At 58.8% G+C, this 57,038-nt stretch carries 51 protein-coding genes, 3 tRNA genes and 1 pseudogene (1 of these 55 running past the window's edge); 36 read left to right on the top strand and 19 right to left on the bottom strand.

Going from position 1 to position 57,038, the window contains the following annotated elements:
• On the top strand, positions 1-382 hold the 3' end of the coding sequence (locus tag DQ405_RS08930; protein ID WP_168423880.1) for a transglycosylase SLT domain-containing protein. The gene continues 1,028 nt to the left of window position 1, outside the view; 382 of the gene's 1,410 nt are visible here — the last part of the coding sequence; the start codon falls outside the window, past its left edge; it ends in the stop codon at positions 380-382.
• A gap of 4 nt (positions 383-386) precedes the next feature.
• Here the strand turns inward: DQ405_RS08930 and DQ405_RS08925 are convergent, their stop codons facing one another.
• From DQ405_RS08925 to DQ405_RS08905, 5 genes are all read right to left on the bottom strand, one after another.
• Positions 387-1,409 carry a lipase secretion chaperone gene (locus DQ405_RS08925; protein ID WP_168423879.1) on the bottom strand — a complete coding sequence of 341 codons (1,023 nt, stop codon included), beginning with the start codon at positions 1,407-1,409 and terminating at the stop codon, positions 387-389.
• Between the two features lie 48 nt (positions 1,410-1,457).
• Positions 1,458-2,399: a lipase family alpha/beta hydrolase gene (locus DQ405_RS08920; protein WP_168423878.1), complete on the bottom strand. Its 942-nt coding sequence runs from the start codon at positions 2,397-2,399 to the stop codon at positions 1,458-1,460.
• Between the two features lie 298 nt (positions 2,400-2,697).
• Positions 2,698-3,195, bottom strand: coding sequence for a transcription elongation factor GreB (gene greB, locus DQ405_RS08915; protein ID WP_168423877.1), 498 nt, complete (start codon positions 3,193-3,195; stop codon positions 2,698-2,700).
• Positions 3,196-3,254: 59 nt separating this feature from the next.
• Positions 3,255-5,756, bottom strand: coding sequence for an ABC transporter permease (locus tag DQ405_RS08910; RefSeq protein ID WP_168423876.1), 2,502 nt, complete (start codon positions 5,754-5,756; stop codon positions 3,255-3,257).
• Positions 5,753-6,439 carry an ABC transporter ATP-binding protein gene (locus tag DQ405_RS08905; RefSeq protein WP_168423875.1) on the bottom strand — a complete coding sequence of 229 codons (687 nt, stop codon included), beginning with the start codon at positions 6,437-6,439 and terminating at the stop codon, positions 5,753-5,755. The genes DQ405_RS08910 and DQ405_RS08905 overlap by 4 nt, the downstream gene beginning before the upstream one ends.
• Before the next feature lie 10 nt (positions 6,440-6,449).
• Here DQ405_RS08905 and DQ405_RS08900 point away from each other — a divergent pair, with 10 nt between their 5' ends.
• From DQ405_RS08900 to DQ405_RS08890, 3 genes are all read left to right on the top strand, one after another.
• Entirely contained in the window at positions 6,450-7,055 is a 606-nt protein-coding gene (locus DQ405_RS08900) for an arylesterase (RefSeq protein WP_168423874.1), read from the top strand.
• A gap of 44 nt (positions 7,056-7,099) precedes the next feature.
• Positions 7,100-7,381, top strand: a complete 282-nt coding sequence (locus tag DQ405_RS08895) for a hypothetical protein (protein WP_168423873.1) — start codon at positions 7,100-7,102, stop codon at positions 7,379-7,381.
• Positions 7,382-7,451: 70 nt separating this feature from the next.
• Positions 7,452-8,414 (top strand): L,D-transpeptidase family protein, encoded by a 963-nt coding sequence (locus tag DQ405_RS08890; RefSeq protein WP_168423872.1) that lies wholly within the window; start codon positions 7,452-7,454, stop codon positions 8,412-8,414.
• A gap of 87 nt (positions 8,415-8,501) precedes the next feature.
• Here DQ405_RS08890 and DQ405_RS08885 read toward each other — a convergent pair whose 3' ends face one another.
• Positions 8,502-8,756 carry an Lpp/OprI family alanine-zipper lipoprotein gene (locus tag DQ405_RS08885; RefSeq protein WP_168424042.1) on the bottom strand — a complete coding sequence of 85 codons (255 nt, stop codon included), beginning with the start codon at positions 8,754-8,756 and terminating at the stop codon, positions 8,502-8,504.
• Positions 8,757-9,173: 417 nt separating this feature from the next.
• On the opposite strand from DQ405_RS08885, the gene DQ405_RS08880 reads away from it, so the two are divergent.
• The gene (locus DQ405_RS08880) at positions 9,174-9,464 is read left to right on the top strand and encodes a GNAT family N-acetyltransferase (protein ID WP_168423871.1); all 291 of its coding nucleotides are present in this window, start codon (positions 9,174-9,176) and stop codon (positions 9,462-9,464) included.
• 46 nt (positions 9,465-9,510) lie between these two features.
• Here the strand turns inward: DQ405_RS08880 and DQ405_RS08875 are convergent, their stop codons facing one another.
• Positions 9,511-10,587 (bottom strand): 3-deoxy-7-phosphoheptulonate synthase, encoded by a 1,077-nt coding sequence (locus DQ405_RS08875; protein WP_168423870.1) that lies wholly within the window; start codon positions 10,585-10,587, stop codon positions 9,511-9,513.
• Positions 10,588-10,860: 273 nt separating this feature from the next.
• Here DQ405_RS08875 and DQ405_RS08870 point away from each other — a divergent pair, with 273 nt between their 5' ends.
• A complete protein-coding gene (locus DQ405_RS08870) occupies positions 10,861-11,814 on the top strand; it encodes a putative 2-dehydropantoate 2-reductase (RefSeq protein WP_168423869.1) in 954 nt (317 codons plus the stop codon).
• 330 nt (positions 11,815-12,144) lie between these two features.
• Positions 12,145-13,119, top strand: a complete 975-nt coding sequence (gene cysB, locus DQ405_RS08865) for an HTH-type transcriptional regulator CysB (protein WP_168423868.1) — start codon at positions 12,145-12,147, stop codon at positions 13,117-13,119.
• A 138-nt stretch (positions 13,120-13,257) separates the two neighbouring features.
• Here cysB and DQ405_RS08860 read toward each other — a convergent pair whose 3' ends face one another.
• Positions 13,258-13,992, bottom strand: coding sequence for a phosphoadenylyl-sulfate reductase (locus tag DQ405_RS08860; protein ID WP_168423867.1), 735 nt, complete (start codon positions 13,990-13,992; stop codon positions 13,258-13,260).
• A gap of 185 nt (positions 13,993-14,177) precedes the next feature.
• Here DQ405_RS08860 and thrH point away from each other — a divergent pair, with 185 nt between their 5' ends.
• Entirely contained in the window at positions 14,178-14,795 is a 618-nt protein-coding gene (gene thrH, locus DQ405_RS08855; protein ID WP_168423866.1) for a bifunctional phosphoserine phosphatase/homoserine phosphotransferase ThrH, read from the top strand.
• 113 nt (positions 14,796-14,908) lie between these two features.
• Here thrH and pabB read toward each other — a convergent pair whose 3' ends face one another.
• The 4 genes from pabB to rloA are packed head-to-tail and all read right to left on the bottom strand — an operon-like array spanning position 14,909 to position 19,366.
• Entirely contained in the window at positions 14,909-16,264 is a 1,356-nt protein-coding gene (gene pabB / locus DQ405_RS08850) for an aminodeoxychorismate synthase component I (RefSeq protein WP_168424041.1), read from the bottom strand.
• A gap of 47 nt (positions 16,265-16,311) precedes the next feature.
• The gene (locus tag DQ405_RS08845; RefSeq protein ID WP_168423865.1) at positions 16,312-17,295 is read right to left on the bottom strand and encodes an alpha-L-glutamate ligase-like protein; all 984 of its coding nucleotides are present in this window, start codon (positions 17,293-17,295) and stop codon (positions 16,312-16,314) included.
• A gap of 3 nt (positions 17,296-17,298) precedes the next feature.
• Positions 17,299-18,825 carry an osmotic stress tolerance membrane protein RloB gene (rloB, locus tag DQ405_RS08840; protein WP_168423864.1) on the bottom strand — a complete coding sequence of 509 codons (1,527 nt, stop codon included), beginning with the start codon at positions 18,823-18,825 and terminating at the stop codon, positions 17,299-17,301.
• Positions 18,826-18,829: 4 nt separating this feature from the next.
• Entirely contained in the window at positions 18,830-19,366 is a 537-nt protein-coding gene (gene rloA / locus DQ405_RS08835; RefSeq protein ID WP_168423863.1) for a retropepsin-like aspartic peptidase RloA, read from the bottom strand.
• 276 nt (positions 19,367-19,642) lie between these two features.
• Between rloA and DQ405_RS08830 the strand changes: the two genes are divergently transcribed.
• The 5 genes from DQ405_RS08830 to prpF all read left to right on the top strand — a co-directional run bounded on the left by DQ405_RS08830 (position 19,643) and on the right by prpF (position 26,429).
• A complete protein-coding gene (locus DQ405_RS08830; protein WP_168423862.1) occupies positions 19,643-20,365 on the top strand; it encodes a GntR family transcriptional regulator in 723 nt (240 codons plus the stop codon).
• Positions 20,362-21,249, top strand: a complete 888-nt coding sequence (gene prpB / locus DQ405_RS08825) for a methylisocitrate lyase (RefSeq protein WP_168423861.1) — start codon at positions 20,362-20,364, stop codon at positions 21,247-21,249. The genes DQ405_RS08830 and prpB overlap by 4 nt, the downstream gene beginning before the upstream one ends.
• 79 nt (positions 21,250-21,328) lie before the next feature.
• Positions 21,329-22,456, top strand: a complete 1,128-nt coding sequence (gene prpC, locus DQ405_RS08820; protein WP_168423860.1) for a bifunctional 2-methylcitrate synthase/citrate synthase — start codon at positions 21,329-21,331, stop codon at positions 22,454-22,456.
• 73 nt (positions 22,457-22,529) lie between these two features.
• Positions 22,530-25,127 carry a Fe/S-dependent 2-methylisocitrate dehydratase AcnD gene (gene acnD, locus DQ405_RS08815; RefSeq protein WP_168423859.1) on the top strand — a complete coding sequence of 866 codons (2,598 nt, stop codon included), beginning with the start codon at positions 22,530-22,532 and terminating at the stop codon, positions 25,125-25,127.
• Positions 25,128-25,235: 108 nt separating this feature from the next.
• Complete coding sequence (gene prpF / locus DQ405_RS08810; protein ID WP_168423858.1) at positions 25,236-26,429, top strand: 2-methylaconitate cis-trans isomerase PrpF; 1,194 nt, start codon at positions 25,236-25,238, stop codon at positions 26,427-26,429.
• Positions 26,430-26,575: 146 nt separating this feature from the next.
• Here prpF and ppsR read toward each other — a convergent pair whose 3' ends face one another.
• Positions 26,576-27,394, bottom strand: a complete 819-nt coding sequence (gene ppsR, locus DQ405_RS08805; RefSeq protein WP_168423857.1) for a posphoenolpyruvate synthetase regulatory kinase/phosphorylase PpsR — start codon at positions 27,392-27,394, stop codon at positions 26,576-26,578.
• 583 nt (positions 27,395-27,977) lie between these two features.
• Here ppsR and ppsA point away from each other — a divergent pair.
• The 7 genes from ppsA (at position 27,978) to DQ405_RS08770 (ending at position 35,008) form a co-directional block, all read left to right on the top strand.
• A complete protein-coding gene (ppsA, locus tag DQ405_RS08800) occupies positions 27,978-30,350 on the top strand; it encodes a phosphoenolpyruvate synthase (RefSeq protein ID WP_168423856.1) in 2,373 nt (790 codons plus the stop codon).
• Between the two features lie 212 nt (positions 30,351-30,562).
• Positions 30,563-31,051, top strand: a complete 489-nt coding sequence (rraA, locus tag DQ405_RS08795) for a ribonuclease E activity regulator RraA (protein ID WP_168423855.1) — start codon at positions 30,563-30,565, stop codon at positions 31,049-31,051.
• A gap of 63 nt (positions 31,052-31,114) precedes the next feature.
• The gene (locus tag DQ405_RS08790; RefSeq protein WP_342030407.1) at positions 31,115-32,110 is read left to right on the top strand and encodes a zinc transporter ZntB; all 996 of its coding nucleotides are present in this window, start codon (positions 31,115-31,117) and stop codon (positions 32,108-32,110) included.
• Positions 32,111-32,164: 54 nt separating this feature from the next.
• Positions 32,165-32,410 carry a CrfX protein gene (locus DQ405_RS08785; protein WP_168423853.1) on the top strand — a complete coding sequence of 82 codons (246 nt, stop codon included), beginning with the start codon at positions 32,165-32,167 and terminating at the stop codon, positions 32,408-32,410.
• Between the two features lie 2 nt (positions 32,411-32,412).
• Positions 32,413-33,243, top strand: coding sequence for a mechanosensitive ion channel family protein (locus DQ405_RS08780; RefSeq protein WP_168423852.1), 831 nt, complete (start codon positions 32,413-32,415; stop codon positions 33,241-33,243).
• A gap of 106 nt (positions 33,244-33,349) precedes the next feature.
• Entirely contained in the window at positions 33,350-33,916 is a 567-nt protein-coding gene (sigX, locus tag DQ405_RS08775; protein ID WP_168424040.1) for an RNA polymerase sigma factor SigX, read from the top strand.
• Between the two features lie 99 nt (positions 33,917-34,015).
• Complete coding sequence (locus DQ405_RS08770) at positions 34,016-35,008, top strand: OmpA family protein (RefSeq protein ID WP_168423851.1); 993 nt, start codon at positions 34,016-34,018, stop codon at positions 35,006-35,008.
• A gap of 200 nt (positions 35,009-35,208) precedes the next feature.
• Here the strand turns inward: DQ405_RS08770 and acnB are convergent, their stop codons facing one another.
• Positions 35,209-37,818, bottom strand: a complete 2,610-nt coding sequence (gene acnB, locus DQ405_RS08765; RefSeq protein ID WP_168423850.1) for a bifunctional aconitate hydratase 2/2-methylisocitrate dehydratase — start codon at positions 37,816-37,818, stop codon at positions 35,209-35,211.
• Positions 37,819-38,216: 398 nt separating this feature from the next.
• On the opposite strand from acnB, the gene DQ405_RS08760 reads away from it, so the two are divergent.
• Entirely contained in the window at positions 38,217-38,684 is a 468-nt protein-coding gene (locus DQ405_RS08760) for a DUF1289 domain-containing protein (protein ID WP_168423849.1), read from the top strand.
• A gap of 55 nt (positions 38,685-38,739) precedes the next feature.
• On the opposite strand, the gene DQ405_RS08755 is transcribed toward DQ405_RS08760, so the two are convergent.
• Complete coding sequence (locus DQ405_RS08755) at positions 38,740-39,600, bottom strand: universal stress protein (protein ID WP_168423848.1); 861 nt, start codon at positions 39,598-39,600, stop codon at positions 38,740-38,742.
• Positions 39,601-39,773: 173 nt separating this feature from the next.
• On the opposite strand from DQ405_RS08755, the gene miaE reads away from it, so the two are divergent.
• A complete protein-coding gene (gene miaE, locus DQ405_RS08750; protein WP_168423847.1) occupies positions 39,774-40,379 on the top strand; it encodes a tRNA-(ms[2]io[6]A)-hydroxylase in 606 nt (201 codons plus the stop codon).
• 4 nt (positions 40,380-40,383) lie between these two features.
• Here the strand turns inward: miaE and lpxH are convergent, their stop codons facing one another.
• Both lpxH and DQ405_RS08740 read right to left on the bottom strand, forming a co-directional pair.
• Positions 40,384-41,106 carry a UDP-2,3-diacylglucosamine diphosphatase gene (gene lpxH / locus DQ405_RS08745; RefSeq protein WP_168423846.1) on the bottom strand — a complete coding sequence of 241 codons (723 nt, stop codon included), beginning with the start codon at positions 41,104-41,106 and terminating at the stop codon, positions 40,384-40,386.
• A 5-nt stretch (positions 41,107-41,111) separates the two neighbouring features.
• Positions 41,112-41,606, bottom strand: coding sequence for a peptidylprolyl isomerase (locus DQ405_RS08740; protein WP_168423845.1), 495 nt, complete (start codon positions 41,604-41,606; stop codon positions 41,112-41,114).
• A 344-nt stretch (positions 41,607-41,950) separates the two neighbouring features.
• Here DQ405_RS08740 and DQ405_RS08735 point away from each other — a divergent pair, with 344 nt between their 5' ends.
• Positions 41,951-43,636 carry a glutamine--tRNA ligase/YqeY domain fusion protein gene (locus DQ405_RS08735; protein WP_168423844.1) on the top strand — a complete coding sequence of 562 codons (1,686 nt, stop codon included), beginning with the start codon at positions 41,951-41,953 and terminating at the stop codon, positions 43,634-43,636.
• Positions 43,637-45,022, top strand: coding sequence for a cysteine--tRNA ligase (cysS, locus tag DQ405_RS08730; RefSeq protein ID WP_168423843.1), 1,386 nt, complete (start codon positions 43,637-43,639; stop codon positions 45,020-45,022).
• A 135-nt stretch (positions 45,023-45,157) separates the two neighbouring features.
• On the opposite strand, the gene DQ405_RS08725 is transcribed toward cysS, so the two are convergent.
• Positions 45,158-47,026, bottom strand: coding sequence for a sigma-54-dependent Fis family transcriptional regulator (locus DQ405_RS08725; RefSeq protein ID WP_168423842.1), 1,869 nt, complete (start codon positions 47,024-47,026; stop codon positions 45,158-45,160).
• 222 nt (positions 47,027-47,248) lie between these two features.
• On the opposite strand from DQ405_RS08725, the gene DQ405_RS08720 reads away from it, so the two are divergent.
• The 6 genes and pseudogenes from DQ405_RS08720 (at position 47,249) to DQ405_RS08695 (ending at position 53,178) form a co-directional block, all read left to right on the top strand.
• Positions 47,249-48,331: an ABC transporter ATP-binding protein gene (locus tag DQ405_RS08720; RefSeq protein ID WP_168423841.1), complete on the top strand. Its 1,083-nt coding sequence runs from the start codon at positions 47,249-47,251 to the stop codon at positions 48,329-48,331.
• Positions 48,332-48,341: 10 nt separating this feature from the next.
• The gene (locus DQ405_RS08715; protein ID WP_168423840.1) at positions 48,342-49,439 is read left to right on the top strand and encodes an ABC transporter ATP-binding protein; all 1,098 of its coding nucleotides are present in this window, start codon (positions 48,342-48,344) and stop codon (positions 49,437-49,439) included.
• Entirely contained in the window at positions 49,436-50,299 is an 864-nt protein-coding gene (locus DQ405_RS08710) for a carbohydrate ABC transporter permease (RefSeq protein ID WP_168423839.1), read from the top strand. The genes DQ405_RS08715 and DQ405_RS08710 overlap by 4 nt, the downstream gene beginning before the upstream one ends.
• 13 nt (positions 50,300-50,312) lie before the next feature.
• A complete protein-coding gene (locus DQ405_RS08705) occupies positions 50,313-51,113 on the top strand; it encodes a carbohydrate ABC transporter permease (protein ID WP_168424039.1) in 801 nt (266 codons plus the stop codon).
• Between the two features lie 10 nt (positions 51,114-51,123).
• A complete protein-coding gene (locus DQ405_RS08700) occupies positions 51,124-51,396 on the top strand; it encodes a DUF2160 domain-containing protein (protein WP_168423838.1) in 273 nt (90 codons plus the stop codon).
• Between the two features lie 41 nt (positions 51,397-51,437).
• Positions 51,438-53,178, top strand: a pseudogene (locus tag DQ405_RS08695) (ABC transporter substrate-binding protein).
• Between the two features lie 102 nt (positions 53,179-53,280).
• Here the strand turns inward: DQ405_RS08695 and folD are convergent.
• Entirely contained in the window at positions 53,281-54,135 is an 855-nt protein-coding gene (folD, locus tag DQ405_RS08690; protein WP_168423837.1) for a bifunctional methylenetetrahydrofolate dehydrogenase/methenyltetrahydrofolate cyclohydrolase FolD, read from the bottom strand.
• Positions 54,136-54,406: 271 nt separating this feature from the next.
• On the opposite strand from folD, the gene DQ405_RS08685 reads away from it, so the two are divergent.
• From DQ405_RS08685 to tnpA, 6 genes are all read left to right on the top strand, one after another.
• Positions 54,407-54,483 (top strand) — tRNA-Arg (locus DQ405_RS08685).
• A gap of 31 nt (positions 54,484-54,514) precedes the next feature.
• Positions 54,515-54,590, top strand: a tRNA-His gene (locus DQ405_RS08680).
• Between the two features lie 46 nt (positions 54,591-54,636).
• A tRNA-Leu gene (locus DQ405_RS08675) sits at positions 54,637-54,721 on the top strand.
• 132 nt (positions 54,722-54,853) lie between these two features.
• Positions 54,854-55,423: an Arm DNA-binding domain-containing protein gene (locus DQ405_RS08670; RefSeq protein WP_342030405.1), complete on the top strand. Its 570-nt coding sequence runs from the start codon at positions 54,854-54,856 to the stop codon at positions 55,421-55,423.
• A gap of 359 nt (positions 55,424-55,782) precedes the next feature.
• Entirely contained in the window at positions 55,783-56,580 is a 798-nt protein-coding gene (locus tag DQ405_RS08665) for a helix-turn-helix domain-containing protein (RefSeq protein ID WP_168424038.1), read from the top strand.
• Positions 56,581-56,818: 238 nt separating this feature from the next.
• The coding region (tnpA, locus tag DQ405_RS08660) for an IS66-like element accessory protein TnpA (protein ID WP_168423835.1) at positions 56,819-57,038 on the top strand (220 nt) is incomplete at its 3' end.

The raw sequence follows: 57,038 nt of genomic DNA, 5'->3' as shown, positions 1-57,038 counted from the left end.
GATGCAGGTAACTCCCGCCACTGCTCGCAGCTTGGGCGTAACTGACATCGGCAAGCTGGACAACAATGTGCAGGCCAGCGCGATGTATCTGGCCAGCATCCGTCGCAAATTCTTTTCCAGTCCCAGACTGAATGAGCGTGAACGCATGGCGTTCGTCCTCGCTGCCTACAACATGGGCCCGCAGCGGGTTCAGAGTATGCGTGCGGAGGCCCGTCGCCTCGGTCTCAATCCGGATCAGTGGTTTTTCCAGGTTGAACGTGTCGCCATGGCGACCATGGGCATGGGCGTGGTCAGCTACGTTAATGCGGTCAACAAGTATTACCTGGCCTACACCCGTGAACGCTACTTGCTGGAAGGCGGGCCGCAGAGCGCGGCCAATTGACCGCTTAGCCGTTCTCCATGATGAGTCGCCGTTCGGCTGCATCCAGGCGCCAGCGCTCGTTCTCGTCGAAGTGTTCCGCCGCCAATCGAGCGATAGCCGCACGCTTGTCAGCGTCGCCAAGACCCCGGCTGCTTTCGATGCGTTTCTTTTCCTGGCGATAGACCGCCAGCCGCTTCTGCCATTCCTGTCGTTTCAGATCGAGCCGTTCCAGGCGAGCGGTGGCAGCGTTGCCAACCAGTTGCTGGCGTAGCTGACGCAAGTCGGTCGGCGAGCCGCCGCTGGACTGCAGCACCTGTGTCTGCTCGCGTAGTTGGGACTGCAGCTGTATCACAATTCCGTCCCGCAGTTCGGGCGGCAGGCTGTCCTGCAGCCTGTCGATAGCTGCCCCCTTCGCCGCTGCATTGAGGGTTGGGTTGCGTCGAATCGCCAATCTTTCCAGCGTGAAGCTGTCGGCCGCTTCCTCCAGCGCAAAGAATGCCTCGTGTGTCTCTTCATCAAATGTCCCGGCGCGCAGCTGCCGAGCTGCGCGCAGCCGCTCGCGCATGGCATCCAGATCGGCCCGCTGCGCGTGTTGCTCTTCGAGTACCAGTAGCTGACGTTTGTAATCCAGATACTGGCCCAGCAGCCGCAATGCCTGGTCCGCTCCGGGCTGAGGAAGTTGCGCCTGGATATAGCGGCGCAGGCGGGTGACGCTTGCCTCGATCGGCTCCTCGCCAATCGAGGCCAGGAAGTAATCGAAGACGCGACGGATGTCGCGCTCGATGATTAGCCTGCCCAGGGAGTCGGCGCGAAGCTGACCGTCGACCTGGGTGCCGGTGAAAGAGGGCGGCAGGCGCCGGATCGTCTCGGTGGGCGAGGGTTGTACGGCTAAAGGACGAACCGGCGTCTGATCTACAGGCAGTTCCGTAGTGAACGTCGGGGCTATGGTCGTATGCGCGCGGGGCTGTACCGGTCCGAATGGCTCACGCCAGTGAATAGCGACGCCAACGGTAACGCTCAGCAGAAGCAGGGCAGCGAGTTTTTTCATCGATATGCCTTGTGGTCAGGGCCGGGGCCGGTTGGCCCCCGGCGCGTCTCAGAGGCCTGCGTTCTTCAGGCGGTTGGCATGCTGGCGGTAAACGGTCAGTGGATCGGTTTCGAACAGGCTGGTCAGCCCGAGCACCTGGTTGACCTCGTCCAGGTGGTTCATCCGGTAGTTGTCGCGGATAACCATGCCGAGGTGCGAACTGCAGCGGCCCACCAGTCCATCATTCGCCTCGTCGAACGCGAGCGAGCCTGCGCCCATCATCGCGTCACTAATATCCAGCGGGTTGGTCAATGGGCTGGTACCGCTCCAGGAGTAATAGCGCACGCCGTTGACCTGGTATGCCCCTTCGCCGCATGTAGAGGTCGGAATGCCCTGCGGGTACTTGGCGTTGAAGCGTGCGGCGCCTTCGCTGTTGAGCGACTCGAGCGCCCCGAGCGAGTCCTGCGGTTCGGTACTCGGGCTGCCGGACAGGAAGTGAATCAATGCGCCCATACCGTTGACCAGGCCGGCGGCGATGGCTTCGCCGCCGGATCCCTCGGGGATCTTGCGGAGCAGGTCCGCGACATCCGATCCCTTGTGCGGGGCGCCTACAGTCGTGACTGAAGCGACCAGGTCGGGACGTACGGCGGCAACGTAGCGCACCGTCGGCCCACCGTGACTATGGCCTATCAGGTTCACCTTGGGTTTTCCGCTGATCGCGACGATCTCTTCGATCTGTTCCAGGAGTTCTTCGCCGCGCAGTTCTGAGGTGTTGAGCTGGCTGACTTCGGTCACGTAGACCTGCGCTCCATCACGCCGAAGCGCATGCGGGATGCCGTACCAATAGTCGATGCCGAGCATGCTGTCGAAGCCCAGCATGCCGTGAGTGAGGACGATCGGATAACGCGTCTGGGTGTAGCCGCTGGAGCTGAACAGGCCTGCCTGCACCTGACTGGAAAGGGCCAGGGCGGTGCCGAGGCATAGAGCGATCAAGGTCTTCTTGTTGTTCATGAATGCACTCATCGGTGGGTGAGTCGGGCATTGGCAGTCCCTCGCCATTCACCGCGCGCTGCGCGTACTGCCGCAGGATAAGCGCAGCAATCATGCCAGGTACTGGCAAGCGAAGCGTATCCGCTCTGGTACGGTGGATAGGTGATAGTTGATAGCAATCAGCCTCTAGCGTCGTATCGGCTGTCTGTTACCAGGCGGAACGCCTTGATGGGTAGGAAGGTTATGTTCTAATGATCGAAGCCCAATCGATGAAGTTTGTCGCAAATAGCGACCATTTAGTCGCTTTAGAACTGACCGGTCACGGATAGTCGATGGCAACGATATACCAGAGCTTGGCGCCGGTAGGCGTTTGAACCTGTACCTCAGCGTCAAGCGGTTTGCCCACCAACGCTCTGGCGAGTGGCGAATCGATGCTGATCAGGCCTTGGCGCAAATCCAGCTCGTCCGGCCCGACGATGCGATAGCGGGCTTGCTCGCCATCCTCGTCTTCCACCGTCACCCAGGCGCCAAAGTAAACCTTGCCCGGATCGCTCGGTTTGTCGCTGACGACCTTCAGCTTCTCCAGACGCTTGGTAAGAAAGCGCACTCGGCTGTCGATTTCCCGCAGCATTTTCTTGCCGTAGGTGTATTCGGCATTTTCGGAGCGATCGCCTTGCGCTGCTGCTTCGCTGACCGATTGCGTGACCTGCGGCCGCCTGACATGCCAAAGCTCGTGCAGCTCGGTGCGCAGCCGCGCTTCGCCCTCAGGGGTGATCAAGGGAGTACCGGCGGGGCGTGGGGGGCGATAGCGGCTCATGGATGATCCGGGTCAGACAAGGAGTCGCACATTCTAGAAGCTCTCGTCTCCATTTGTTGTCAGTTCTCACGAAGCACATTAAGCGGGCTGGCGTTCAAGGCGCGGCGGGTGCCGATCACGCCGGCAGCCCCGACCAGCAACGCACCAATCACTGGTAGGATCAGCAGCCAGGGGTGCGGCTGCCAGCGCAAGTCGAACGCGAAGTGATAGAGCAGGGCGCTGACCAGTTCGCAGCCTAGAGTGGCCAGCAAGCCGCTGGTCGCACCGAGCACGCCGAACTCGGCGCGCCTGGCCTTGAGCAGCAGGCTGCGCTTCGCGCCCAGCGCCCGCAACAGAGCGCCTTGGCGGATGCGCTCGTCGAGCGTGGCCTGAAGCCCGGCGAACAGCACGGCCAGGCCAGCGGCGAGGATGAACATCAGCACGTATTCCACCGCCAGAGAGACCTGCGCGAGGATGCTGCGTAACTGACTGAGCAAGGCCTCGACCTGGAGGATCGTCGCGGAGGGGAAATCCCGGGCCAGCTGCACCAGTTCGCGATCCTTTCCGGCCGATAGGTGGAAGCTGGTCATATAGGTGGTGGGCACGTCACGTAGCGTTTCCGGCTCGAAAATCATGTAGAAATTCGGCTGGAAATTGTCCCAGTTCACTTCGCGCAGGCTGGTTACGCTGACATCGCGGGTGAGCCCGCCGACCGTGAAGCTGAGCCGATCGCCCAGCTCGACCTGAAGGCTCTCGGCCAGTTCGGCTTCCACCGACACGCCGGGTAGCTCGCTCCGTTCGCCGTCCCACCAATGACCGGCGCTCAGGCGATTATCGGAAGGCAGATCGCGTGCCCAGGTCAGGCTAAGATCGCGGCGTATTGCGCGCTCGCCCTGGCTGTCCTTGCTTACCAACTGACGCACCGGCTCGCCGTTGATTGCCACCAGGCGACCCGGTACGACCGGGTACAGCGGCGCGGCATGATCCGACAGCGCCTCGATACGTTGGGCGAACGCATCCCTATCAGCGGGCAAAACGTTGAGCACGAAATGGTTGGGCGCATCGTCCGGCAGCTGATTCTGCCAGGTATCGAGCAGCTCGCCGCGCAGCAGTGCGATCAGCGCCATCGCCAGCAATATCAGACCGAAGGCCAGTGATTGGCCAGCCGCGGCCAGCGGGTGACGGAGTAGCTGCCCGAGGCCCAGGCGCCATGCTAGAGACGCGCCAGAAAGCGCCCGACGCAGTCCGCTTAGCGCCAGCAATAACAAGCCACCGAGGACGACGGTGGCAAGCAGACCGCCACCCAGCAACGCGAGGGTTATTTTCAAGTCCAGGCTCAGGCGCCACATGATCAGGCCAAGCGCGCCGATCGCTGCGCCGTACACCAGCCAGGTGCTCGGTGGGACCGGCAGAATATCTCGGCGCAGCACCCGCAGTGGCGGCACACGACCCAGAGCGGCCAGCGGCGGCAAGGCGAAACCGGCCAACGCGACCATCCCAGTGGCGATGCCTGCCAGGGCGGGCCAGAGGGTCGCGGGCGGGACTTCGCTGACCACTAGATCGCGCAGCAGAAAAAACAATCCATGTTGCGCGGCCCAGCCCAGCAAAGCGCCTGCTGCACTGGCCGCTACGCCAAGATAGCCGAGCTGCAAGGCATAGAGCGTCAACGCCTCGCGTCGTGACAGCCCAAGACAGCGCAGCAGGGCGCTGGCGTCGAAGCGGCGCGCGGCAAAACGTGCCGCCGAAAGCGCTACCGCGACGCCCGCAAGGAGTACCGCCGCCAGGCTGGCCAGGTTGAGATAGCGCTCGGCACGCCCAAGGGCACCGCCGATCTGACGGTTACCATCTTTAGCGGTTTCGATGCGCTGATGCGGTTGCAGGTCGGGTTTGATGGTCTCTTCGTAGGCTTGCAGCTGTTCGGTCGAGCCACGCCAGAGTTCGCGATAGCGCACGCGGCTGCCGGGCTGCACCACGCCAGTGGCATCAAGGTCGTCGAGGTGCATCAGTACGCGTGGCGTCAGGCTGTAAAAATCGCCTACACGATCGGGTTCGTAAGTCAGCACGCGGGTCAACTGCAGCTGCTTGTTGCCCACCTCGATGTGATCGCCTATTTGCAGGTCGAGTGCGGCGAACAGGCGCGCTTCGGCCCAGGCTTCACCGGGTTGCGGGCCTGGACCGGGCTGCTCGGGCTGATATGGCGCGGCCGCGCTGCGCAACTCACCGCGCAGCGGGTATTGGTCGTCGGCTGCCTTGACACTGGTCAGCTGGAGATTGTCGTCGGTCGCGACGACACTGGAGAATTCCACCACCCGAGCATGGTCGAGTTGCAGTCGAGAGCCTGCCTCGATCTGTTCGGACGCAGCAGGTGCGCTGCCACGTAATACCAGATCGGCACCGAGGAACTCCGTGGCACGCAGCAACATGGCATCGTTCAGGCGTGCACCGAAATAGCCAATGGCCGTGCTTGCCGCGACGGCGATCAGCAGCGCGCCGAACAGTACGCGAAGCTCGCCGCCTCGGGCGTCCCGCAATAGCTGACGTAGCGCCAGCGCAGCCAGGCGGCAGAAGGGCACGCGCTTCATCGGGTCTGCTCATCACGAAGTTGGCGTCCACCTTCCAGGCGAAGCAGGTGCTGGCAGCGCTGCGCCAATCGCTCATCGTGTGTGACCAGCACCAGGGTGGTGCCGCGCTCCCGGTTCAGTTCGAAGAGCAGCTCGGTGATGTTCGCGCCGGTGTGGCTATCGAGATTGCCGGTGGGCTCATCGGCGAACAATACTTCGGGTTCGGCGGCGAACGCGCGGGCGACGGCGACGCGTTGTTGCTCGCCGCCCGATAGTTGTCTCGGATAGTGATGCAGGCGAGCGCCCAGACCGACTCGTCCGAGCAGCTCGGTGGCTTTCGCCTGAGCGTCACGGCGACCATGCAACTCGAGGGGCAGCATGACGTTCTCCAGGGCGTTGAGGCTGTCGAGCAGTTGGAACGATTGAAAGACGAAGCCGACATGCTCGGCCCGCACCCTGGCGCGCTGGTCTTCGTCCAGATCTCCGAGCAGATGGCCGGCGAGGTGCACCTCGCCCGAGCTGGGCAGATCCAGGCCGGCCAACAGGCCGAGCAGTGTCGATTTTCCGGAACCGGACGTTCCGATGATCGCTAGGCTCTCGCCCTTGTTCACGCTAAGGGACACATCGTCGAGTATCGCCAGCTCGCCTTCCGCGCTGGGTACCGCTTTGCTAAGGTTCCGGGCGTAGAGAATGCTGGCGCTCATGGAGATTCCGATGCGAAATTGGCTGAGAAGTGGAGTCCTGGTACTGCTGTGCTGGGCTCAGGGAGCCTTGGCGGGAACGGTGCTGGTGGTCGGGGATAGTATCAGTGCCGCTTTTGGGCTGGAAACCAGCCAGGGGTGGGTACACATGCTTCAGCAACGCCTTGATACAGAAGCGGCGGATTATCGTGTGGTGAATGCCTCGATCAGCGGTGACACCAGCGCCGGCGGGCTCGCCAGGCTACCCACTTTGCTTGCGGAGCATGAGCCGGAGGTGGTGATACTTGAGCTGGGGGGCAATGACGGTCTGCGTGGCCAGCCGCCTGCTCACTTGAAGCAGAATCTTGCTGCGATGGTTGAACAGTCACGGGAGGCAGGCGCTGAGGTCCTGTTGCTTGGCATGCGGTTGCCACCCAACCTGGGGCAGCGCTACACCACGGCTTTTGCCCAGGTGTTCGACTCCCTCGCTGAGGAGAAGGAACTACCTTATGTACCGTTTTTCCTCGACGGTGTAGGTGGGGTCGAGGGCATGATGCAGTCTGATCGTATACATCCTACAGCCGGTGCCCAGCAAAGGCTGCTGGATAACGTCTGGCCGGTGCTCGAGCCCTTGCTTTGAGGCGTGCGCGCGGCTACTGTCGCGCCCCTCGATCGGAGCCTCAGATGCCGCGCCCAGCCTGGACCCTATTTGCCTATCGTCTTATCGTGCCGGACGAACAGTTCGACCTGTTCGCCTGCCGCGAAAATCGTCTGCATCTGGCGCTGCGACAACTGGAGCTGAACGGTCAGGTCGATCGCACGCTTTGCGGTGGTTTTCTACCTGCGCGGCCACGCTGGCAGGATCTGGAGCGACCGATGCTCAAGGACCGCCGGCTCTGTTCAATATGCCGTGAGGCGCTCAGGGCGCAACGCAAGGGCCTTCCGTCTGCCGCCAGTGGCTGGTAGCTCGGCGGCTGCTGTCGCTTCGAGTACAATCGCCGGCAATACGATTCACCATTCTCCAAGGAACCCCTGAATGCTCTCGCGTGCGTCTGCAGTCGCCTCCTGTGTGTCATTCGCTGCTCTGTTGTTGGCTGGGCCGTCCGCTGCTCTCGAGTTGCCGCTCCCGCCGGAGGGCGAGGATGTAGTCGGGCAGATTCAGGTCATCAAGGCTAAATACGAAGACACTTTCGCGGCGCTGGGCGAAACGTACGACCTGGGTTATCTGGAACTCATCGCGGCAAACCCGGGTGTGGATCCCTGGTTGCCGGGCGAGGGCACCGACATCATTCTGCCAACTCGCTATATCCTGCCGCCTGGACCGCGTGAGGGTATTGTGATCAACCTGGCCGAGTACCGGCTGTACTACTACCCGGAGGGCAAAGATGTAGTGCATACCTTCCCCCTCGGAATCGGCCGCGAAGGCTGGGGGTCACCGGTAGGGAATACACGTATCACGGCCATGACCGACAATCCGGCGTGGTATCCACCACAGTCGATTCGAGATGAGCACGCTGCCGAGGGGGACCCTTTGCCAAAGGTCGTGCCGCCCGGACCGGATAACCCGCTCGGTCCTTATAAGATGACCTTGGCGTTGCCCGGCTACCTGATCCACGGATCGAACAAAAAGTTCGGCATTGGCATGCGTGTCAGCCACGGTTGTTTCCGCATGCTCAATCACAACGTTTTGGAATTGTCAGGGTTGGTTAAAGTCGGAACCGCGGTGCGAATTATCGACGAGCCATACAAGTTCGGCGTAAGTCAGGGCAGAATCTACTTGGAAGCGCACACGCCGCTGCAGGACGAGGACAAGCATATGACGCTGATGGATAAGCATGCAGTGGTGGTCAATACGCTGTTGAAGCGTGACGAAACGGCTGGCGTGCTGCAACTGGACTGGGAAATGGTGCGTGAGATCATCGCAGGTGAAGACGGCCTGCCGATCCAGATCGCCGAGCAGGGTCAGGCACTAGCCAACCAGGAAGAGCCGATTTTCTGAAGAGCCCCCGGAAGGGGCGAGGCGGCTGTTCCGCCGCCCACAAAAAAGCCGACCTGGTTGCAGGTCGGCTTTTTTATCGCCTGAAGCTTACTTGCGGCTGGCGCGTTCCAGCATACGCAGTGCGCGCTCGTTGGCTTCGTCAGCAGTTTGCTGAGCCTTCTGAGCAGCCTGCAGAGCCTCGTCGGCCTTGCTGTAGGCTTCGTCGGCGCGTGCCTGAGCACGGGCGGCGGAGTCTTCGGTCGCAGTCAGGCGGGCTTCGCTTTCCTTGGTCATGCTGTTGCTGCAACCAGTAGCCAGAACTGCGGCGAAAGCCAGAGCAGAAAATTTCAGAACGTTGTTCATCTTGTTCCCCTTAAGGATGAAATCCATGGCAACTTCCGTTATGGAAAGTTGGCGCGCACATACTACCGATAAGTTGCGCTAAGTAAACTGAGGCAAGCAGCCGCTACCACAATTTTTCTGCAGCCTCATTCGTTTCATGGCTGCGACTGGACAAGCTGATTGAAAAACAATCAGAGCAAGCCGCTGCACTCGTTACATGGACCGGCGGAAAGCTTGAAAAGTTGCACTTTGCGAAGCGTTTGCAAGCGGTCAATGTATCGATTGCCCAGCGCTAGCATCACCAACTTTTAAGCAATTGAAGCGGAGTCTTACATGGCGGTAGCATGCATCGTCCAACTAACAAGAAAAAATGGGAATGTGCGGGCTCCGCATAGGCCCTCCAAGTCAAAGGCAGGGCAAGCCTGCAGAGGAGGCGAGATGACCGACAAGCTAACCATCAACCATGATCGAGCGGGCCATCAGTTCGAGACGATCGTGGATGGCTATCGCGCCTATCTGGCTTATGTAGACCTTGGCAAGCAGACCCTGGATTTCTATCGGACCTTCGTGCCCGATGCGTTGCGCGGTCGCGGTGTCGCCGCCGTGCTGGCTCAGCATGCGCTGGATTACGCCGCGCGCGAGGGCTATACGGTGATTCCGTCCTGTTCCTATGTCGAGTGGTATATCGAACGGCAGGGCAACCCAGCGGGCGACATTGACGGCGAGTAAAAAGAAAAACGCCGGTAACCGGCGTTCTCGTCTGTTCAGCCCACCGCTAGCCGCGAGCGCGTTTGGGCAGTACCTCCCTCAGTTTTCCATGCATGCCGAGGATGGCTTTCTCGGTGGCGTCCCAATCGATACAGGCGTCTGTGATAGACACGCCGTATTTCAGGTCTGCCAGATCTTTCGGAATCGACTGGCTGCCCCAGCCCAGGTGGCTTTCCACCATCAGCCCGACGATCGAATTGTTGCCCTCGAGGATCTGGTTGGCCACGTTGTCCATTACCAGTGGCTGCAGGGCCGGATCCTTGTTGGAGTTGGCGTGGCTGCAATCGACCATGATGTTCGGCGTGATGCCAGCCTTGTTCAATTCCTGCTCGCACACCGCCACGCTGACCGAATCGTAGTTGGGCTTCCCATTGCCGCCACGCAGCACAACGTGGCCATAGGCATTGCCCTTGGTGGTGACGATGGAGACTCCGCCCGCTTGGTTGATACCGAGGAAGCGATGCGGGCTGGAAACGGACTGCAGCGCATTGATCGCAACGGTCAGACTTCCATCGGTGCCGTTCTTGAATCCCACTGCAGACGACAGGCCCGACGCCATCTCGCGATGTGTCTGGGATTCGGTGGTGCGTGCGCCGATGGCCGACCAGCTGATCAAGTCCTGCAAGTACTGCGGTGATATCGGGTCAAGTGCTTCGGTTGCAGTCGGCAGGCCCATCTCGGCGAGGTCGAGCAGCAGTTGACGGCCGATGTGCAGGCCGTCCTGAATCTTGAACGAGTCATCCATGTATGGATCGTTGATCAGGCCCTTCCAGCCAACGGTTGTGCGTGGCTTCTCGAAGTACACCCGCATGACCAGAAACAGACTGTCCGATACTTTTTCGGCCAGTACCTTGAGGCGCTCGGCATATTCATGCGCAGCCTTGAGGTCGTGGATCGAGCAGGGGCCTATCACGACGAACAGGCGATGATCCTTGCCGTCGAGAATGTTGCGTATCACCTGGCGTCCTTCGGAGACGGTTTTCAGCGCGGAGGAGGTCAGCGGTATTTCACGCTTCAACTGTTCCGGCGTGATAAGTGTCTCGTTGGAGGAAACGTTAAGGTCATCGATCGGTAAATCAGCCATCGTGTTCTCATCAGGGTCACGGGTGCCGTCCGCCAGCGAATCCCGGTGCGGCGGAGCAGGGCTTGAGGGCGCAGCGGGGAAGCGGAACCTTATCGCGTATTGCGTCGCCTCGACAATGTTCTTGAGGCCGGACAGGCGCCTCGCTGTGTTCAATATCGGTACGCGCTCCGAAAGCAACCGAATCACAGCGGCTGGGCTCTGCTTCGGGACGCTGATAAGGTGGGAATTTGATCGCTAAATCCGCGTTCCAATGACCTGTTGCTGGAGTCCTGCATGACCGCTCTTAAACCTCGAATCGGAATTATCGGAACTGGCGCCATTGGCGGCTTCTACGGTGTGATGCTCGCCCGAGCCGGCTATGACGTGCACTTTCTGCTGCGCAGCGAATATGACGTAGTCAGGCAGAACGGGCTGCAGGTAAACAGCGCGGTGCATGGCGCGTTGCATCTGGATGCGGTGCAGGCCTACCGCAGCGCCAACGACATGCCCAAGTGCGATTGGCTGTTGGTCGGCGCGAAAAGCACCAGCAATCCAGAGCTGGCTCCGCTGATCGTGGAGGCAGCGGGGGACGATGCCAAGGTCGTGGTGTTGCAGAACGGTCTGGGAATCGAGGAGGACCTACGTCAGGTTTTGCCGGGCAATATCCACCTGATGGGAGGCCTCTGCTTCATCTGTGCACACCGCTCGGCTCTGGGCGTCGTCGAGCATCAGGCACTTGGCGGGGTCAACCTCGGTTATCACTCGGGGCCGGCAGAAACCCAAGAGCAACAACAGGCCCTGGTTGAAGCGGGCGTGGTGATGTTCCGGGCGGCGGGTGTCGATTCCAGTGCAGCCGCCAACCTGGCTCAGGCACGCTGGCAGAAGTTGGTCTGGAACATGCCCTACAACGGTCTTTCGGTGCTGCTGGACGCAGGCACAGCACCCTTGATGTCGAATCCGGACAGCCGGGCGCTGGTAAGATCGATCATGTTGGAAACCTGTGGGGCGTCGGCGGCATGTGGCTACCCAGTTCCGGAAATGCTGGTGGACCGGATGATGAAGGCGACGGATCTCATGCCCAATTACCTGCCAAGCATGTACCACGATCACGCACACGGGCGCCCGCTGGAGCTTGATGCAATCTATGCCGCTCCGCTGGCTGCGGCAGCAGCAGCCGGGTTCGCTATGCCGAAGACCGAGGCGCTTTACCAGGCCTTGCGTTTTATTTCGGCGCGTGCGGATCGCTAGGTCTGTCAGTCCGTTGGACTCAGCCGCCCGCCGGGTGACGCGCGCGGGGCAGTAGTGGATTTTGTTCCGGCTGCTAAGCTCAACCGAGGCCGCGAGATTCCGGTGAATGCTCGCGGCGTTGGCGTTCCGGTAATGCGATCGGGCCGGCAGACCCGGCAATGGTTCCCGGATACCCTCATATTTCTACCCTGGAAAGATTGCAATGCGGCTATCGGTGCGCGAGTCGTTACAGGCGGTACATACGGAAATGACCTAGAATCCCAACGTTCCGGTGCACGAAGTTATAAAAAGTGGTGGCGTTCAGACGCCATTGGCCTTTGAGGGATCTCTATGAAGCTTCAGCAACTGCGTTACATCTGGGAGGTAGCGCATCATGACCTCAATGTCTCGGCAACGGCGCAGAGCCTGTTCACTTCACAACCCGGCATCAGCAAGCAGATTCGGTTGCTTGAGGACGAGCTGGGCGTGGAAGTCTTCGCGCGTAGTGGAAAGCACCTGACCAGAGTGACTCCTGCGGGCGAACGGATCATCACCACGGCCGGCGAAATTCTTCGCAAATGCGACAGCATCAAACAGATCGCTCAGGAATTTTCCAACGAAAAGCGTGGCACCTTGAGTATCGCGACGACCCACACGCAGGCTCGCTATGCCTTGCCGCAGGTGATCAGCGCTTTCATCAAGCAGTACCCTGACGTCTCTCTGCATATGCATCAGGGGACGCCTATGCAGATTGCGGAAATGGCTGCCGACGGTACCGTGGATTTTGCTATCGCCACCGAGGGCTTGGAGCTGTTCGGTGATCTGGTGATGATGCCGTGTTACCGCTGGAACCGCTGCGTGGTGGTGCCGCAGGGCCACCCGCTGACGAAGCTGGAAAAGCTCACGCTCGAAGCCTTGGCGGAACATCCCATCGTGACCTATGTGTTCGGTTTCACCGGGCGTTCCAAGCTCGACGAGGCCTTCAGCCACAAGGGTCTGTCACCGAAAGTGGTGTTCACCGCAGCCGATGCCGACGTCATCAAGACCTATGTGCGCCTGGGATTGGGTGTTGGCATCGTTGCGCGGATGGCAGTCGATGCCAAGCTCGATCCGGACCTCGTGGTGCTCGATGCCAGCGAATTGTTCGAGCCCAGTGTGACCAAAATCGGTTTCCGTCGCGGTACTTTCCTGCGCGGTTTCATGTGCGATTTCATCGAAACCTTCGCACCGCACCTTGTTCGAGAGATGCTCGAAAAGGCTGTGCAATGCCGAAACAAGGTCGAGCTGGACGAGCTGTTTGCGGATGTCGATCTGCCCACCTTCTAGTCGGCTTGGCAGTCGCTGTGGTGTGTCTGACGTCGCTCGAATAGCCTATCGAAGCAAGCCCCAGCCCCGATGGCCGCTTGATCTTTCTGGGCGCCAATGCAGTAGAACCGGCACCCAGAATCGTTTAAGCGAAGCAGCTTAAGTTTTTGCGATCAGGTTGCCGGCATGAAGGCCGCACTCTTTTTGTGTGGATTCTTCCCACCACCAACGACCCTCGCGCTCGTGCTGGTTCGGCAATACCGGGCGTGTGCACGGCTCGCAACCGATGCTGATGAATCCACGCTCGTGCAGGCTGTTATACGGCAACTCCAGCATGCGGATATAGCCCCAGACTTCCTCGCTGGTCATCTGCGCCAACGGGTTGAACTTATACAGCGTGTGCTCCGCCGTCGAGAAGGCACTGTCGATTTCCAGCACCGACACCTGGCTGCGCGTGCCAGGGCTCTGGTCCCGGCGCTGACCGGTGGCCCAGGCGCGGACGCCCGATAGCTTGCGTCGCAGAGGCTCGATCTTGCGAATGCCGCAGCATTCGCCGTGGCCGTCGCGGTAGAAACTGAACAGTCCTTTCTCGTTGACCATCGGCTGCAGCAGGGCCGGGTCCGGGGTCATGATCTCGATAGGAATACCGTAGTGCTCACGGACTTGCTCGATAAAGCGATAGGTTTCGCTGTGCAGCCGACCAGTATCGAGGCTGAAAACCTTTACGTTCTTGTTCAGTTTCCAGGCCATGTCTACTAGCACGACGTCCTCAGCGCCGCTAAACGAGATCCACAGATCGTCGCCGAACAGGTCGAAGGCAAGCTTGAGTATGTCTTGCGGAGATCTGCCGGCATAGGCGGCTGCTAGCTCGGCTACATCAATTGTTTGGCTCATCAGGCGGCTTCCTTGGTTGGCGCTGGGCGCGCTCTGCTGGCCGCGGATGTTATCAAATAGGTTTTATGACACTAAATAACGTTGAGCCGTCCAAGCCTAACTTTAATGCATAAGGCGTCGCGTTGCGTCACTCAGCCCTTGCCGTTAGAGTGCCGCTTCAATTTTTCTGCTTTGAGGAGTGGCCCGTGGAAATAGCCTGTCTAGACCTGGAGGGTGTGCTGGTTCCGGAAATCTGGATCGCCTTTGCCGAGGCCACCGGAATCGAATCACTCCGGGCGACAACGCGGGACATTCCTGATTACGATGTGTTGATGAAGCAGCGCCTGCGCATTCTCGACGAGCATGGGCTGAAGCTGTCGGATATTCAGGCGGTCATAGCCACACTGAAGCCACTCGACGGTGCTGTCGAGTTCGTCGACTGGCTGCGTGAGCGTTTTCAGGTCGTCATCCTGTCGGATACCTTCTATGAGTTTTCGCAACCGTTGATGCGTCAGCTGGGCTTCCCGACGCTGCTTTGCCATCGCCTGATCACTGATGAGTCAGGACGCGTCGTCAACTACGAGCTACGGCAGAAGGATCCCAAGCGGCAGTCGGTGATCGCGCTCAAGAGCCTGTACTATCGGGTCATTGCCGCCGGCGATTCGTATAACGACACAACCATGCTCTCCGAGGCGCATGCCGGCATTCTCTTCCACGCGCCGGATAACGTCATTCGCGAATTCCCGCAGTTCCCGGCGGTGCACACGTTCGCGGAGCTCAAGCAAGAATTTCTCAAGGCATCGAATCGCAAACTCGAGCTTTAATATCACCCGAAAACCACTTGGAACACTTATGGTGGATCGCTTTATCGATCCACCATGACGCAGTAGGGATGCTGTGGCTGTATACAAGGCGCCATCAACCCATGCGGCGTAGGTCAGGTGCTTCCAGTTGCCAGCCTTTCCAGCGTCTCCATCAGCACCTTCACCTTGTCGAAGGTTTCCTGATATTCAGCCTGCCAGTCGGAATCCGCGACTATCCCTCCACCGCCCCAGCAGGTGGCCTGATCATCTTGAATCAGCAGCGTGCGGATGGCTATGGAACTGTCCATCTCACCTCGTACGTCCAGATAGAGCAACGAGCCGCAGTAGATTGAACGGCGGGTGGGTTCCAGCTCATCGATCACCTGCATGGCGCGGATCTTCGGCGCGCCGGTTATCGATCCGCCAGGGAAGCTGCCCGCCAGAAGATCCAGTGCGTCCTTGCCTGCGGCCAGCGTGCCACTGACGCTGCTCACTAGATGGTGCACATTCGGATAGCTCTCCAGCGAGAACAGTTCCGGCACCCTGACGCTGCCGATCTCGCAGCTTCGGCCGAGATCGTTGCGTAGTAGGTCGACGATCATTAGGTTCTCCGCGCGATCCTTCGTGCTGGCCAATAGCGCCTGGGCCTCGGCCAGATCGGCTTGTGGTTCGTCCCGACGAGGGCGTGTGCCTTTGATCGGACGCGTGTCGACGGTCCCGTTGCTAAGACGCAGGAAGCGCTCCGGGGACAGGCTGACGATGGCGCCGCCCTTGATGGTCATGAAACCTGAGTAAGGTGTCGGGCATGCGGCGCGCAGGGCTCGATAGGCTTGCCATGGATCGCCCGAGCACGGGGCGCGGAAGCGTTGCGCGAAGTTCACCTGATAACAATCACCAGCCTGGATATAGCGCTGAATGTGCTCGACGGCGCTCTGGTACTCGGAGCGCTGCAGATCGGGCGTGAACGGTGATTCAAGGCTGAACGATGTGTGCTCAGGCTGATAGTCCGACTGGAACAATTCGACCAGGCGGACCCGGTCTTCACTGCCTAGCTTCGGATGAAAAACCAGTTGAGCGGTCTGGCGCTGGTGGTCGCTTATCAATGCCCAGGCATACAGACCGAATCGTGCCGGCGGTAGCTCCAGGTCCTGCGCAGCGGCGGTAGGGAGCCGTTCGAGCCGCGAGCCGAAATCGTAGCCAAGAAAGCCCAGCAGACCACCGGCGAAAGGCAATTCAAGGTTTTTCGGAAGTCCTGCCTCGCCGAGGGCTTGCAGCGCGCTACGAAGGCGCGTGAAGAAACTGATGCCGGCTTCTGTTAGGCCTGGCTCCAGCGTCTGAATCGGCCAGGCGCTCAACAGGTCGTAACGCCCGCGTTCAGCGACCGGGCGGCCGGAGTCGAGCAATACCGCTCCGGGTGCATGGCGAATGCGCTCGAACCGGTGGGCTGGATCGGGCTGATAGGGAAGCGGATGTACCGTGCAGAGAGGCATTCGAGGATAGGTCCAAGACTGGCCCAGCTGTTCGGCCGGGCCTTGGGTCACGCGTGGGTCGGTATATGGCCGAAAAGCTCCTGGGCGAATCGCACCCGTTCTTCAGCCGTCTCCTGGATACCCTTTTTCTTAAGTTCCTCGATCCGGTTCTCCACGGCGTGTGCGCGGTGGGTCAGGCCACAGTCATTGGCGATCTGGATGTTGAGACCGGGGCGTGCATTGAGCTCGAGAATCAGCGGTCCCTTATCCTGGTCCAGCACCATATCGACGCCGATATAGCCCAGCCCGCAAAGCTCATAGCAGCCAGCGGCGAGCTTCATGAATCCGTCCCAGTTCGGCAGCTGCACCCCATCCACTGCGTTGGTGGTGTCCGGGTGTTTGGATATTTTGTTGTTCAGCCAGGTGCCGCGCAGCGTGATACCCGTCGCGAGATCCACGCCGACGCCGATCGCGCCTTGGTGGAGGTTGGCCTTGCCGCCGGACTGCCGTGTTGGCAGCCGGAGCATCGCCATTACCGGGTAGCCCATGAGGACGATGATACGGATGTCCGGGACGCCTTCGTAACTGATGCTCTTGAAGATCGGGTCCGGCGTGACGCGGTATTCAATCAGTGCACGATCGCGGTGACCACCGAGCGAGTAAAGCCCGGTGAGGATGTTCGAGATCTGATGCTCGATCTCGTCGTGCGTGATGATCTTTCCGGACACGGTCCGGTAGCGGCCCTCGAAACGATCAGCGATGACCAAAATGCCATCGCCGCCCGCGCCCTGGGCTGGCTTAACCACGAAATCAACGTGATCCTTGACGATCTCCGATAGCTTTTCGATATCCCGTTCGGTCTCGATGACGCCGTACATCTCCGGGACATCGATCCCGGCTTCAATGGCGCGCAGCTTGGTGATGATCTTGTCATCAACGATCGGGTACAGGTTGCGCTTGTTGTATTTGAGTACATAGTCCGCGTTGCGGCGGTTGATACCCATGATGCCCTTGGCTTCCAGGGCCTTCCATGTCTTGATTAGACCGAACATGGCTCAATCCTTCAGAAAGGCTTTGAAACGGAACAGCTCGGTCAGGCGGTAGCCGCGGTAGCGACCCATCGCCAGCATGAAGCCCACCATGATCAGTAACACCGCTGGGAAGGTGAAGATGAAATAGGTCAGCTCCGGGATGTTCATCAACAGGAACGACAGGCTCGCTGCGATCAGCGTGCCGACCGCCACCTTGAAAGCATGGCCGCCGCCGCGCTCTTCCCAAGTGATGGACAAGCGTTCGATGGTCATGGTCAGAATCACCATCGGGAACAGCGACACGGACAGCCCGCGCTCGAGCCCGAGCTTGTGGCTGAACAGACTGATCACCGCAATCAGCACCACGACGAACGTGAGCACGACTGAGAGGCGCGGCAGCATCTGCAGCTTGAGATGCTCCAGATACGAACGCAGGGATAAGCCGAGCGCCGTAATGACCGTGAACAGAATGATGCCGAAACCGATCTGGGTTTCTCGGAAGGCCAGTGCAATCAGCACGGGAGTGAAGGTGCCTAGCGTCTGCAGCCCGCCCAGGTTGCGCAGAATCAGGATCACCAGCACGCCGATCGGGATCATGATCATGATCTGGTAGGTCTGCTGAGTTTGCAGCGGCAGGCCGTATAACGAATATTCGAGGAAGTCGGCGTCAGTGTTCTCGTCGGTCAGTTTCGCTAGGCGGATGGCATTCATCTCGCTGCTGTTGAGCGTGAACGTCACCTGCGGATTGCGCCCACCTTCAAGTGTCAGGAGCGGCTCGTCGCCGGTCCACCAGACCAGACGGTCTTTCGGCAGGCCCTGCTCGCCGGTTTCGGGGTTGAAGTACAGCCACTTGTCACCGTTGAAGCTGCGCAACCACAGCTCCGGTGTCTGCGCCATGTCGGCCAATAGCCGTATGGTGTGGACGCGCTCCATCGGGACGTGGGCGATGGAGAGCAGCAGCTCGATTACGCGCGCCTTGTTGGCGGTCGCAGAGTCACCACCGAGCAACAGTTTGACGTTGTCGTCTTCGACATTGTTGACACGCTTGATGGCCTCACTGATGAAGGTCTCGACATCCGCCGAGTGTTGGCGGATCGGCGAGAGCAGTGCTTCGGCGGCAATCTTCTCGGCGCCTTCGACCGGAATGCTGTCGCGAAATATCGGGCCGGTAGCCTTGGTTTGTTCGCCGCTATAGCGACGGGTCAGTACCAGGCGGTAGTACAGGGTCTGATTGCCATTAACGCGCCGCGCGGACCAGGTGACCCGACGGTTGCCATCGGCACGGTTGATGCTCACGCCGTAGTTGTTGGATATGAAGCTTTCGTTGAGGCTGACGAATTCCTGATTCAGAGGCGGAACATACATCTGCAGCTTCACCGGCTCGCGCGGATTGGCCTGAAATTCGACCTTGGCATCGATGTTCCACAGATCATCGGTTTCATCTTCAGTGATCGGAATGCCGAGAATGAAGATCTGGTACGCGGTGATCGCAATGCCCAGTGTGACGAGCAGAAGGATCAGAATTTTTAGATGCAGGGTAAGGGCGCGCATGGAATTACTCGTCAGCGTCGGATTCGATGATGCAGCCGGGCTTGCCAGCGGCGTACTTAAGACTTGGGTCGACCAGGGCTTCGAAGCGAGTAAGCGCATCGGAACCTATTAAAAGTGGGTATTGGAATGCACTTCGGTCCGTGAGGTTCACTTCAATGCTGCGTTTAGCCTTGCCCATACACAAAACAAGCTCTACGACGGGGCGCGGTGTGTAGGTCTTTTCTTCCTCCGGATCGAAGTCTCCGGCCCGGCGCTTGATCTTGCTGATGCGCTGCAAGGGCAGCTCGATCGGGCGGTGGTGGGCCTCGTCAATAGCGAGATAGAAGCGGACCCAAGGCTTCCCGTTGCGTTTGAATCGCTCGATGTCGCGCGCACTGAGTGACGCGGTTTGCGCGCCGGTGTCGAGTTTGGCGGGCACTTCGAGGCCGAACTCGGGCAGTGCAACATGTTCATTCAGGCCGTAGACGGTTTTTTCATCAGCCTGGACGGGGAGCGGAGAGACTAGGGCACAGAGCAGCAGGAGACGAGATTTGGCGCTCATAGATCCAGAATTAGTCGAGTCGAGGAGCATGGGCAGAACGACCGCCCATGGAAATGAGTGCGTGGCGAGGCGAACGCCAGCCGCGGTATATGGTGGCGCATTCTAGCATGGCCCTCCGCGCGCGCGACTAGGCTTGTATGGTTGGCTCGCGACTAGGGAGCGCCTCGCTTAATGGGGGATAACTGGAGAAGTGTAGACAATCTACTTTTGTATCATTGACCTTTTGGGTGCTTGAGGCTTAACTTCTGCCCAATGTCAGTAAAGGTGTCAACAATCATGCTCGATACCCTGGAAGCCCCCCGTCCTGATCAGCTCGACAGCGGAACCCTCTCCGAGCATGTCTTCCGGCTGATCCAGGCGGCGATCGTGAAAGGTGATATCGCCCCCGGCAGCAAGATCTCCGAGCCCGAGCTTGCGCGTACTTACGGCATCAGCCGCGGCCCGCTGCGCGAGGCAATACATCGCCTCGAAGGGCAGAAGCTGCTGGTTCGCGTGCCGCATGTGGGTGCTCGTGTGGTGTCGCTCAGCCATGCGGAGTTGATCGAGCTCTATGAAATTCGCGAATCACTGGAAGGCATGGCCTGCCGGCTCGCTGCCGAGCGCATGAGTGAGACCGAAATCGACGAGTTGCGTCGCGTATTAGACACCCATGAGCGAGACGAGGCGTTCAAGGCCGGCGTTGGGTACTACCAGCAGGAGGGAGACTTCGATTTCCACTACCGAATCATTCAGGGCAGCGGTAATCGCACGCTGAGTCAGATGCTGTGTGGCGAGTTGTATCAGCTGGTGCGGATGTACCGCATCCAGTTCTCCGCAACGCCGAACCGCCCGCACCAGGCTTTCGCTGAGCATCATCGGATTCTCGACGCCATTGCCGACCGTGACGGGGAGCTGGCCGAATTGTTGATGCGCCGGCATATCGGCGCATCCAAGCGCAATATCGAGCGGCACTATCAAACCGCTCAGGAACAGACACCACAACCAAGAGGTGAGGCATGACACTTCCCACTCCCGGCCAGCGTTTTCGTGATGCGGTGGCCAGCGAACACCCCCTGCAGGTGGTTGGCGCGATCAACGCCAATCACGCATTGCTGGCCAAACGTGCCGGTTTCAAGGCGATCTACCTGTCGGGCGGCGGCGTTGCAGCCGGTTCGCTCGGCTTGCCGGACCTCGGCATAAGCGGTCTGGATGATGTGCTGACAGACGTGCGTCGCATCACTGATGTCTGCGACCTGCCGCTGTTGGTGGATGTCGATACCGGTTTCGGGTCCTCGGCCTTCAATGTGGCGCGCACCGTCAAGTCGATGATCAAGTTCGGCGCCGCGGCGATCCACATCGAGGATCAGGTCGGTGCCAAGCGTTGCGGTCATCGTCCGAACAAGGAAATCGTCTCGCAGCAGGAAATGGTCGACCGGATCAAGGCAGCGGTCGACGCCCGTACTGATGACAGCTTCGTCATCATGGCGCGTACCGATGCGCTGGCGGTGGAAGGGCTGGAATCCGCGCTGGAGCGGGCGCAGGCCTGCGTCGAAGCGGGAGCCGATATGGTATTCCCCGAGGCGATCACCGAGCTGTCGATGTACAAGCTGTTTGCCGAAAAAGTCGGCGCGCCGATCCTGGCCAACATCACCGAGTTCGGCTCGACGCCGCTGTACACCACTGAAGAGCTGGCTGGCGCGGATGTTTCATTAGTGCTGTACCCGCTGTCGGCGTTCCGTGCGATGAACAAGGCTGCGGAAAATGTCTACACCGCGATTCGTCGCGACGGCACGCAGCAGAATGTGGTCGATACCATGCAGACGCGCATGGAGCTGTATGAGCGCATTAACTACCACGCCTTCGAGCAAAGCCTCGATGCGCTGTTCGCCCAGAAGAAAAGCTGAAACGAAGCGGGACGCCTGACGTTCCGACCGACCGAAAAGTATTTGCAGTATCCAGAACAAATCCAATAAGGAGAGAGCAATGGCCGAAGCTAAAGTATTGAGTGGTGCTGGCCTGCGCGGCCAGGTTGCCGGGCAGACCGCCCTGTGCACTGTCGGTAAGACTGGTGCGGGCCTGACTTACCGTGGTTACGATGTCAGAGATCTGGCGGCGCAATCCGAGTTCGAGGAGGTCGCCTACCTGCTCTTCTACGGTGAGTTGCCCGCTGCACAGCAACTGGCTGACTACAAGGCACGGCTGAAAGCCATGCGCGACCTTCCGGCTGCGCTGAAGGAAGTGCTGGAGCGGATTCCGGCCGATGCGCATCCGATGGATGTGATGCGTACCGGTGCGTCTGTGCTGGGTACGCTGGAGCCGGAGCTTTCGTTCGAGCAGCAGCGCGATGTGGCTGAGCGCTTGATGGCCGCGTTTCCGGCAATCATGTGTTACTGGTACCGCTTTACGCACCAGCAGACGCAAATCGAGTGCACCAGCGACGAAGACACCCTGGGCGGGCATTTCCTGGCGTTGCTGCATGGCAAGAAACCGAGCGAACTGCACGTCAAGGTGATGAACGTTTCCTTGATCCTTTACGCCGAGCACGAATTCAACGCATCGACCTTTACTGCACGCGTCTGCGCCTCGACCCTGTCGGATATGTACTCCTGCGTAACCGGTGCCATCGGCTCATTGCGTGGCCCGCTTCATGGCGGTGCCAACGAAGCGGCGATGGACATGATCGAGCAGTGGAAATCGCCGGACGATGCGGTACAGGGCATCCTCGGCATGCTCGAGCGCAAGGACAAAATCATGGGCTTCGGCCACGCGATCTATAAAGAATCCGATCCGCGTAACGAAGTCATCAAGGTCTGGGCCAAGAAACTGGCCGAGGAAGTCGGTGATACCGTTCTGTTCCCGGTTTCGGTCGCGGTCGACGAAACCATGTGGGCGCAGAAAAAGCTCTTCCCGAACGCCGACTTCTACCACGCTTCCGCCTACCACTTCATGGGCATTCCGACCAAGCTGTTTACGCCGATCTTCGTCTGTTCGCGCGTAACCGGCTGGGCGTCCCATGTCATCGAACAACGGGCCAATAATCGTATTATCCGGCCGAGTGCCGAATACGTTGGCCCGGAACAGCGCAAGGTTGTCCCGATCGCTGAACGCTGATCAAAAGGGGGGAGGCCGCACCAGCGGTTTCCCGACCTTGCCTCTGAATATCCACTGGATCGAGTCTTCCGGCATGAATACAGAACACCGCAAACCGTTGCCCGGCACACTGCTGGATTACTTCGACACCCGAGCCGCGGTCGAAGCCATCCAGCCGGGTTCCTACGACAAGCTGCCCTATACCTCGCGTGTACTGGCTGAACAGCTGGTGCGCCGCTGCGATCCGGCCGTGTTAGCTGATTCGCTCAAGCAAATCATCGAACGCCGGCGCGATCTGGATTTCCCGTGGTATCCGGCGCGCGTGGTCTGTCACGACATTCTCGGTCAGACCGCTCTGGTTGATCTTGCCGGTCTGCGCGATGCGATTGCTGAGCAGGGCGGTGATCCGTCCAAAGTTAATCCAGTGGTCCCGACCCAGTTGATCGTCGATCATTCGTTGGCTGTGGAATTCGCCGGCTTCGATCCGGAAGCGTTCGAAAAGAACCGCGCGATCGAAGAGCGCCGCAACGAAGATCGCTTCCATTTCATCGAATGGACCAAGACCGCATTCAAAAACGTCGATGTGATCCCGGCCGGCAACGGCATCATGCACCAGATCAACCTGGAGAAGATGTCTCCGGTGATTCAAGCACGGGGTGGCGTCGCCTTTCCTGATACGTGCGTAGGGACCGACAGCCACACCCCGCACGTCGATGCGCTGGGGGTGATCGCCGTCGGTGTCGGCGGTCTGGAGGCCGAAACCGTGATGCTCGGTCGTGCCTCGATGATGCGTCTGCCGGACATTGTCGGCGTTAAGCTGACTGGCAGACATCAGCCCGGTATCACCTGTACTGATATCGTCCTGGCTTTGACCGAGTTTCTGCGCAAGGAGCGGGTGGTCGGTGCGTACGTCGAGTTCTTCGGTGAAGGCGCGGCCAGCCTGACCATCGGGGATCGCGCCACGATATCCAATATGTGCCCGGAATACGGCGCCACGGCGGCGATGTTCTACATCGACCAGCAGACCATCGATTACCTGACGCTGACCGGCCGCGAGCCGGAACAGGTAGCGTTGGTCGAGAACTATGCAAAGACCACTGGCCTATGGGCCGATGCGCTGGTCGATGCCGAGTACGAGAGGGTGTTGGAATTCGATCTGTCCAGTGTCGAACGCACCATGGCCGGACCCTCGAACCCGCATCGCCGTCTGCCGACCTCGGCGCTGCATGAGCGCGGGATTGCCATGGACCTGGACAAGGCGCTCGCTGAAGAAGCGCAGGGGCTGATGCCGGATGGTGCGGTGATCATTGCCGCTATCACCAGCTGCACCAATACATCCAATCCACGAAATGTCGTGGCGGCTGGTTTGCTGGCTAAGAAGGCCAACGAACTCGGGCTGCTGCGCAAGCCCTGGGTGAAGACCTCCTTCGCGCCAGGCTCGAAAGTGGCCAAGCTGTATCTGGAGGATGCTGGGCTGCTGTCCGAACTGGAAAAGCTCGGTTTCGGCATCGTCGCCTACGCCTGCACCACCTGCAACGGCATGTCCGGCGCCCTGGACCCGAAGATTCAGCAGGAAATCATCGATCGCGACCTGTACGCGACCGCTGTGCTCTCGGGTAACCGCAACTTCGATGGCCGTATTCATCCGTACGCCAAACAGGCCTTCCTCGCTTCGCCGCCGCTGGTAGTCGCCTACGCCATCGCCGGTACCGTGCGTTTCGACATCGAAAAGGACGTGCTTGGCCATGACCTATCGGGTAACCCGGTTACCCTCAAAGACCTGTGGCCGAGCGATGAAGAGATTAACCGCATCGTCGCTGCGTCGGTGAAACCCGAGCAGTTCAAGCAGATTTACATCCCGATGTTTGATCTGGGGACTGTGGTCGAGGCTAAAAGCCCGCTGTACGACTGGCGGCCAATGTCGACTTATATTCGTCGTCCACCGTATTGGGAGGGCGCGCTCGCGGGTGAACGCTCGCTCAAGGGCATGCGTCCGCTGGCCGTGCTACCGGACAACATCACTACCGATCACCTGTCGCCGTCCAATGCGATTCTGCTGAACAGCGCAGCCGGAGAGTATCTGGCAAAAATGGGCCTGCCGGAAGAAGATTTCAACTCCTACGCCACCCACCGCGGCGACCATTTGACCGCCCAGCGCGCCACCTTCGCCAATCCGCAGCTGGTGAACGAGATGGCAGTGGTAGATGGCCAGGTGAAAAAGGGCTCGCTGACCCGCGTCGAGCCGGAAGGCAAAGTCATGCGCATGTGGGAGGCGATCGAAACCTACATGCAGCGCAAGCAGCCGCTGATTATCATCGCCGGCGCGGATTATGGGCAAGGCTCCTCCCGCGACTGGGCCGCCAAGGGTGTTCGGCTGGCAGGTGTCGAGGCAATCGTGGCCGAGGGCTTCGAGCGCATCCACCGTACTAACCTGGTTGGCATGGGCGTGCTGCCGCTGGAATTTCAGCCGGGTACCACCCGCAAGACCCTGGATATCGACGGTAGTGAGACCTTTGACGTGATCGGCGAGCGCACTCCGCGTGCCACGCTTACTCTGGTGATCACCCGCAAGACTGGCGAGCGGCTTGAAGTACCAGTGACTTGCCGTCTCGACACTGGCGAAGAGGTATCAATCTACGATGCCGGCGGCGTATTGCAGCGCTTTGCCAAGGACTTCCTCAATCAGTCCTGACGGCGGTAGGGCGCCTTTGCTGCGTTCAAGCAGCAAGGTTGTCCCGGGGCAATAGTGAATTCATGCGGCGATCAGTGGGTTGCTGCATCTGACGAGGCAAAGTTCTTCATGGCTCAAGCACCGCAACTGAAAATTCCGGCCACCTACATGCGCGGTGGCACCAGCAAGGGCGTGTTTTTTCGCCTTCAGGATCTGCCGCCCGCAGCACAGGTACCGGGCGAGGCGCGGGACAAGCTGTTCATGCGCGTGATCGGTAGTCCGGACCCTTACGGCAAGCACACCGACGGTATGGGGGGGGCGACGTCCAGCACCAGCAAATGCGTGATTCTTTCGAAAAGCGATCGCCCCGAACATGACGTCGAATACCTATATGGTCAGGTTTCGATCGACAGCGCTTTCGTCGACTGGAGTGGCAACTGCGGCAATCTCTCCACAGCAGCTGGCGCCTTCGCTCTGCATGCGGGGTTGGTCGATCCGGAACGGATACCTCGCGATGGCGTCTGCAGTGTGCGCATCTGGCAAGCCAATATAGGCAAGACAATCATCGCCCACGTGCCGGTCAGCAACGGCGAGGTGCAGGAAACCGGCGATTTCGAGCTGGATGGAGTGACCTTCCCGGCTGCGGAGATCGTGCTGGAGTTCATCGATCCAGCAGACGACGGGGAAGGCGAGGGCGGTGGCTCGATGTTCCCCACCGGGAATCTTGTCGATGACCTGGACGTGCCGGGTGTCGGTGTCCTGAAGGCGACCATGATCAATGCGGGCATCCCCACGGTTTTCATCAATGCTGGAGACATCGGCTTCACAGGCACGGAATTACAGGACGCGATCAATGGTGATCTGAAAACGTTGGCGATGTTCGAAGTCATCCGCGCCCATGGTGCCTTGCGCATGGGATTGATCAAGGAAATCGGTGAGGCCGCCAGCCGCCAACACACGCCCAAGGTGGCATTCGTCGCGCCGCCAGCAGACTATCTGTCTTCGAGCGGCAAGCAGGTTTCGGCCAGTGACGTTGATCTACTGGTGCGTGCGCTGTCGATGGGCAAGCTGCACCACGCCATGATGGGCACCGCAGCCGTCGCAATCGGCACGGCCGCCTCGATCCCGGGCACGCTGGTGAGCCTCGCCGCTGGAGGTGGTGACCGTACTGCTGTGGTGTTCGGGCATCCGTCCGGGACATTACGAGTCGGTGCCGAGGCCACGCAGGCCAACGGTGAGTGGATGGTACTCAAGGCCATCATGAGCCGCAGTGCACGCGTGATAATGGAAGGATGGGTCCGCGTACCAGGTGATTCGTTTTAACGAGCCGACTCTCTCCGCGACCCGGAATGCTGGCGGGGCGACTCGGGATGAGTCGCCGGTTAACCCTCCTGTTCCAGCGAAGGATCCATCGCGAAAAGCAAAAAGTCCGCACTAAGCGGACTTTTCGTTGTCTAGCGAAGCGGTGCTTATTTCAGTCTGCGCTCGACGCCTTTTTCCACGAGGATCTTGGCGGAGATCTCCTCAACCGAGAAATGCGTGGAGTTGATGTAGTTGATGTTCTCCCGGCGGAAAAGATTTTCCACCTCGCGAACCTCGAACTCGCACTGGGCGTAACTGGCGTAGCGGCTGTTGGGTTTGCGCTCGTTGCGAATCGCGGTGAGGCGATCCGGGTCGATAGTCAGCCCGAACAGCTTCTCGCGGTGGGTCTTGAGAGCAGCCGGCAATTGCAGGCGCTCCATGTCGTCTTCTGTCAATGGATAGTTGGCGGCGCGGATACCGTATTGCATTGCCATGTACAGACAGGTGGGGGTTTTGCCGCACCTGGAGACACCGACCAAAATCAGATCCGCCTTGTCGTAGTAATGCGTGCGGGCACCGTCATCGTTGTCCAGGGCGAAATTGACCGCGTCGATTCGCTCCATGTAATTGGCGTTATGGCTGATCGAGTGGGATTTGCCGACCGAATAGGAAGAACGTGACATCAATTCATGTTCCAGCGGAGCAAGGAAAGACGAAAAGATGTCGATCATGAAGCCATTGGACTCGGCCAGGATGTCGCGAATCTCCTGGTTTACCAGCGTATCGAATATGATCGGGCGTGCGCCGTCGCTTTCCGCCGCTTTATTGATTTGCTGTACCATTGCCCGCGCTTTTTCGGCTGTGTCTATATACGGCCGAGTCAGCTTGGTGAAACTGATGTTTTCGAACTGTGCCAGCAGGCTCTGGCCGAGTGTTTCGGCCGTGATTCCAGTACCGTCGGATATGAAAAATGCAGTTCGTTTCATTGCATCTGGGACCTTAAGTCAAGAAACGGTTCTCAGCTATAGTAGGCCCCTTCGCCGAGCCTCGATTGGCCGCATTGTACTTATTTTGCGGGGTCAGGCCACCGTACCGCGGATTGGCATGAACCGACTTCCCTGCACAACGTGGAGAGATCACCTTGTTCTATCCACGACTGGTCCCATCCCCAGATCCTCAAGGTCGATCAACTCCCGCAAAGTATCCTCAGCCAGCTCCGTAAGCGGAACCACAAGCTGTTCCCGTGTGTCTTCAGGGCGGTCCAGATGGAGACCTTCAAAGGTGAACTAAATTAAACGGCGGTAGCGCGTTGCGGTTTCTTGTGACCTGTGCGCAGAGACAACGTAATGGTTCGCTTTGAGACACCCGCTGGTCGGAGGTGCATGTTGTAGACTCCACCCCGGCGATACACCAGGGTGCAGCCATTGGACACGCGAGTTTGTTGCTTTTTTCTAACACTATTCTAACATTCTGGCCTTCATTCTGACGCAGAAGCGCGGATCTCATGTCTGATACCTCAAGCAAACAATAGGTTGAAGGGATCGAGAGGCCAAATCTGGAGGGTTCACCTTGGTAGAGTACGTAGTTTCCCTCGATAAGCTCGGCAATCATGATGTTGAGCGTGTAGGGGGCAAGAACGCCTCCCTGGGCGAGATGATCAGCAACCTCGCCGGTGCGGGCGTTTCGGTGCCTGGCGGTTTCGCCACCACGGCTCAGGCCTATCGTGACTTCATGGAGCTCAGCGGTCTCAATGAGCAGATTCACGCGCTTTTAGATGCATTGGATGTCGATGACGTCAATGCGCTGGCAAAAGCCGGCTCGCAGATCCGCGGCTGGGTGATGGAAGCTGAGTTTCCGCCGCAGCTGGACGCCGATATCCGTACCGCGTTTGCCGAAATGGCGGGCGGCAACGAGAACATGGCAGTAGCGGTTCGCTCGTCGGCCACCGCCGAAGACCTGCCTGATGCTTCCTTCGCCGGCCAGCAGGAAACCTTCCTCAATATACGCGGCGTGGACAATGTAATTCGTGCCGCCAAGGAAGTGTTCGCTTCACTCTTCAATGACCGTGCAATCGCCTACCGCGTGCATCAGGGCTTCGATCACAAGCTGGTCGCACTCTCCGCGGGCGTGCAGCGCATGGTGCGCTCGGAGACCGGTACCGCGGGCGTGATGTTCACGCTGGATACCGAATCGGGCTTCCGCGACGTGGTATTCATTACCGGCGCTTACGGCCTCGGCGAGACCGTCGTGCAGGGCGCAGTAAACCCCGATGAGTTTTATGTGCATAAGCACACCTTGGAAGCCGGACGTCCGGCGATTCTGCGCCGGAACCTTGGCAGCAAGGCAATCAAGATGATTTATGGCGAAGAAGCCAGCGCCGGCAAGTCGGTCAAGACCGTCGACGTCGATCAGGCCGAGCGCATGCGTTTCTGCTTGAGCGACGAAGAAGTCGCCAATCTTGCCCTGCAGGCCATGACCATCGAGAAACACTATGGCCGCCCGATGGACATCGAGTGGGCAAAGGACGGCGATGACAATCAGCTATATATCGTTCAAGCGCGTCCAGAAACCGTAAAGAGCCGCAGCAGCGCCAACGTCATGGAGCGTTACCTGCTAAAGGAAAAAGGCACGGTGCTGGTTGAAGGACGCGCTATCGGTCAGCGTATTGGCGCTGGCCCGGTGAAGATCATTCGCGACGTATCCGAGATGGATAAGGTGCAGCCCGGCGACGTTCTGGTGTCGGACATGACCGACCCGGATTGGGAGCCGGTGATGAAGCGCGCCAGCGCCATCGTTACCAACCGCGGCGGCCGTACCTGTCACGCAGCCATCATTGCCCGTGAACTGGGCATTCCCGCAGTTGTTGGTTGTGGTAACGCAACCGAGCTGCTGCAGGACGGCCAGCGCGTCACCGTCACATGCGCCGAGGGCGACACCGGCCTGATTTTCGAGGGTGAGCTGGGCTTCGACATCCGTCAGAATTCCATTGATGCCATGCCCGAACTGCCGTTCAAAATCATGATGAACGTCGGCAACCCGGACCGTGCATTCGACTTCGCCCAGTTACCGAACGCTGGTGTCGGCCTGGCACGGCTTGAGTTCATCATCAATCGCATGATCGGTGTGCATCCCAAGGCCTTGTTGAATTTTGACGGCTTGCCTGCTGACATCAAGGCCAGCGTCGAGAAGCGTATTGCCGGCTACGGCGATCCGGTCGACTTCTACGTTGAGAAGCTGGTCGAGGGCGTCAGCACGCTAGCCGCAGCGTTCTGGCCGAAGAAGGTCATAGTGCGTCTGTCTGACTTCAAGTCCAACGAGTACGCGAATCTGATCGGCGGCAAGCTCTACGAGCCGGAAGAAGAGAATCCGATGCTCGGCTTCCGTGGCGCTTCGCGCTACATCAGTGAATCATTCCGTGACTGTTTCGAACTTGAGTGCCGTGCCATGCGCAAGGTTCGCGACGAGATGGGCCTGACCAACGTAGAGCTGATGGTGCCGTTCGTGCGTACGCTCGGCGAGGCATCGCAAGTCATCGACATCCTCGGGCAGTTCGGTCTCAAGCGTGGCGAAAATGGCCTGCGTATCATCATGATGTGCGAGCTGCCGTCCAACGCTCTGCTGGCTGATGAGTTCCTCGAGTTCTTCGATGGTTTCTCCATCGGCTCCAACGACATGACGCAGCTTGCACTCGGATTGGATCGCGATTCCGGCATCATTGCTCACCTGTTCGACGAGCGTAACCCTGCCGTGAAAAAGTTGCTGGCCAGTGCAATTCAGGCGTGCAATAAAGCAGGAAAGTACATCGGCATCTGCGGTCAGGGCCCCTCGGATCATCCTGACCTGGCCAAGTGGCTGATGGAGCAGGGCATCGAGAGCGTGTCGCTGAACCCGGACTCCGTACTGGATACCTGGTTCTTCCTGGCGGACGCCGAGATCAACTGATCGCGAGTGTAAAAAGGGCGGTTTCCGCCCTTTTTTTCGTCGGTGCAAATAGGGGTCGGGCGAGTGTGATGCGTTTCGATCACTACGATTGTTGCTTATTTCGAATGCGATATCGTTGGTGGCGAACCCTGGACTGCGTCCTGCGGCGCGCTATGCGCTGGGCCAGATTGCGGCCTGCTGGCGCCCTACGTCTCACTTGAAGGAGCTTAATCATGCAATACGTCACTCCCGATCTATGCGACGCCTACCCTGAATTGGTGCAGGTAGTCGAGCCGATCTTCAGCAATTTTGGCGGCCGCGATTCGTTTGGCGGAGAGATCGTGACCATCAAATGCTTCGAGGACAATTCGTTGGTCAAGGAGCAGGTGGACGTCGACGGCACCGGCAAGGTGCTGGTGGTCGATGGCGGTGGTTCGCTACGACGTGCACTGTTGGGCGACATGCTTGCAGAAAAGGCGGCCCGTAATGGTTGGGAAGGGCTGGTCATCTACGGTTGCATCCGTGACGTTGACGTCATCGCGCAAACCGAACTTGGCGTTCAGGCGCTGGCTAGTCATCCTATGAAGACCGACAAGCGAGGCATTGGCGATCTTAACGTTCCAGTCACCTTCTGCGGGGTTACTTTCCGTCCCGGTGAGTACGTGTATGCCGACAATAACGGCATTGTGGTCTCGCCCGAGGCGCTGAAGATGCCCGGCTGAGTTGTAGCATCCGGTTACCGAAGCCCGGCTATGCCGGGCTTTTTGCGATCTAAGGGGAAAGCGATTTTGTCTGAGAAAAATGACCATTCGGGCCTTTTGCATGCGCTGGTTCTGGACGGGCAGGGTGGGGCACGCCAGCTTGCCTACGCAGATATTCCTTCGCTGGAGCTGACAGAGGCTGAAAGCCTTTGGCTTCATTGGGATCGCAGTCAGACGCAGGCTCAGGCCTGGCTGCGGGAGCGAAGTGGGCTGACTGAGTTCGTTTGCAACGTGTTGCTGGAGGAAAACACCCGGCCACGTCTGCTCGCCTTGCCCGCGGACGAGGTGCTGCTGTTCCTGCGTGGGGTCAATCTCAACCCTGATGCCGAGCCCGAGGATATGGTCTCGCTGCGGGTCTTCGCAGATGCTCGGCGGGTCATCTCGTTGCGCCTGCGTCCGCTGCGGTCCACTGAGGCGGTGCTACAGCAGCTGGAGGCTGGTGTCGGGCCGAAAACCTCATCCGAAATTCTGCTCAGCCTTGCCGATGCATTGACCGATCGGGTGGATGACCTGGTTGCCGTGTTGACGGAGAAGCTGGACGAGGAGGAGGACCGGGTCGAGACGGACGACCGTTACACGCCGCCTCAGGACAAGATGCTATCGCTGCGGCGGCAAGCCGCAAGCCTACGCAGGTTCCTGTTGCCGCAGCGTGAGATCTACGCGCAGCTAACGCGCAATCGTTTGCCCTGGTTCGTGGATGACGACACGGACTACTGGAACGAGCTGAACAATCGATTGATCCGCTACCTAGAGGAGCTGGAACTGGTTCGGGAGCGAGTCAACCTGGTACTTGAAGCCGAAGAACGACGAATGCGCGAAAGGATGAACAGGACCATGTACTTACTTGGCATCATCACTGGTTTTTTTCTGCCGATGAGTTTTCTTACCGGCTTGCTGGGCATCAACGTGGGCGGCATTCCGGGGTCCGAGAATCCGTACGGCTTCGTATTGGCGTGCATGGTCATCGGCGCGGTGGCGTGTTTTCAGTGGTGGATCTTCCGCCGGCTGAAGTGGGTATAAATGTGACCGCTCGTAAGGCTGGGCCGTCTAGATCAGACCGTTAATGAGGTAACCATGCGCGATCCTTTCGAAGAATCCCTGCGGGACATGCTCAACACGCAATCGGCGCGTGACGACGATGCTTGCCTCGACCGCGTTCTCAAGACCGCCAACCGTCAGGTTGGCGCAGGCGATCTTTTTTCTCTGATAGGGCATTGGTTGCAGGCCGTACTGATCGCCTTTAGCAATGGCGCACCGCATACCTCGGCAGTCACGCGTCGGCGATCCTCCTCCCATTCTTCTTTCGATAAGGCTGATTGATCATGGAACTCGATCCCTGGAGCCAGAGCTTGCTGGGTGCGATGAGCGCGCTTTGGGCTCCCATTGCGGCGTTCATACCGCGTTTGTTTGGCGCGCTGCTGGTCGTTGCCATCGGATTTGTCGTCGCAAAAGTGCTGGACACGTTGCTCTCGAAGGTCCTGGCGAAGATAGGCCTGGATCGGCTGGTTGCAGGCACGGGAGTGACCAAGCTGCTTGGTCGCGCCGGCATTCGTGTACCGATATCGACACTGATCGGCAAGATCGTCTATTGGTTCGTGTTGCTGATCTTCCTTGTCTCTGCGGCCGAGTCTCTGGGGCTCGCACGGGTGTCGGCGACGCTCGATATGCTTACGCTGTACGTACCGAAGGTGTTCGGGGCGGGGTTGATCCTGCTTGTCGGCGTGTTGCTGGCTCAGTTGGTTAACGGCCTGGTTCGAGGCGCTGCAGAAGGCGTTGGCCTTGAATATGCCAGCGGTTTAGGGCGGGTCGCTCAAGGCCTGGTAATCATCATCATTATCTCGGTGGCAATTGGTCAGCTCGAAGTCAAAACCGAGCTGCTCAATTATGTGGTCGCGATTGCGCTGATTTCCGTCGGGTTGGCAGTTGCGCTGGCGCTGGGGCTTGGTAGTCGTGACCTGGTCAGTCAGATTCTGGCGGGCATCTATGTGCGCGAGCTCTACGAAGTCGGGCAGCGGGTGAGCCTTGATGGATTGCAATTGGAAGGCGAAATCGAAGAGATCGGTACAGCGAAGACCCTGCTACTCACCGATGATGGTGAATTGGTCTCGATCGCTAATAGAGTGCTGCTAGAGCAGCGAGTGGGCAGCCGCTAGGTTCGGGAATCTGTTAAAGTGCGTCGCCCCTTTTTACGGTTAACGTGAATGGCGGCCACGACTTTTGCCGGTTCGAAGCGTCTTGACTAAAGCCCATCCGCCCACCATGAGCTATGACCCCCGCCAGCTTTCTGATGAAGAGCTGGTGCAGCGAGCCCATGCCGAGCTATTTCACATAACGCGTGCATATGAAGAGTTGATGCGCAGATATCAGCGAACTCTTTTCAATGTGTGTGCACGCTATTTGGGGAACGACCGAGACGCAGATGACGTCTGCCAAGAAGTGATGCTCAAAGTTTTATACGGCCTGAAGAACTTTGAAGGTAAGTCGAAGTTCAAGACATGGCTATACAGCATTACGTACAACGAATGTATTACCCAGTATCGAAAAGAACGCCGTAAACGCCGCTTACTTGATGCCTTGAGCCTCGATCCGATCGAAGAAGCGTCGGAGGAAAAGGCACCGAATCTTGAGGAAAGGGCGGGGCTAGACAAGTGGCTTACCCATGTGAATCAGATTGATCGAGAGATACTCGTTCTGCGTTTTGTTGCAGAGCTCGAGTTTCAGGAGATCGCTGACATTATGCATATGGGACTAAGCGCAACGAAAATGCGATACAAACGTGCGCTGGATAAACTACGCGAAAAATTTTCGGGGATTGCTGAAACTTAACGGCAACAAGTTGTCTTACTGGTAGCGAAACAGCTTGGCCTACAGACAGCCGGTTTCCTTAGATTGTTCTGATACTCACCACCAGATGGGGATTTACGGATGAAACTTAAAAACACCTTAGGCGTTGTAATTAGCTCCTTGGTTGCAGCCACTTCTTTCAGCGCGCTCGCCCAGGGTCAGGGCGCTGTAGAGGTGGAGGCGTTCGGCAAGCAATACTTCTCCGACAGCTCCCGTGGCTTCGAAGATGAAGGCGAGCTCTATGGCGCTGGCGCCAGCTATTTTCTCACCGACGACGTCTCCCTGGGTCTGTCCTATGGTGAATACCATGACGTCACTTCGGACGAGCCTGTAGCGGGCGGCGGACATAAGAACATCAAGGGTAACCTGACCTCACTTGATGCGGCCTACCACTTCGGTCAGCCGGGCGTAGGTCTGCGTCCATACGTTTCTGCCGGCATGGCTCATCAAAGCATCGGTCAGGCGGCACGTAGCGGCCGTGACCACAGCACCTTTGCGAACATTGGTGCGGGTCTGAAGTACTACTTCACCGAAAACTTCTTCGCTAAAGCCAGCGTTGATGGCATGCATAACATTGATGCCGGCGACAGCGAGTGGATGGCTGGTGTTGGTGTTGGTATGAATTTCGGTGGTGGCGCGCAGCAACAGGTCGCGCAGGTTGAGCCGACACCAGAGCCGGCACCGGCTCCGATCGTTGATACCGAGCCGGAACCAGAGCCGGAGCTGGTCCGTGTTGAGCTGGACGTCAAGTTCGATTTCGACAAGGCGCGCGTTCGCGAAGAAAGCTACAGCGACATCAAGAACCTGGCTGACTTCATGCAGCAATATCCTCAGACCAGCACCACTGTTGAAGGCCACACCGACTCGGTGGGTACTGATCAATACAACCAGCGTCTGTCCGAGCGTCGTGCTCAGGCTGTTCGTGAAGTACTGGTCAACCAGTATGGTGTTGAAAGCCAGCGTGTTGATTCGGTCGGTTACGGCGAAGCCCGTCCGGTTGCTGACAACAGCACCGAGGAAGGCCGTCAGGTCAACCGCCGCGTAGAAGCAGAGGTCGAGGCGCAGGTTCGTTAATTCGTACCGTGCTTCAAGAAAAAGCCCGGCAATGCCGGGCTTTTTTCGCCCTGCATTTCTTCCGACTGCAGTGCCTGGCGTTGGGCTTGGTGCTCAGAGACGACTATGAGCATGCGGCGATAGGGGCCGGCCCGCATGCATGAAAAGTCAGGCATAAGAAAGCCCGCCGAAGCGGGCTTTCTCATTGGAGCGCTAAAACATCAAACAGCAACCACGTCGATCTTCGCCTTGGCCGCGGACTCGCGGAACTCAGCAATCTGATCGAAGCTCAGGTAGCGGTAGACATCAGCTGCCATGGTGTCGATCTGAGCAGCGTAGACCATGTACTCCTCGACGGTCGGCAGGCGACCCAGGATTGAGGCAACTGCTGCCAGCTCGGCAGAGGCCAGGTACACATTGGTCGCATCGCCCAGGCGGTTCGGGAAGTTACGAGTCGAGGTGGAGACCACTGTCGACCCGGTTTCGACCCGAGCCTGGTTACCCATGCAGAGCGAGCAGCCCGGCATTTCCAAACGTGCCCCGGCGCGACCATAGATGCCGTAGTAGCCTTCTTCGGTCAGCTGATGCTGGTCCATCTTGGTCGGCGGCGACAGCCATAGACGGGTCGGCAGGGAACCTTCGACCTTGTCCAGCAGTTTGCCGGCGGCGCGGAAGTGACCGATGTTGGTCATGCAGGAACCGATGAACACTTCATCGATCTTCTCGCCCTGTACGCTCGAGAGAAGACGAGCATCGTCCGGGTCATTCGGTGCGCAGAGAACCGGCTCGGTGACTTCGGACAGATCGATTTCGATAACTTCTGCGTACTCGGCATCAGCATCGGCAGCCAGCAGCTCAGGCTTGGCCAGCCAGGCTTCCATGGCCTGAGCGCGGCGCTCCAGGGTGCGGGCATCGCCGTAGCCTTCGTTGATCATCCAGCGCAGCAGTGTGATGTTCGACTGCAGGTACTCGGCAATCGCCGCTTCCGGCAGCTTGATGGTGCAACCCGCAGCGGAACGCTCTGCGGAGGCGTCGGACAGCTCAAAGGCCTGTTCGACGGTCAGCTCGTTCAAGCCTTCGATTTCGAGAATGCGGCCGGAGAAGATGTTCTTCTTGCCTTTCTTCTCGACGGTCAGCAGGCCTTTCTGGATCGCGTAGTAAGGGATTGTATGAACCAGGTCGCGCAGGGTGATGCCAGGCTGCATCTTGCCCTTGAAGCGAACCAGTACCGACTCCGGCATATCCAGCGGCATTACACCGGTAGCGGCAGCGAAGGCAACCAGACCGGAACCAGCCGGGAACGAGATGCCCATCGGGAAGCGGGTATGCGAGTCACCACCGGTACCGACGGTATCCGGCAGCAGCATGCGGTTCAGCCAGCTGTGGATGATGCCGTCACCCGGACGCAGGGAAACGCCGCCGCGGGTCATGATGAAGTCCGGCAGGGTGTGATGCGTGGTGACGTCGATCGGCTTCGGATAAGCGGCCGTGTGGCAGAAGGACTGCATCACCAGATCGGCGGAGAAGCCGAGGCAAGCCAGGTCTTTCAGCTCGTCGCGGGTCATCGGGCCAGTGGTGTCCTGGGAGCCGACGGTAGTCATCTTCGGTTCGCAATAGGTGCCCGGACGGACGCCTTTGCCTTCCGGCAGACCGCAGGCGCGACCGACCATCTTCTGTGCCAGGGTAAAGCCCTTGTTGCTCTCGGCTGGCGCTTCGGGCTTCTTGAACAGATCCGACGGGCCCATACCCAGTTCAGCGCGTGCTTTTTCGGTCAGACCACGACCGATAATCAGCGGAATACGGCCGCCAGCGCGAACTTCGTCGAGCAAGACATCGGTCTTCAGCTGGAAAGTGGTGACGAGCTCATCGCTGCCATGGCGACGGACTTCACCCTTGTATGGGTAAACGTCGATCACATCACCCATGGCCAGATCGGAGCAGTCGAACTCGATCGGCAGGGCGCCGGCGTCTTCCATGGTGTTGTAGAAAATAGGTGCGATCTTGGTGCCGAAGCAGAAGCCGCCAGCGCGCTTGTTCGGTACGTTCGGGATGTCATCGCCGAAGAACCACAGCACCGAGTTGGTGGCGGACTTGCGCGACGAGCCGGTGCCGACCACATCACCAACGTAGGCAACCGGGAAGCCTTTGGTTTTTAGCTCTTCCATTTGCTTGAGCGGGCCAACCGAGCCAGGTACGTCGGGGTTGATGCCGTCGCGAGCCATCTTCAGCATGGCGAGGGCATGCAGTGGGATGTCCGGGCGCGACCAGGCATCAGGCGCGGGGGACAAGTCGTCGGTGTTGGTTTCGCCGGTGACCTTGAATACGGTCAGGGTCACCTTTTCGGCAACCGGGGCACGGTTCTTGAACCACTCGCCTTCAGCCCAGGACTGTAGGACGGCTTTGGCGTTCGAGTTGCCGGCCTTGGCTTTCTCAGCAACGTCGTGGAACGCGTCGAACATCAGCAGGGTGTGCTTCAGCTCTTCTGCGGTAGTGTCGGAAAGTTCGGTATCATCGAGCAGGTCGACCAGCGTGACGATATTGTAACCGCCCTGCATGGTGCCCAGCAGTTCGACGGCATGTTGCTTGCTGATCAGCGGCGAAGTGGTTTCGCCCTTGGCGATAGCGGCGAGGAAGCCGGCCTTGACATAGGCGGCTTCGTCCACGCCCGCTGGGACGCGGTTGGTGATCAGGTCAAGAAGGAATTGTTCTTCGCCGGCTGGCGGGTTCTTCAGAAGCTCGACCAGGCCTGCGGTCTGCTCGGCGTTCAGCGGCTGGGGCACGACGCCCTGGGCGGCACGCTCTTCTACGTGTTTGCGATAGGCTTCAAGCACAGTTTATACCCTCATCATTGGTCCCTTGGGTGTCTCGGGACGCGCATCCGGAAGCTGTTTTCAAAGTTTTACGCCGGTTGTCGGGTGCGCAGGTTAGAGGGATCTGCGCACCCGGTAGATAGCCGGTTAACTGTGCTCGTGACGCTTTGAAAACAGCTTCTTGCGGATTGTGGCGCCTAAAACGGCGGGCTGATTCTACTGGAACGGACCCGTAAAGTTAAGTGAAACGCCGTGGCAAGCGAGTTCGGCGGGTTCAGGCAAGCCCCCTCGAAAAGCCCTCGGTGCCCCGCGCGTCGCGGGCTGTGCGACCAGGAACGGACTTCTGGGACGGATTCTTCCGTGACCCGGCTTGGACAAAAGTCTAAGATGCGGCGCTGTTCTTCGATCCACCGCCCGTTATGTCCAATCAGCGCATCAAAACTCCTTGTGTAGGCCTCTGTTCTACCGTTTACGGTGATCTCGTCTGCCGCGGCTGCAAGCGTTTCCACCATGAAGTGGTGAACTGGAATGCTTATGACGAGCTGGGTAAGCGCTCCGTCTGGCTGAGGCTGGAGCTACTGCTGGCGCAGGTAATGGCTGCGAAGCTGGAAATCTTCGACGCGGAACTGTTGCGCCGCCAGCTGGAAAGCCGGCAAATTCGTTTCGTCGCGGATCAGTCGCCGTACTGCTGGGCCTACCACCTTATCGCTCGTGGCGCGCGGGTCATTCAACAGCTAGAGGCGTACGGCGTCGTTTTGCTTCCCGAATTCCGTGACTGGTCTCTACCCGAGCTTCGTGATGCCATCGACCGGGAATTCTTTCTTCTGTCAGAAGCGCATTACCAGCGCTACATCGCGCCAGGGTTTCCGAGCGAAACCAACGGCTAGCTTGGTACAAGCAGTAGCGGCATGCGTCCGGCTGCTGCTGGTGCCATCCATGCCGCTAACGGCGTGCCAGATCCTCCAGATGTTCGATAATGTCGTCCGGTTTCAATACCAAGACGTCGCTTTCCAGGGCATCGAGCACCACTTCGGCGGTATTGCCCATCAGTGCGCCTGAGAAGCCAGTGCGGGCGACCGTGCCGATGACCGTAACAACCGCCTGTAGTTGATGGCAGACGCGGGGGATCAGGGCATCTGCCGGACCCTCTTCGATGTGTAGATGGCTATCTGGAATATCGAAGTCGGTCTGGAACTGTTTGCAGGCATCTCGATAGCGCGCTTCGATGGTTTCCTTCAACTGGAAAGCCGGGTCTGCGGCTGAAAGCATGGCTGAAGGATGGGCGCTTATGACATGTAGGCTGCCCTCGGCTAGCGCGGCGATTTCGTAGCCACGATTGACTATGCTGGCGTGGAGCGAACGGTGTTCTAGATCTGCGTTGCCTACATCGACAGCTGCGAGCACTGTACCGCCGGTCCACGGCGCTTCGGTCTTGACCATCAGCACGGGGCAGGGGCAATAACGCAGTAGCTTCCAATCGTCCGAAGTCAGCAATGCGCGCCTCAGCGGGTTATCGGCGATGTGCTGTTTAATCACCAGCCCACAGCCTTCGGCTTGCTGTACCGCGATAATCGTCTGGTGAAGATTGTCGTGCCAGGCTTGTTGGGTGGCTACGGTATGCCCCTGGTCCTCCAGCTCCGCACGAAGCTTGGCGAGGTAGTCGCTGTGATCATGCTTGCCGTCGCAAACCAGCAGATGCAGTTGTGTCTGGCTGACGCTAGCGATCAGGCGTGCCCGCTTCAGTGCCAGATTTTCAGGCAGCTTTGGATCGATTACTACGAGAATACAGCGAATGGCTTGCATGATCGGCTCCGCTTGCGGTTTCGTATGACTTCACTATAGCCAAGGGAACCCCTTCTGGGTCTGACGCAGATCAACCAGCACTGGCCGTGTAGAACATGCTTCGTATAATGCGCCGTCCGCGGCACTGAGTCGGTATCCCTGCCGTTCACCTTATTTTGCGAAACGACCTCACCATGCTTCCCGAATTGAATGAATTTCTTGGCTGCGCCACACCCGCTGCATGGGTCGACGCTGCGCTGCAAAATCAGGACGTGATGCTCATCGATCACGGCAATTGTGAGAAAAAGGCTGCAGGCGCAGCCTTCCAGCTGATGTTCAGGTACGTCGACAAGCCCGACCTGCAGAACAAGATGTCGCGGTTGGCCAGGGAAGAGCTGCGGCATTTCGAGCAGGTGCTATCGATCATCCGCAAGCGTGAGATTGGCCTGCGTAACATCGGCTCATCACGTTACGCCGCTGGCTTGCGGGAATTGGTGCGTAATCACGAGCCCTATCGGCTCACCGATACGCTGGTGATTGGAGCCTTTATCGAGGCGCGTTCCTGCGAGCGTTTTGCGATGCTGGTGCCTCATCTGGACGAAGAGCTGAGCAAGTTCTACCACGGCCTGCTGAAATCCGAGGCGAGGCACTTCCAGGATTATCTGAAGCTGGCGTATCTCTATGGCGATGTGGCGGATATCGATGAGGCCATCGTTCGGGTGCGTGAACGTGAACGCGAACTGATCGAAAGCCCCGATAGCGAGTTTCGCTTTCACAGTGGCGTACCGAGCGCCGCCTGATCTGTCAGCTAAGGTCGAACGGCGCCTGATGGAAGCCAGCTTCGTCGACCTGCAAGGCCCAGCCTTGGCGATCCCAATCACCCAATACGATGCGCCTGGCGGGTTGCCCATCGATCAGCAGCGAATGCGTGGCGGGACGGTGGGTATGACCGTGAATCAGTGTACGGACGTTGTAGCGTTGCATGACGCGGGCCACTTCGTCGGGCGTAACGTCGACGATATCGCTGGCTTTCATCCGCGTCTCTTCCTTGCTGCTCGATCGCAGCTTCTGGGCCAACTTCTGACGCTTGGCGAGGGAAAGGTTGTGCAGGATGAACAGGCTGATCGGGTTGCGCAGCCAGCGCCGTAGCCGCATATAGCCTTCGTCTCGGGTGCACAAACTGTCGCCGTGCATCAGCAATACCCGCTCACCGGCTAGCTGTGCGATATGCGGATCGGCCAGAAGCGTGCATCCGGCCTCGCGGCAGAATGCCTTACCTATCATGAAGTCGCGGTTGCCATGCATCAGGTAGATTCGGGTTCCGCGCTGGCTCAACGTCTTCAGCGCTCCGGCTATTTCGTGCTGATAGGGTGTCATGCCGTCATCGCCGACCCAAACCTCGAAGAAATCGCCCAGGATGTAAAGCGCCTCGGCCTGGATCGCTCGAGTCTCGAGAAAACGAAGAAACGCCCGGGTAATGTCCGGGCGTTTTTCCTCTAGATGCAGATCAGAAATCAGCAGTATCAATACGGTTACTCGACGATCTCAGCTTTCTCGATAACTACATCTTCCACCGGCACGTCCTGATGGCCTGACTTCATAGTGGTGGGAACGCCCTTGATCTTTTCGACCACGTCCATGCCTTCGACCACTTCGCCGAACACGGCGTAGCCCCAGCCCTGGACGGTCGGCGCGGTGTGGTCGAGGAAATCGTTGTCCTTAACGTTGATAAAGAACTGGGCGGATGCCGAGTGCGGCTCCATGGTGCGTGCCATGGCCAGAGTACCGGTCTTGTTGGAAAGGCCGTTGTTGGCTTCGTTTTTGATCTGGGCGCGGGTGGCTTTCTGCTTCATGCCGGGCTCGAAGCCGCCGCCCTGGACCATGAAGTTGCTGATCACGCGATGGAAGATCGTGCCGTCGTAGTGGCCGCTCTTCACGTATTCCTTGAAGTTGGCGGTGGTTTCCGGGGCCTTGTCTTCGAACAACTTGACGGTAATGACGCCATGATTGGTATGCAGCTTGATCATTGAGGGCCTTCCTTATGAGAAAAGGTAGAAGTCGTGTCGCGACAGCGTGGCCGGCGCGATAGCGAGGATGAACGTCGCTGCCGCAGTGCGTTGCGCAGCCGGGCGCTTTGCTCTGTCAGGGGGTTGACGGGTCCGCTATGATAGGCGCTTTGATTTGGCCGGCCTACCCTGAGAGAGTGTTTACAAATTACTGCGCTCGGCCATGCTGCGTTGAAATCAGCCTCAAAATGCTCATGTACAACTTGTACATTCCGCTTTTTCGACTGATTTCGCCTTGCCTGACCATCGCTCGCTACTTTTGTAAACCTCTCTGAGCCGCACACTCGCAGATCGTTAAGGACACCATGAGCAAGCCTGAGACTACCGCAGCCACCAATTTTCTCCGCCCGATCGTCCAGGCCGACCTGGAATCCGGCAAGCATGCCAAGATCGTCACGCGCTTTCCGCCCGAGCCCAATGGTTACCTGCATATCGGCCATGCCAAGTCGATTTGCCTGAACTTCGGTCTGGCCCAAGAGTTCGGTGGCGAGTGCAACCTCCGCTTCGACGACACCAACCCGGCGAAAGAAGATCAGGAATACATCGACGCCATCAAGAGCGACGTCCAGTGGCTCGGTTTCCAGTGGGCGGGCGAGGAGCGCTACGCCTCCAACTATTTCGCGCAGCTGCACGACTGGGCCATCGAACTGATCAAGGCTGGGAAGGCCTACGTCTGCGACCTGACGTCCGAGCAGGCTCGGGAGTACCGTGGCAGTCTGACCGAGCCCGGCAGGAACAGCCCGTTCCGGGATCGTTCGGTGGAAGAAAACCTGGACCTGTTCGCTCGGATGAAGGCCGGCGAATTTCCTGACGGTGCCAAGGCGTTACGCGCGAAGATCGACATGTCCTCACCGAACATGAACCTGCGCGACCCGATTCTCTATCGAATCCGCCATGCGCATCATCATCAGACCGGCAATGACTGGTGCATCTACCCGAGTTACGATTTCACTCATGGCCAGTCGGATGCCATCGAAGGCATCACTCATTCGATTTGTACCCTGGAGTTTGAAGATCACCGTCCGCTCTACGAGTGGTTCCTCGAAAACCTGCCGGTTCCGGCGCGCCCGCGTCAGTATGAGTTTGCCCGCCTCAACTTGAACTACACCATCACCAGCAAGCGCAAGCTCAAGCAGCTGGTCGATGAAAAGCACGTCGGTGGCTGGGACGACCCGCGGATGTCGACGCTCAGCGGCTACCGTCGGCGCGGATACACGCCGGCGTCGATCCGTACCTTCTGCGACATGATCGGCGTGAACCGCGCCGGCGGCGTGGTTGATATCGGCATGCTCGAATTCGCGATTCGCGAGGACCTGGACGCGAATGCACCACGAGCCATGTGCGTTCTCAAGCCGCTGAAGGTCGTCATCACCAACTATCCCGAAGGCCAAATAGAAAACCTCGAACTGCCTCGCCATCCGAAGCAGGACATCGGCGTGCGCCAGCTGCCGTTCTCGCGGGAAATTTATATCGATGCCACCGATTTCGAAGAAGCACCACCAGCCGGGTTCAAGCGCCTGATTCCGGGTGGCGAAGTGCGCCTGCGTGGCAGCTATGTGATCCGTGCCGATGAAGCGATCAAGGACGAACAAGGCAACATCGTCGAACTGCGCTGCTCCTACGATGAAAACACGCTGGGCAAGAACCCCGAGGGCCGCAAGGTCAAGGGCGTTATTCACTGGGTCCCGGCCGCTGAGAGCGTCGAGTGTGAAGTGCGTCTGTACGATCGCCTGTTCCGCTCTGCCAATCCCGAGAAGGCGTCCGCTGAAAACGAAGAGCAGGGGGGTAGCTTCCTCGACAACATCAATCCCGAATCCCTGGTCGTGCTCAAAGGCTGCCGCGCCGAACCTTCATTGGCCTCGGCCGAAGCTGAAGATCGCTTCCAGTTCGAGCGCGAAGGCTATTTCTGCGTCGACCGCAAAGACAGCCGGCCGGGCGCCATGGTGTTCAACCGTACTGTGACGCTGCGTGATTCCTGGGGAGGCCAGTAAATGGCGTTGTCGATCTACAACACCCTGACCAAGGCCAAGGAGCCACTCAAGCCGCTGGTCGGCAATCAGGTGCGTATGTACGTCTGCGGCATGACGGTCTATGACTTCTGCCACATCGGCCACGCGCGGGTCATGGTGGCGTTCGATGTCGTCTCGCGCTGGTTGCGCCAGCGTGGTTACGATTTGACCTACGTGCGCAACATCACCGATATCGACGACAAGATCATCCGTCGCGCTCAGGAAAACGGCGAAACTTTCGAGGCGCTGACCACGCGCATGATCGCCGCCATGCATGAGGATGAGGCACGGCTCAACGTGTTGCGTCCCGATAATGAGCCGCGTGCCACCGAGTACATCGCTGGCATGCACAGCATGATCCAGACTCTGATCGACAAAGGCTTCGCTTACGCGCCGGGGAACGGCGATGTCTACTACCGGGTCGGCAAATTCGTCGGCTACGGCAAGCTGTCACGGCGCAAGATCGAGGATCTGAAAATCGGTGCGCGCATCGAAGTCGACGAAGCCAAGGAAGATCCGCTGGACTTCGTGCTCTGGAAGGCCGCCAAGCCGAGCGAGCCGAGCTGGGAGTCGCCCTGGGGCGCGGGCCGTCCGGGCTGGCATATCGAGTGCTCGGTCATGTCCACGTGCTGCTTGGGCGAGACCTTCGATATTCACGGCGGTGGTCCTGATCTGGTGTTTCCGCATCACGAGAACGAGATCGCGCAAAGCGAAGCGGCCACCGGCAAGCAGTACGCCAATGCCTGGATGCATGCCGGTGCGGTCCGCGTCGATGGCGAGAAGATGTCCAAGTCGTTGGGCAACTTCTTCACCATTCGCGATGTGTTGGATAAGTACCAGCCGGAAGTGGTGCGCTACCTGTTGGTTTCGAGCCATTACCGCAGTCCGATCAACTATTCCGAGGACAGCCTTAAAGAGGCTAAAGGTGCGCTGGAGCGGTTTTATACCGCGCTCAGGGGCCTTCCCGACGTGTCTGCCGAAGGCGGCGAGAGTTTCACCTCGCGGTTCGGCGAAGCCATGGATGATGACTTCAACTCTCCTGAAGCGTGCGCCGTGTTGTTCGAAATGGCTCGCGAGGTCAACCGTTTGCGCGAAACCGATCAGCAAGGCGCCGCGGCACTTGCGGCTCGCTTGAAAGAACTGGCGAGTGTGCTCGGCGTGTTGCAGATGGACCCAGACGCCTTTCTGCAGGCCGGCGCCGCAGGCAAGGTGGATGCGGCCCAGGTAGAGGCGCTGATTGCCGCTCGACTGCAAGCCCGGTTCGAGAAGAACTGGGCAGAGTCCGACCGTATCCGAGACCAGTTGACCGCCATGGGTGTGGTGCTGGAAGACGGCAAAGGCGGCACGACTTGGCGTCTGGGCGAATAACCCTGACTGTTGTGCTTGTTCTGAGGTGGTCGGGCCGGCCTTCGGCCTGCATTCGCCGTGGGGCGCGCCAGCGATGCGGTTAAGACGCTAAGCTTTTTGGCGCTTGGTGTGCGGGCCGACCGGCGGCTCGACGCCTTATCCTTTCCAGATTCCCTCGGCGCGCAGGCGCTTGTAGAGGGTGTTGCGGCTGACACCCAGGTGCCGGGCGAGGTGCGAAACGTTGCCGCGACAGGCCTCGAATTGCGAGCGCAACGGCTGATTTGAAGTAAATGGAAGCTGGGTGGTCTTGGGTGAGGGCTGGAGTAGCTCCGTTCGGCCATAGGTGTCGGTGTTTTTTTCAAGGTCGACGAAGAAGTCGTCCGGCAGATGCTCCGGGCGGATCGGCTGATCCTCGGCCAACGCCAGCGCAACCTGAATCACACTGCTCAGTTGACGTATGTTTCCTGGCCAGGGGTGGTTTTCGAACAGGCGCAGTACCTCGGTATGTAATCCCGCCCATTGCTGGGGTTCCCGGTGTTGCTCCCAGATTCGCTGGATCAGGGCCTGCTTGTCGCGGCGGGCTCGCAGCGGTGGCAGCTCCACGCTGAGACCGCTGACGCGATAAAACAAGTCTTGGCGAAAACGGCCGCTTTCGACGTCTTGGCGTAGGGAGCGATTCGTTGCGCAAATCAACCGAAAGTCGACCGGGGAGGGCTCTCCACCCCCGAGCGGTTGGACGCTACGATCTTGCAGCACACGCAACAGGCGTGCCTGCAGGTTCAGCGGCATATCGCCGATCTCGTCGAGAAACAATACGCCCCCGTCAGCCTTGCGGATCAGGCCGAGACTGCCTTTCTGATGCGCACCGGTGAAGGCGCCTTTTTCATAGCCGAACAGTTCCGACTCGATCAGCTCCTGGGGAATCGCCGCGCAATTCACCGCGATCAGCGGTGCCTTGGCTCGCGAACTGGCCGCGTGCAGCGCCTTGACCAGTATTTCCTTACCGACGCCCGTCTCACCGTGCACAAGGATCGGAACGTTCTTTTCCAGCATGAGCTGGGCCTGGTGAATCACTTTATGGACCTGCGGGTCGCCCTGGTCGATACCGGCCAAATCGATGGGCTGCTCCGGTCTGGGCGCCTTGCGAAAGTCGCGAGGCTGGATGCGTGGCTTCTGTGGGCGTCGAACGATGCCGTGAAAGCGATGGCGGCCCATGGCTCGCAATAGCAAGGGTTGATCTTCGGGTTGATTGACCAGCTGCAGCAGCGGAATGTCGAACAGCCTGTCGATGCGGGTACTCGCCAGCGCTACGCCGAGCAGATTGTCGGCGCGCCGGTTAGCCGAGACGATCAACCCGGACTCATCGAAGACAAGCAGGCCAGCCCACTGGCTGTCGAGGTTGTCCTGCCCGGTATTGAAGGTCAGCTGGAAACAGTCGTCATGAAACAGGTTGAGGATCAGCCGATTCTCCACCGACTGGCTCATCATCTTGACCATGCCGAGGGTGTGCGAAGGCGGAAGGTAGCTGTCGCTGGACACATCGAGCACTGCGATAAGCTGACGTTGCGCGTCGAAGATCGGTGACGCCGCACCGGATAGGTAGCGGTTGGCCTTGAGGAAGTGCTCGTCGCGCTGAATATGAACGGCCTGCCCACTGGCCAATGCAGTGCCGATCGCATTGGTCCCCGTGTCGCGCTCCATCCAGCTCGCGCCGGGCTTGAAGCCTCGTTGCTGCGCGGGCTCGACGAAGCGCCGATCCCCCCAGGATTGGAGCAACTGCCCGCCGCTGTCCGCCAGAAGAATCAGGCAGCTCGAGTTCGAAAGGATGTTCTCGTAGTACGGCAGCACTTCGCGTTGGGTGGTCTGCACCAGACTTCGCTGACGCTCCAACAGGGCGTTAACGTCCTGCTCTGCCGGCTGGCCGAAACTGGGGGTGCTAAGCGGATTCAACCCGTAGCGTTCGCAGCGGCTCCAGGAATCCTCTACCAGAGCCTGATGTGAGATGGACTGGGCTGGGTCGGCCATGTTGCCTCTCTGAGGGTGCAATTCTTGTTGTTATAAGACTGCTGCCGCGTCTGGCGGCTCTGAACAGTCTTGTTCATTTCTGTTCAGTGTCAATGTTCACAATTGTTCATTTTGAACACTTGAGAACACCGCTTTTGGCAGCAATTCTCACGCTAGAGCCGTTGGTGGGACCTGGCACGGATATCGCTCTGCATCTGGCCATAACAATTAGAAGGATGCGGCATGTCCCTCACCTTGGAACACGTCACCAAGACGGTCGATGGCCACCTGCATATCGACGACGCCAGCCTGGTTTTCGAACCCGGCTCGTTCAACGTATTGATCGGGCGAACCCTGTCGGGCAAGACCTCGCTGATGCGCCTGATGGCCGGGCTCGACAAACCGAACAAAGGACGAATCCTGATGAACAGCGCGGACGTGACCGGGGTTCCCGTACGCAAGCGCAACGTGTCGATGGTTTACCAGCAGTTCATCAACTACCCGACGCTGAGTGTCTTCGAGAACATTGCTTCGCCGCTGCGTCAGGCTGGCGTGAGCAAGGCGGATATCGAGCGCAAGGTGCGTGAAACTGCCGAGATGCTGCATATCGAAGAATTTCTTCAACGGTATCCACTGGAACTATCCGGTGGCCAGCAGCAGCGCACCGCGATGGCTAGAGCGCTGGTCAAGGATGCGGATCTGGTTCTGTTCGACGAGCCGCTGGTCAACCTCGACTACAAGTTGCGTGAAGAGCTCCGCCAGGAGATGCGCGAGCTCTTCAAGACTCGGCGTAGCATCGCCGTTTATGCCACCACCGAGCCCAATGAGGCGCTGGCGCTGGGCGGAACGGCAACCGTCCTGCATGAGGGCCGAGTGATACAGAGCGGGCCGACTTCCGAGGTTTATCACCGGCCCAGCCACATGCTCAGTGCCGAGCTGTTCTCCGAGCCGCCGATTAATCTGCTGCCGGGCAGGATTGGCGCCAACGAAGTCAGCTTTCAGGACAGCATGCATTTTCCTCTTAATGCGGGCCTGCGGACCTTGCGCGAGGGCGAGTACCAGTTCGGCATTCGTCCCAGCCATATTGGCCTCGTCCCCTCCAATGACGACGATCTGGAGGTGTCCGGAATCGTCGAGCTAGCGGAAATCAGTGGCTCGGAAACCTTCCTCCATGTGCGCAACGACCACTTCAGCCTCGTGCTGCACCTGCAGGGCCTGCACGACTACGCGGTGGATTCGCCAATCCGGGTGTATGTGCCGACCCACAAGCTGTTTGTGTTCGATGCCGCCGGCCAGTTGGCCCAGGCACCGGCTCGACGCCTCTGAGGAGAGCACCATGGCTGAGATTCGCTTGAAGAACCTTGCCCACAGCTACAACTCGCAGCCGCGCGGGGCGGAGGACTATGCGATTCGTGAGATGGACCATGTGTGGGAGCAGGGCGGTGCCTACGCTCTTTTGGGCCCCTCCGGATGCGGCAAGTCGACTTTGCTCAACATCATTTCCGGATTGCTCAGCCCATCCGAGGGCCAGGTGCTGTTCGACGCCCGCGAGGTGAGCAGGATGACGCCCGAGCAGCGCAATATCGCCCAGGTTTTCCAGTTTCCGGTGGTGTACGACACCATGACCGTGTTCGACAATCTGGCTTTCCCGCTGCGCAATCAGGGCGTCCCGGAAGCGCGGGTCACCAGTAAGGTGCACGAGATTGCCGAGGTGCTTGACCTGCATCCATTGCTCAAGCGCAAAGCCCGCAACCTGACCGCGGATGAGAAACAGAAGGTCTCCATGGGGCGCGGTCTGGTACGGGACGACGTGTCGGCGATTCTCTTCGACGAGCCGCTGACCGTGATCGATCCGCATCTGAAATGGAAGCTGCGCCGCAAGCTCAAGCAGATCCATGAGCAGTTCAATATCACCATGATTTACGTAACTCACGATCAGCTGGAGGCTTCGACGTTCGCCGACAAGATCGCGGTGATGCATGGCGGGCAGATCGTCCAGTTCGGTACGCCGCGGGAGCTCTTCGAGCGGCCACAGCACACCTTTGTCGGGTTCTTTGTCGGCAGTCCCGGCATGAATCTGATCGACGTTCGTGCCGAGGCGGGCGGTGTTGGTTTTGGCGATCAGCACCTACCGGTCTCCGGAGCGCTGGCGGCTCGGCTGGCCGACCTGGCTGAAAGTCGTCTGCAGATCGGCATCCGCCCGGAGTTCGTTCAGGTGACGGAAGAACCGACAACCGGAGGAATGCAGACCGAGGTCGTGCGGGTAGAAGACCTCGGTACCTACAAAATACTCACGCTCCGGCTGCAAGGCCATCTGCTCAAAGCGCGCCTGCCAGAGGATCAGCCCGTCCCAACAGGGCAGGCCTGGGTAGGCTTTCCTGCCCAGTGGCTGATGCTCTATGCCGATGATCGGCTGGTAGAGGAACGGCCATGACCAAGATCCAGAACAATCGCGCGTGGTGGCTGGTATTGCCTGTGTTTCTGCTGGTCGCCTTCAGCGCCATCCTACCGATGATGACCGTGGTGAATTACTCGGTTCAGGACATCTTTGATTCCTCGACGCGCTTTTTTGTCGGCGCAGACTGGTATCGCCAGATCCTTCATGACCCTCGCCTGCATGATTCGCTGTTGCGGCAGTTCATCTTTTCCGGCTGCGTCCTGCTGATCGAAATTCCGCTGGGCATCGCGGTCGCGCTGACGATGCCGACCCGTGGTCGCTGGGCCTCTCTCTGCCTGATCGTGATGGCGATTCCGCTATTGATACCTTGGAACGTTGTCGGGACGATTTGGCAGATCTTCGGACGCGCCGACATCGGCCTGCTGGGTTACAGCCTTCGCGAACTAGGCATTGACTACAACTACGCATCCAATACTCGGGATGCCTGGGTCACGGTGCTGGTGATGGATGTATGGCATTGGACTTCGTTGGTCGCGCTGCTGTGCTACTCCGGCTTGCGAGCGATCCCGGACGCCTACTATCAAGCCGCACGTATCGACAGGGCATCGGCCTGGGCGGTCTTCCGCTACATTCAATTGCCCAAGCTCAAGAGCGTTCTGTTGATCGCCGTGATGCTGCGCTTTATGGACAGCTTCATGATTTATACCGAGCCGTTCGTACTCACCGGCGGCGGGCCGGGCAATGCCACCACATTCCTCAGTCAGACGTTGACCAAAATGGCGGTGGGGCAGTTCGATCTGGGCCCGGCGGCGGCGTTCTCGTTGATCTACTTCCTGATCATTTTGCTGGTGTCATGGCTGTTTTATACGGCCATGACCCATGGCGACCAGAAATGAAGAGGGCACGCTGATGAACCTGCGCAAGCGAGTGGTACTGATCCTCTATATCGCCTTTCTGATGGTGCCGATCTACTGGCTCATCAACATGTCGTTCAAGAGCAATACTGAAATTCTCGGCGGACTGACGCTCTGGCCTCGGGACCTCACGTTTGACAACTACAAAGTGATCTTTACCGATCGCAGCTGGTACAGCGGCTATATCAACTCGCTGTACTACGTGTGCTTGAACACGATCATTTCGCTGGCCGTGGCATTGCCTGCCGCATACGCGTTTTCCCGCTTCCGCTTTCTCGGTGACAAGCACCTGTTTTTCTGGCTGCTGACCAACCGGATGGCTCCGCCGGCAGTGTTTCTGCTGCCTTTCTTTCAGCTTTACTCATCAATCGGCTTGTTCGATACGCATATCGCAGTGGCCTTGGCCCATTGCCTGTTCAACGTGCCCCTGGCGGTATGGATTCTCGAAGGTTTCATGTCGGGCGTGCCGAAGGAAATCGATGAGACGGCCTACATCGACGGCTACAGCTTTCCCAAGTTCTTCGTGAAAATTTTCATTCCGCTGACTGGCTCGGGCATTGGTGTGACGGCGTTCTTCTGCTTCATGTTTTCCTGGGTTGAGCTGTTGCTGGCCCGCACGCTGACCTCGGTCGACGCCAAACCCATTGTCTCGGTGATGACTCGTACCGTTTCGGCTTCTGGGATCGACTGGGGCGTGCTGGCGGCCGCCGGTGTGCTGACTATTCTTCCCGGCATGCTGGTGATCTGGTTCGTCCGCAATCACGTGGCCAAGGGCTTCGCCCTGGGTCGGGTATAGGAGATAGCACATGAACTGGATGGCCTGGACCACTCCGACCGCAGTGTTTTTCGCGGTCATCGGTCTGATGCTGACGCTGATGAGCGCATGGGAGCTGAGGCGGCCCTGTGTCCCACGCAAAGGCTTCCTGCCCATCGTCACCACGCGCGGCGATCGGTTGTTCATTGGACTTCTGGGCAGCGCCTATTGGCATCTTCTGCTGATAGGACTGACCGACTGGAGCATCTGGATAGCGTCCGCGCTATCTCTCGTCTGGTTGTTTGCAGTGATGCGCTGGGGTTGAGCTCGCAGCTCATCCCTCCGAAAAACCCAAAGGAGGTGTTTATGTTCGAGAATAAAAACAACACCCGACATGGCATGGCGCTCACGGCCCTGCTGACGTTGTCCGGCTTGGCAGGTACGGCGTGGGCCGATACCTATGAAGATGCGGCAAAGAAATGGATCGAATCGGAATTCAACCCATCGACGCTGTCGCCGGAACAACAGATGGAGGAGTTGCGCTGGTTCATCAAGGCTGCCGAGCCCTTCCGCGGAATGGAGATCAATGTCGCGTCGGAAACCATCACCACCCATGAATATGAGTCCAAGACCCTGGCCCGGGCGTTCAGCGAAATCACCGGCATTCGCCTGCGGCATGACCTGATGCAGGAGGGCGATGTTGTCGAAAAACTGCAGACGCAAATGCAGTCCGGCAAGAACATCTATGACGGCTATATCAATGATTCCGACTTGATTGGCACGCATTTCCGCTACGGAAAGGCAGTTGCGATCAGCGACATGATTGAGAGCGAAGCCAAGGATTACACGCTGCCAACGCTCGATCTGGATGACTTCATCGGAATCTCGTTCACCACCGGGCCTGACGGCAAGATCTATCAGCTGCCGGTACAGCAGTTCGCCAACTTGTATTGGTTCCGAGCTGACTGGTTCGAACGCCCCGAGCTGAAGCAGCAGTTCAAGGAACGCTATGGCTATGAGCTCGGTGTGCCAGTGAACTGGTCCGCTTATGAGGACATTGCCGAGTTCTTCAGCAAGCACGTCAAGGAGATCGACGGCGAGCGCGTCTATGGCCATATGGACTATGGCAAGAAAGACCCATCGCTAGGCTGGCGCTTCACAGATGCCTGGTTCTCCATGGCGGGTGCTGGCGACAAAGGGTTGCCAAATGGCTTACCCGTAGATGAGTGGGGCATTCGCGTCGAGGATTGCCATCCGGTCGGATCGAGCGTTGCCCGCGGCGGTGCAACCAATGGGCCAGCGGCGGTCTATGCGACACAGAAATATGTCGACTGGATGCGTGAGTACGCACCGCGTGAGGCTCAGGGTATGACGTTTTCTGAGTCCGGTCCGGTTCCAGCGCAGGGCAACATTGCCCAGCAGATATTCTGGTACACCGCCTTCACTGCCGATATGACCAAACCGGGCCTGCCGGTGGTCAACGAGGATGGCACACCTAAGTGGCGGATGGCGCCGTCGCCCAAAGGGCCGTACTGGGAGGAGGGCATGAAGCTCGGCTATCAGGATGCCGGTTCCTGGACCTTTCTGGAGTCCACACCTGAGAAACGTCGTCTGGCTGCGTGGCTTTATGCGCAGTTCACCGTCGCGAAAACCGTGTCGTTGAAGAAAACGCTGGTTGGGCTGACGCCAATTCGCGAGTCTGACATCAACTCCGATGCGATGACTGAAGCGGCGCCGAAACTCGGTGGGCTGGTCGAGTTCTACCGCAGCCCTGCCCGAGTTCAGTGGACACCTACCGGAACCAACGTCCCGGATTATCCGCGCCTGGCGCAGCTCTGGTGGCAATACATCGCCGAAGCGGCCAGCGGCGACAAGACGCCTCAGGAAGCGCTGGACGGTCTAGCCGAAGCGCAGGACACCATGATGGCGCGACTGGAGCGGGCCAATGTACAGCCCAAATGCGGACCTAAGCTCAACGAGCCACGTGATCCAGAATACTGGCTGAGCCAGCCCGGCTCGCCGAAACCCAAACCTGGAGAACGAAAAGCCTCAGGGCCAGACTGTCAGCTATGACGAGCTGATCAAGTCCTGGGAGCAGGACCGCTAAGTTCAGATGCTTTTGAAAGCGCTAAATAGAAACGGCACCTGAGGGTGCCGTTTCTATTAGCAATGAGTTGAGAGCATGGTGGCTATCCAGCCTCGACTCAGACTATTTGTGCAAATACTCCGCCGCGTGCAGCGTATTTTCCAGCAGACAGGCTCGGGTCATCGGGCCAACCCCGCCGGGTACTGGCGTAATCCAGCTGGCACGCTTGGCTGCTACGTCGAATTCGACATCGCCAACCAGCTTGCCATCGGCCTGCCTGTTGATTCCAACATCGATGACAATAGCGCCTTCCTTGATCCAGTCGCCTTTTACCAGGCCGGTAATCCCTGTTGCGACCACGATCAGGTCGGCACGCTTGACGTGATCGGCCAGGTCATTGGTGAATCGGTGGGTGACGGTGGTCGTGCAACCAGCTAGCAGCAGCTCCAGCGCCATCGGCCGTCCGACGATATTGGATGCACCGACAACCACCGCGTTAAGCCCGTGAAGGTCTACGCCAGTGCTTTCGAGCAGCGCCATGATGCCCTTCGGCGTGCAAGGGCGGAGCAAAGGCATACGCTGTGCAAGACGGCCAATGTTGTAGGGGTGAAAGCCATCCACATCCTTGTCCGGACGGATGCGCTCCAGCAGCTGCGAAGCGTCCAGATGCTTGGGTAAGGGAAGCTGCACAAGGATGCCGTCGATAAGCGGATCATCATTGAGCTGATCGATAAGGGCCAACAGCTCCGTCTGGCTGGTCGCCGCCGGCAAATCATGGGCAATGGACTTGAACCCGACTTCCTCGCAGTCCTTGCGCTTGTGTGCCACATAGACTTGAGAGGCCGGGTCCTTGCCCACTAGGATCACTGCCAGCCCCGGCACCCGAAGACCTTGCCGAGATCGCTCGGCAACCCGGCCGGCTATCTGCTGGCGGATATTGGCGGCAATCTGTTTACCGTCGATCAGTTTTGCGGTCATGACGCGTGATTAACCATGGAGAAGGATTGAAAAAGGACGCGCATTCTCGCACGGTGGCAGCGTCTGGCAAAGGCGATGCGACGATCGATTCCCGTAACTCCTTTACCTGGCTGAATTTTTTTCGGTTTTGGTGTTGACGACATGCGGGCAGGCCATTAAGATTCGCCCCGCTTGTCGAGCACAGCTTGCTGCTGGGTAAGACGGCTTTTGAAGGTCAAGATCTTCATTGGCTGGAGCTTGAAGTCTGCGCTCAGATAGGATGCAGATAAAAGCGCCCGTAGCTCAGCTGGATAGAGCATCCGCCTTCTAAGCGGATGGTCGCAGGTTCGAGTCCTGCCGGGTGCGCCATTAAGGGCTCTGGCATAAGCAAGGCAATATGGTGGGCGTAGCTCAGTTGGTAGAGCACAGGATTGTGGCTCCTGCGGTCGTGGGTTCGAACCCCATCGTCCACCCCATATTCCGAAACGCCAGGCAGTGCCTGGCGTTTTCGTTTAAAAGTTTGCGGACGTGGTGAAATTGGTAGACACACCAGATTTAGGTTCTGGCGCCGCAAGGTGTGAGAGTTCGAGTCTCTCCGTCCGCACCATCACATGATTTCGAGACCTCTCTGGAGGAATCGGAAATCCCTGAAAGCCCCGTAATAGGGGCTTTTTTGTGCCTGAAGATTATCAGCCGGACTCACAACGCCTTGTACCAGCGCCGATATTTAGGTACATAAATGTGTACATCACGAATTCGAGTTTCGGGAGATGTACACATGGCACTGACCGATACGGCTGTACGCCAAGCCAAGCCCAGTGAGAGGGCGTACACCGTCTCAGATGGAGACGGGCTGGCCTTGTTTGTCCATCCTCGTGGAGATAAGTACTGGCATTTTCGATACCGAGCGAGTGGGAGGGCCCAGCGCGTCTCGCTAGGCACCTATCCGGAAGTATCGCTGAAAGAAGCTCGGCTGCGTCGGGAAGGCTCGGCGGAAAATGGCGGCCGGGGTAGATCCTGGGGAAAAATCGGAAGAGTCCCAGCGAGCGCGGTCAAGCAGCTGCGCAAAAGAGTTAGGGCTCAAGGCTCCGACGTGCCCGACTATCCGGTCCCTTTGTCGTCCCAAGCGGTAAAGGTCGTTAAGGCTATCCAGGTTTTTACACGGCAGTACGAGCTGCTGATCCCTGGGCGCAACGAGCTGGGCTACTCACTCCACCACCATCGCCATGCTTGGCCGCAAATGTGGACCAGCCAAGGCACACCTCCGGCCGCGCCGCCGCACGAACGCAAGCGCAAGCGCCCATACTAAACCAGCCACGAACCATGACTAAGGCCCACGGCGCACGGCCAAAGACATCCACCGGCCGTAGGAAAATGCTTACACGCGTTCGCGTACTGCGCGGCTGTCCATCATCTGGTCGTTATGCTTAGAATTGACATAGACGAGGCCAGAAGCCTCCTGATGTGTCTAAGTGAGTTCTGTTACAACGGGGCTCCTTATCGCCCGTGCTAGGGTTTGCCAGCCTGTACAAGAGGCGCGTAGTTCAAGCTGCGCGCTTTTTTTTGCACACAGTTGGCGGTTCTATTGGCTGGGTCGGGCTAACGGCCCGTTAGCGGTTGACGCGGCGCTGGGTCTCCCGTCGAACACTGCATCTAGGAGCAACGATGATGGCCGGTGAGGATTGGGCAGTACGAGCCCCACAAACAAAGCTTGAGCGTATGGAAGCGTACTTCGGCGGCTTTGGTTTCGAGCCCCACCGACACGACACCTACGCAGTCGGTCGCACCCTTGCGGGGGTTCATAGTTTCCGTTATCGAGACGGCATGAAACACAGCCTGCCGGGCGGCACAATCGTCATCCATCCCGATGAATTGCACGACGGTGAAGCAGGTAGCACGGATGGATTTCACTACCGAATCTTGTATATCGAGCCCGCACTGCTGCAGGAAGCCTTAGGCGGAACCACGTTGCCGTTTGTACCCGACGGGATTTCACGGGATCAACGTCTGTACGCAGCTACCCAGACGCTGATGCAAGACATGGATTGCGAGATCGAGCCGCTTGAGGAGGAGGATGCGATCTACGATTTAGCGCATGCTCTTGCCCAAGTTTCAGGCATAAGAAAGCGTCGACGTACGCTTAACTACAGTGCAGCTGAACTGGCGCGTGAATATATTCATAGCGCACTGGACAGCACTATTTCGCTTGATGAGCTCGAAGCTGCCAGCGGCCGTGATCGTTGGAGCCTGTCTCGTGACTTCAGGGCGCTATATGGAACGAGCCCCTATCGATATCTGACGATGCGGCGTTTAGATCAAGTGAAACGACAATTACTGCTTGGGCAACCATTGATCGATGTGGCTTTCAACGTCGGGTTCGCGGACCAAAGCCATATGACACGACATTTCAAAAAGGCTTACGGAATCTCTCCGGCGCGGTGGCTTGAGATGCTCCGACGCTGCTAATTGTCGCCCCTTCCTCAAAGCTGCACGATCGTTCAATACCGCCACATAGCCTCTCTCTAGACTCGGTCCCGCAGCGTGTTCTGCTCGCGAAGCATCGCTTCGCGGCACTCCGTTGCGTCTCAGGTCGGCTCCTTCTATCGTAAGCGTCCAGCCAACTCACCTTCCGAACTCCAGCATTAAGGGCGATGGTGTCCGCGTTTTTTAAGCGGACGCGATAGCCCTTATCGCCGGGATTTCCATGCGCCAACGAAGCTCTTACCCCAAACCGTTCAAGGCCCAGGTTGTTCAGGAGTGCCTGCAATCCGGTGCTAGCGTTTCCAGCGTGGCCATACGCCATGGCATCAACGCCAACGTCATTCGCAAGTGGCTACCGCTTTACCGAGATCAGCCACCAGCGGCGTTGCCGGCTTTCGTTCCATTGAGGGCTACGCCTAAACGACCGGCTGAAGCATCGGTGA

Source organism: Pseudomonas sp. SST3 (genome assembly GCF_003325755.1).
This window is presented reverse-complemented; position numbering and strand designations above follow the sequence as displayed.

What these genes read in the sequence shown, in the direction of transcription:
- DQ405_RS08710 (WP_168423839.1), top strand. Translation starts at nt 49,436, where the DNA reads ATGACCAAGATCCAGAACAATCGCGCGTGGTGGCTGGTATTGCCTGTG.
- prpC (WP_168423860.1), top strand. Translation starts at nt 21,329, where the DNA reads ATGGCCGAAGCTAAAGTATTGAGTGGTGCTGGCCTGCGCGGCCAGGTT.
- DQ405_RS08760 (WP_168423849.1), top strand. Translation starts at nt 38,217, where the DNA reads ATGTCCAATCAGCGCATCAAAACTCCTTGTGTAGGCCTCTGTTCTACC.
- DQ405_RS08665 (WP_168424038.1), top strand. Translation starts at nt 55,783, where the DNA reads ATGGCCGGTGAGGATTGGGCAGTACGAGCCCCACAAACAAAGCTTGAG.
- DQ405_RS08900 (WP_168423874.1), top strand. Translation starts at nt 6,450, where the DNA reads ATGCGAAATTGGCTGAGAAGTGGAGTCCTGGTACTGCTGTGCTGGGCT.
- cysB (WP_168423868.1), top strand. Translation starts at nt 12,145, where the DNA reads ATGAAGCTTCAGCAACTGCGTTACATCTGGGAGGTAGCGCATCATGAC.
- folD (WP_168423837.1), bottom strand. Translation starts at nt 54,135, where the DNA reads ATGACCGCAAAACTGATCGACGGTAAACAGATTGCCGCCAATATCCGC.
- DQ405_RS08700 (WP_168423838.1), top strand. Translation starts at nt 51,124, where the DNA reads ATGAACTGGATGGCCTGGACCACTCCGACCGCAGTGTTTTTCGCGGTC.
- DQ405_RS08905 (WP_168423875.1), bottom strand. Translation starts at nt 6,439, where the DNA reads ATGAGCGCCAGCATTCTCTACGCCCGGAACCTTAGCAAAGCGGTACCC.
- DQ405_RS08740 (WP_168423845.1), bottom strand. Translation starts at nt 41,606, where the DNA reads ATGATCAAGCTGCATACCAATCATGGCGTCATTACCGTCAAGTTGTTC.
- prpB (WP_168423861.1), top strand. Translation starts at nt 20,362, where the DNA reads ATGACACTTCCCACTCCCGGCCAGCGTTTTCGTGATGCGGTGGCCAGC.
- miaE (WP_168423847.1), top strand. Translation starts at nt 39,774, where the DNA reads ATGCTTCCCGAATTGAATGAATTTCTTGGCTGCGCCACACCCGCTGCA.
- pabB (WP_168424041.1), bottom strand. Translation starts at nt 16,264, where the DNA reads ATGCCTCTCTGCACGGTACATCCGCTTCCCTATCAGCCCGATCCAGCC.
- DQ405_RS08875 (WP_168423870.1), bottom strand. Translation starts at nt 10,587, where the DNA reads ATGGCTGATTTACCGATCGATGACCTTAACGTTTCCTCCAACGAGACA.
- DQ405_RS08890 (WP_168423872.1), top strand. Translation starts at nt 7,452, where the DNA reads ATGCTCTCGCGTGCGTCTGCAGTCGCCTCCTGTGTGTCATTCGCTGCT.
- DQ405_RS08920 (WP_168423878.1), bottom strand. Translation starts at nt 2,399, where the DNA reads ATGAACAACAAGAAGACCTTGATCGCTCTATGCCTCGGCACCGCCCTG.
- DQ405_RS08845 (WP_168423865.1), bottom strand. Translation starts at nt 17,295, where the DNA reads ATGTTCGGTCTAATCAAGACATGGAAGGCCCTGGAAGCCAAGGGCATC.
- DQ405_RS08770 (WP_168423851.1), top strand. Translation starts at nt 34,016, where the DNA reads ATGAAACTTAAAAACACCTTAGGCGTTGTAATTAGCTCCTTGGTTGCA.
- DQ405_RS08670 (WP_342030405.1), top strand. Translation starts at nt 54,854, where the DNA reads ATGTGTACATCACGAATTCGAGTTTCGGGAGATGTACACATGGCACTG.
- DQ405_RS08780 (WP_168423852.1), top strand. Translation starts at nt 32,413, where the DNA reads ATGGAACTCGATCCCTGGAGCCAGAGCTTGCTGGGTGCGATGAGCGCG.
- DQ405_RS08725 (WP_168423842.1), bottom strand. Translation starts at nt 47,026, where the DNA reads ATGGCCGACCCAGCCCAGTCCATCTCACATCAGGCTCTGGTAGAGGAT.
- DQ405_RS08870 (WP_168423869.1), top strand. Translation starts at nt 10,861, where the DNA reads ATGACCGCTCTTAAACCTCGAATCGGAATTATCGGAACTGGCGCCATT.
- DQ405_RS08910 (WP_168423876.1), bottom strand. Translation starts at nt 5,756, where the DNA reads ATGAAGCGCGTGCCCTTCTGCCGCCTGGCTGCGCTGGCGCTACGTCAG.
- rloA (WP_168423863.1), bottom strand. Translation starts at nt 19,366, where the DNA reads ATGAGCGCCAAATCTCGTCTCCTGCTGCTCTGTGCCCTAGTCTCTCCG.
- DQ405_RS08785 (WP_168423853.1), top strand. Translation starts at nt 32,165, where the DNA reads ATGCGCGATCCTTTCGAAGAATCCCTGCGGGACATGCTCAACACGCAA.
- DQ405_RS08735 (WP_168423844.1), top strand. Translation starts at nt 41,951, where the DNA reads ATGAGCAAGCCTGAGACTACCGCAGCCACCAATTTTCTCCGCCCGATC.
- DQ405_RS08705 (WP_168424039.1), top strand. Translation starts at nt 50,313, where the DNA reads ATGAACCTGCGCAAGCGAGTGGTACTGATCCTCTATATCGCCTTTCTG.
- DQ405_RS08860 (WP_168423867.1), bottom strand. Translation starts at nt 13,992, where the DNA reads ATGAGCCAAACAATTGATGTAGCCGAGCTAGCAGCCGCCTATGCCGGC.
- sigX (WP_168424040.1), top strand. Translation starts at nt 33,350, where the DNA reads ATGAGCTATGACCCCCGCCAGCTTTCTGATGAAGAGCTGGTGCAGCGA.
- DQ405_RS08720 (WP_168423841.1), top strand. Translation starts at nt 47,249, where the DNA reads ATGTCCCTCACCTTGGAACACGTCACCAAGACGGTCGATGGCCACCTG.
- DQ405_RS08755 (WP_168423848.1), bottom strand. Translation starts at nt 39,600, where the DNA reads ATGCAAGCCATTCGCTGTATTCTCGTAGTAATCGATCCAAAGCTGCCT.
- DQ405_RS08885 (WP_168424042.1), bottom strand. Translation starts at nt 8,756, where the DNA reads ATGAACAACGTTCTGAAATTTTCTGCTCTGGCTTTCGCCGCAGTTCTG.
- prpF (WP_168423858.1), top strand. Translation starts at nt 25,236, where the DNA reads ATGGCTCAAGCACCGCAACTGAAAATTCCGGCCACCTACATGCGCGGT.
- rraA (WP_168423855.1), top strand. Translation starts at nt 30,563, where the DNA reads ATGCAATACGTCACTCCCGATCTATGCGACGCCTACCCTGAATTGGTG.
- greB (WP_168423877.1), bottom strand. Translation starts at nt 3,195, where the DNA reads ATGAGCCGCTATCGCCCCCCACGCCCCGCCGGTACTCCCTTGATCACC.
- cysS (WP_168423843.1), top strand. Translation starts at nt 43,637, where the DNA reads ATGGCGTTGTCGATCTACAACACCCTGACCAAGGCCAAGGAGCCACTC.
- rloB (WP_168423864.1), bottom strand. Translation starts at nt 18,825, where the DNA reads ATGCGCGCCCTTACCCTGCATCTAAAAATTCTGATCCTTCTGCTCGTC.
- DQ405_RS08830 (WP_168423862.1), top strand. Translation starts at nt 19,643, where the DNA reads ATGCTCGATACCCTGGAAGCCCCCCGTCCTGATCAGCTCGACAGCGGA.
- DQ405_RS08925 (WP_168423879.1), bottom strand. Translation starts at nt 1,409, where the DNA reads ATGAAAAAACTCGCTGCCCTGCTTCTGCTGAGCGTTACCGTTGGCGTC.
- acnD (WP_168423859.1), top strand. Translation starts at nt 22,530, where the DNA reads ATGAATACAGAACACCGCAAACCGTTGCCCGGCACACTGCTGGATTAC.
- DQ405_RS08715 (WP_168423840.1), top strand. Translation starts at nt 48,342, where the DNA reads ATGGCTGAGATTCGCTTGAAGAACCTTGCCCACAGCTACAACTCGCAG.
- ppsR (WP_168423857.1), bottom strand. Translation starts at nt 27,394, where the DNA reads ATGAAACGAACTGCATTTTTCATATCCGACGGTACTGGAATCACGGCC.
- DQ405_RS08880 (WP_168423871.1), top strand. Translation starts at nt 9,174, where the DNA reads ATGACCGACAAGCTAACCATCAACCATGATCGAGCGGGCCATCAGTTC.
- DQ405_RS08895 (WP_168423873.1), top strand. Translation starts at nt 7,100, where the DNA reads ATGCCGCGCCCAGCCTGGACCCTATTTGCCTATCGTCTTATCGTGCCG.